The organism is Lysobacter fragariae (assembly GCF_054779775.1).
In genome coordinates this window covers 56,923-114,593 of the sequence record NZ_BAAGXP010000013.1, presented here as the reverse complement: position 1 = coordinate 114,593, position 57,671 = coordinate 56,923, and the positions used below count along the sequence as shown (strand labels likewise).

General features: G+C 66.3%; 45 protein-coding genes and 2 pseudogenes (2 of these 47 only partly in view). 28 read left to right on the top strand and 19 right to left on the bottom strand.

Annotated elements, in window-relative coordinates:
* A protein-coding gene (locus ACYVD7_RS14000; RefSeq protein ID WP_460764431.1) for a winged helix-turn-helix domain-containing protein crosses the window boundary here: on the top strand, positions 1 to 899 show its end. 1,567 nt of this gene lie to the left of the window's left edge; the window shows 899 of its 2,466 coding nt (coding positions 1,568–2,466); its start codon lies beyond the left edge, outside the window; its stop codon occupies positions 897 to 899.
* Positions 900 to 1,122: 223 nt separating this feature from the next.
* On the opposite strand, the gene ACYVD7_RS13995 is transcribed toward ACYVD7_RS14000, so the two are convergent.
* Positions 1,123 to 1,311, bottom strand: a complete 189-nt coding sequence (locus ACYVD7_RS13995; protein WP_460764429.1) for a hypothetical protein — start codon at positions 1,309 to 1,311, stop codon at positions 1,123 to 1,125.
* 128 nt (positions 1,312 to 1,439) lie between these two features.
* Here ACYVD7_RS13995 and ACYVD7_RS13990 point away from each other — a divergent pair, with 128 nt between their 5' ends.
* The 5 genes from ACYVD7_RS13990 (at position 1,440) to ACYVD7_RS13970 (ending at position 11,735) form a co-directional block, all read left to right on the top strand.
* Positions 1,440 to 2,981 (top strand): M4 family metallopeptidase, encoded by a 1,542-nt coding sequence (locus ACYVD7_RS13990; RefSeq protein WP_460764427.1) that lies wholly within the window; start codon positions 1,440 to 1,442, stop codon positions 2,979 to 2,981.
* A 109-nt stretch (positions 2,982 to 3,090) separates the two neighbouring features.
* Positions 3,091 to 9,378, top strand: coding sequence for a hypothetical protein (locus ACYVD7_RS13985; protein ID WP_460764425.1), 6,288 nt, complete (start codon positions 3,091 to 3,093; stop codon positions 9,376 to 9,378).
* Positions 9,379 to 9,496: 118 nt separating this feature from the next.
* Complete coding sequence (locus ACYVD7_RS13980) at positions 9,497 to 10,714, top strand: TIGR03032 family protein (protein WP_460764423.1); 1,218 nt, start codon at positions 9,497 to 9,499, stop codon at positions 10,712 to 10,714.
* A gap of 5 nt (positions 10,715 to 10,719) precedes the next feature.
* Positions 10,720 to 11,175 carry an EF-hand domain-containing protein gene (locus ACYVD7_RS13975; protein ID WP_460764421.1) on the top strand — a complete coding sequence of 152 codons (456 nt, stop codon included), beginning with the start codon at positions 10,720 to 10,722 and terminating at the stop codon, positions 11,173 to 11,175.
* 35 nt (positions 11,176 to 11,210) lie between these two features.
* Complete coding sequence (locus ACYVD7_RS13970; RefSeq protein ID WP_460764419.1) at positions 11,211 to 11,735, top strand: hypothetical protein; 525 nt, start codon at positions 11,211 to 11,213, stop codon at positions 11,733 to 11,735.
* Positions 11,736 to 11,861: 126 nt separating this feature from the next.
* Here the strand turns inward: ACYVD7_RS13970 and ACYVD7_RS13965 are convergent, their stop codons facing one another.
* Positions 11,862 to 12,734 (bottom strand): class I SAM-dependent methyltransferase, encoded by an 873-nt coding sequence (locus ACYVD7_RS13965; RefSeq protein WP_460764417.1) that lies wholly within the window; start codon positions 12,732 to 12,734, stop codon positions 11,862 to 11,864.
* Between the two features lie 73 nt (positions 12,735 to 12,807).
* Here ACYVD7_RS13965 and ACYVD7_RS13960 point away from each other — a divergent pair, with 73 nt between their 5' ends.
* The 3 genes from ACYVD7_RS13960 to ACYVD7_RS13950 all read left to right on the top strand — a co-directional run bounded on the left by ACYVD7_RS13960 (position 12,808) and on the right by ACYVD7_RS13950 (position 15,328).
* Entirely contained in the window at positions 12,808 to 13,236 is a 429-nt protein-coding gene (locus ACYVD7_RS13960; RefSeq protein WP_460764415.1) for a helix-turn-helix domain-containing protein, read from the top strand.
* 559 nt (positions 13,237 to 13,795) lie between these two features.
* Positions 13,796 to 14,812: a hypothetical protein gene (locus ACYVD7_RS13955; protein ID WP_460764413.1), complete on the top strand. Its 1,017-nt coding sequence runs from the start codon at positions 13,796 to 13,798 to the stop codon at positions 14,810 to 14,812.
* A gap of 180 nt (positions 14,813 to 14,992) precedes the next feature.
* On the top strand, positions 14,993 to 15,328 hold the full coding sequence (locus ACYVD7_RS13950) for a winged helix-turn-helix transcriptional regulator (RefSeq protein ID WP_460764411.1): 336 nt from the start codon (positions 14,993 to 14,995) through the stop codon (positions 15,326 to 15,328).
* 39 nt (positions 15,329 to 15,367) lie between these two features.
* Here the strand turns inward: ACYVD7_RS13950 and ACYVD7_RS13945 are convergent, their stop codons facing one another.
* The 5 genes and pseudogenes from ACYVD7_RS13945 to ACYVD7_RS13925 all read right to left on the bottom strand — a co-directional run.
* Positions 15,368 to 16,012 (bottom strand): ATP-binding cassette domain-containing protein, encoded by a 645-nt coding sequence (locus ACYVD7_RS13945; protein ID WP_460764409.1) that lies wholly within the window; start codon positions 16,010 to 16,012, stop codon positions 15,368 to 15,370.
* Positions 15,999 to 16,718 (bottom strand): molybdate ABC transporter permease subunit, encoded by a 720-nt coding sequence (modB, locus tag ACYVD7_RS13940; protein WP_460764407.1) that lies wholly within the window; start codon positions 16,716 to 16,718, stop codon positions 15,999 to 16,001. The genes ACYVD7_RS13945 and modB overlap by 14 nt, the downstream gene beginning before the upstream one ends.
* A gap of 4 nt (positions 16,719 to 16,722) precedes the next feature.
* Positions 16,723 to 17,481: a molybdate ABC transporter substrate-binding protein gene (gene modA / locus ACYVD7_RS13935; RefSeq protein WP_460764405.1), complete on the bottom strand. Its 759-nt coding sequence runs from the start codon at positions 17,479 to 17,481 to the stop codon at positions 16,723 to 16,725.
* A 155-nt stretch (positions 17,482 to 17,636) separates the two neighbouring features.
* Positions 17,637 to 21,662: pseudogene (locus ACYVD7_RS13930) on the bottom strand (Lhr family helicase); the annotation flags it as partial.
* 210 nt (positions 21,663 to 21,872) lie between these two features.
* Positions 21,873 to 22,457: pseudogene (locus ACYVD7_RS13925) on the bottom strand (DEAD/DEAH box helicase); the annotation flags it as partial.
* Positions 22,458 to 22,671: 214 nt separating this feature from the next.
* Between ACYVD7_RS13925 and ACYVD7_RS13920 the strand changes: the two are divergent.
* From ACYVD7_RS13920 to hemC, 4 genes are all read left to right on the top strand, one after another.
* Positions 22,672 to 23,379 carry an alpha/beta hydrolase gene (locus ACYVD7_RS13920; RefSeq protein ID WP_460764403.1) on the top strand — a complete coding sequence of 236 codons (708 nt, stop codon included), beginning with the start codon at positions 22,672 to 22,674 and terminating at the stop codon, positions 23,377 to 23,379.
* Positions 23,380 to 23,443: 64 nt separating this feature from the next.
* A complete protein-coding gene (locus ACYVD7_RS13915; RefSeq protein WP_460764401.1) occupies positions 23,444 to 24,535 on the top strand; it encodes a sensor histidine kinase in 1,092 nt (363 codons plus the stop codon).
* Positions 24,532 to 25,266, top strand: coding sequence for a LytR/AlgR family response regulator transcription factor (locus ACYVD7_RS13910; protein ID WP_460764399.1), 735 nt, complete (start codon positions 24,532 to 24,534; stop codon positions 25,264 to 25,266). The genes ACYVD7_RS13915 and ACYVD7_RS13910 overlap by 4 nt, the downstream gene beginning before the upstream one ends.
* A 94-nt stretch (positions 25,267 to 25,360) precedes the next feature.
* Positions 25,361 to 26,278 (top strand): hydroxymethylbilane synthase, encoded by a 918-nt coding sequence (hemC, locus tag ACYVD7_RS13905; RefSeq protein WP_460764397.1) that lies wholly within the window; start codon positions 25,361 to 25,363, stop codon positions 26,276 to 26,278.
* Positions 26,279 to 26,339: 61 nt separating this feature from the next.
* Here hemC and ACYVD7_RS13900 read toward each other — a convergent pair whose 3' ends face one another.
* The 5 genes from ACYVD7_RS13900 to ACYVD7_RS13880 all read right to left on the bottom strand — a co-directional run bounded on the left by ACYVD7_RS13900 (position 26,340) and on the right by ACYVD7_RS13880 (position 32,448).
* Positions 26,340 to 27,308, bottom strand: a complete 969-nt coding sequence (locus tag ACYVD7_RS13900) for a dimethyl sulfoxide reductase anchor subunit family protein (RefSeq protein WP_460764395.1) — start codon at positions 27,306 to 27,308, stop codon at positions 26,340 to 26,342.
* A gap of 137 nt (positions 27,309 to 27,445) precedes the next feature.
* On the bottom strand, positions 27,446 to 28,354 hold the full coding sequence (locus ACYVD7_RS13895; protein ID WP_460764393.1) for a 4Fe-4S dicluster domain-containing protein: 909 nt from the start codon (positions 28,352 to 28,354) through the stop codon (positions 27,446 to 27,448).
* The gene (locus ACYVD7_RS13890; RefSeq protein ID WP_460764391.1) at positions 28,351 to 28,572 is read right to left on the bottom strand and encodes a hypothetical protein; all 222 of its coding nucleotides are present in this window, start codon (positions 28,570 to 28,572) and stop codon (positions 28,351 to 28,353) included. The genes ACYVD7_RS13895 and ACYVD7_RS13890 overlap by 4 nt, the downstream gene beginning before the upstream one ends.
* The gene (locus tag ACYVD7_RS13885) at positions 28,569 to 31,604 is read right to left on the bottom strand and encodes a molybdopterin oxidoreductase family protein (protein WP_460764389.1); all 3,036 of its coding nucleotides are present in this window, start codon (positions 31,602 to 31,604) and stop codon (positions 28,569 to 28,571) included. Before ACYVD7_RS13885 ends, ACYVD7_RS13890 begins: the two co-directional genes overlap by 4 nt.
* A 139-nt stretch (positions 31,605 to 31,743) precedes the next feature.
* Positions 31,744 to 32,448 (bottom strand): LolA family protein, encoded by a 705-nt coding sequence (locus ACYVD7_RS13880; protein WP_460764387.1) that lies wholly within the window; start codon positions 32,446 to 32,448, stop codon positions 31,744 to 31,746.
* Positions 32,449 to 32,670: 222 nt separating this feature from the next.
* Here ACYVD7_RS13880 and ACYVD7_RS13875 point away from each other — a divergent pair, with 222 nt between their 5' ends.
* The 11 genes from ACYVD7_RS13875 to hslU all read left to right on the top strand — a co-directional run bounded on the left by ACYVD7_RS13875 (position 32,671) and on the right by hslU (position 45,848).
* Complete coding sequence (locus tag ACYVD7_RS13875; RefSeq protein WP_460764385.1) at positions 32,671 to 33,639, top strand: helix-turn-helix transcriptional regulator; 969 nt, start codon at positions 32,671 to 32,673, stop codon at positions 33,637 to 33,639.
* 153 nt (positions 33,640 to 33,792) lie between these two features.
* The gene (locus ACYVD7_RS13870) at positions 33,793 to 34,134 is read left to right on the top strand and encodes a hypothetical protein (RefSeq protein ID WP_460764383.1); all 342 of its coding nucleotides are present in this window, start codon (positions 33,793 to 33,795) and stop codon (positions 34,132 to 34,134) included.
* Positions 34,135 to 34,255: 121 nt separating this feature from the next.
* Positions 34,256 to 36,409 carry a prolyl oligopeptidase family serine peptidase gene (locus ACYVD7_RS13865; protein WP_460764381.1) on the top strand — a complete coding sequence of 718 codons (2,154 nt, stop codon included), beginning with the start codon at positions 34,256 to 34,258 and terminating at the stop codon, positions 36,407 to 36,409.
* A 168-nt stretch (positions 36,410 to 36,577) separates the two neighbouring features.
* The gene (locus tag ACYVD7_RS13860; RefSeq protein ID WP_460764379.1) at positions 36,578 to 38,704 is read left to right on the top strand and encodes a S9 family peptidase; all 2,127 of its coding nucleotides are present in this window, start codon (positions 36,578 to 36,580) and stop codon (positions 38,702 to 38,704) included.
* 201 nt (positions 38,705 to 38,905) lie between these two features.
* Entirely contained in the window at positions 38,906 to 40,555 is a 1,650-nt protein-coding gene (locus ACYVD7_RS13855) for a flavin monoamine oxidase family protein (RefSeq protein WP_460764377.1), read from the top strand.
* A gap of 163 nt (positions 40,556 to 40,718) precedes the next feature.
* Positions 40,719 to 40,970, top strand: coding sequence for an LPS translocon maturation chaperone LptM (gene lptM / locus ACYVD7_RS13850; RefSeq protein ID WP_460764375.1), 252 nt, complete (start codon positions 40,719 to 40,721; stop codon positions 40,968 to 40,970).
* Positions 40,963 to 41,844 (top strand): diaminopimelate epimerase, encoded by an 882-nt coding sequence (dapF, locus tag ACYVD7_RS13845; RefSeq protein ID WP_460764373.1) that lies wholly within the window; start codon positions 40,963 to 40,965, stop codon positions 41,842 to 41,844. The genes lptM and dapF overlap by 8 nt, the downstream gene beginning before the upstream one ends.
* On the top strand, positions 41,841 to 42,515 hold the full coding sequence (locus tag ACYVD7_RS13840) for a DUF484 family protein (protein WP_460764371.1): 675 nt from the start codon (positions 41,841 to 41,843) through the stop codon (positions 42,513 to 42,515). Before dapF ends, ACYVD7_RS13840 begins: the two co-directional genes overlap by 4 nt.
* A gap of 97 nt (positions 42,516 to 42,612) precedes the next feature.
* Entirely contained in the window at positions 42,613 to 43,497 is an 885-nt protein-coding gene (xerC, locus tag ACYVD7_RS13835) for a tyrosine recombinase XerC (RefSeq protein WP_460764369.1), read from the top strand.
* 241 nt (positions 43,498 to 43,738) lie between these two features.
* A complete protein-coding gene (hslV, locus tag ACYVD7_RS13830) occupies positions 43,739 to 44,290 on the top strand; it encodes an ATP-dependent protease subunit HslV (protein ID WP_460764367.1) in 552 nt (183 codons plus the stop codon).
* 169 nt (positions 44,291 to 44,459) lie between these two features.
* The gene (gene hslU / locus ACYVD7_RS13825; protein ID WP_460764543.1) at positions 44,460 to 45,848 is read left to right on the top strand and encodes an ATP-dependent protease ATPase subunit HslU; all 1,389 of its coding nucleotides are present in this window, start codon (positions 44,460 to 44,462) and stop codon (positions 45,846 to 45,848) included.
* 65 nt (positions 45,849 to 45,913) lie between these two features.
* On the opposite strand, the gene ACYVD7_RS13820 is transcribed toward hslU, so the two are convergent.
* From ACYVD7_RS13820 to ACYVD7_RS13805, 4 genes are all read right to left on the bottom strand, one after another.
* Positions 45,914 to 47,146 carry an XVIPCD domain-containing protein gene (locus ACYVD7_RS13820; protein ID WP_460764365.1) on the bottom strand — a complete coding sequence of 411 codons (1,233 nt, stop codon included), beginning with the start codon at positions 47,144 to 47,146 and terminating at the stop codon, positions 45,914 to 45,916.
* A gap of 131 nt (positions 47,147 to 47,277) precedes the next feature.
* Positions 47,278 to 47,787, bottom strand: coding sequence for a hypothetical protein (locus ACYVD7_RS13815; protein WP_460764363.1), 510 nt, complete (start codon positions 47,785 to 47,787; stop codon positions 47,278 to 47,280).
* 128 nt (positions 47,788 to 47,915) lie between these two features.
* A complete protein-coding gene (locus tag ACYVD7_RS13810; protein WP_460764361.1) occupies positions 47,916 to 48,425 on the bottom strand; it encodes a hypothetical protein in 510 nt (169 codons plus the stop codon).
* 81 nt (positions 48,426 to 48,506) lie between these two features.
* Positions 48,507 to 48,980, bottom strand: a complete 474-nt coding sequence (locus ACYVD7_RS13805) for a hypothetical protein (protein WP_460764359.1) — start codon at positions 48,978 to 48,980, stop codon at positions 48,507 to 48,509.
* A 603-nt stretch (positions 48,981 to 49,583) separates the two neighbouring features.
* Between ACYVD7_RS13805 and ACYVD7_RS13800 the strand changes: the two genes are divergently transcribed.
* A complete protein-coding gene (locus tag ACYVD7_RS13800; protein ID WP_460764357.1) occupies positions 49,584 to 49,961 on the top strand; it encodes a hypothetical protein in 378 nt (125 codons plus the stop codon).
* An 84-nt stretch (positions 49,962 to 50,045) separates the two neighbouring features.
* On the opposite strand, the gene ACYVD7_RS13795 is transcribed toward ACYVD7_RS13800, so the two are convergent.
* Both ACYVD7_RS13795 and ACYVD7_RS13790 read right to left on the bottom strand, forming a co-directional pair.
* Positions 50,046 to 52,661, bottom strand: a complete 2,616-nt coding sequence (locus ACYVD7_RS13795; protein WP_460764355.1) for a DEAD/DEAH box helicase — start codon at positions 52,659 to 52,661, stop codon at positions 50,046 to 50,048.
* A complete protein-coding gene (locus ACYVD7_RS13790; RefSeq protein WP_460764353.1) occupies positions 52,658 to 54,475 on the bottom strand; it encodes a site-specific DNA-methyltransferase in 1,818 nt (605 codons plus the stop codon). Before ACYVD7_RS13790 ends, ACYVD7_RS13795 begins: the two co-directional genes overlap by 4 nt.
* 56 nt (positions 54,476 to 54,531) lie before the next feature.
* On the opposite strand from ACYVD7_RS13790, the gene ACYVD7_RS13785 reads away from it, so the two are divergent.
* On the top strand, positions 54,532 to 54,927 hold the full coding sequence (locus tag ACYVD7_RS13785) for a hypothetical protein (RefSeq protein WP_460764351.1): 396 nt from the start codon (positions 54,532 to 54,534) through the stop codon (positions 54,925 to 54,927).
* 184 nt (positions 54,928 to 55,111) lie between these two features.
* Here ACYVD7_RS13785 and ACYVD7_RS13780 read toward each other — a convergent pair whose 3' ends face one another.
* Complete coding sequence (locus ACYVD7_RS13780) at positions 55,112 to 55,609, bottom strand: cupin domain-containing protein (protein ID WP_460764349.1); 498 nt, start codon at positions 55,607 to 55,609, stop codon at positions 55,112 to 55,114.
* A 145-nt stretch (positions 55,610 to 55,754) separates the two neighbouring features.
* On the opposite strand from ACYVD7_RS13780, the gene ubiE reads away from it, so the two are divergent.
* Positions 55,755 to 56,513, top strand: coding sequence for a bifunctional demethylmenaquinone methyltransferase/2-methoxy-6-polyprenyl-1,4-benzoquinol methylase UbiE (ubiE, locus tag ACYVD7_RS13775; RefSeq protein ID WP_460764347.1), 759 nt, complete (start codon positions 55,755 to 55,757; stop codon positions 56,511 to 56,513).
* A gap of 258 nt (positions 56,514 to 56,771) precedes the next feature.
* Positions 56,772 to 57,671, top strand: partial view of a M1 family metallopeptidase gene (locus ACYVD7_RS13770; RefSeq protein WP_460764541.1) — the start only. It continues 1,077 nt past the right edge of the window; the window shows 900 of its 1,977 coding nt (coding positions 1–900); its start codon is at positions 56,772 to 56,774; its stop codon lies beyond the right edge, outside the window.

The window sequence follows — 57,671 nt, the reverse complement described above, 5'->3', positions numbered from 1 at the left end:
ACAACATCGGCCTGGCCGAGATCCTGCGCGGCAACTATGCGCAGGCCCTGAGCGAATTCGACCGTTCGATCGAGACATTCGAGCGGTTTCGGGTCAACGACTATCTTGTGAATTCATTGAGCGAAAAGGCGTCGTTGCTGCTTGCATTGGCCCGGCCCGCCGATGCCTGGGACGCCATTCGTCGCGCGCAGCCGTATCTGCCCAAGTTGGAAGACAACCGCCTGATGGTTCAGGTCCTGGTGACGACGGCCAGGATCCAGATGGCGCAAGGGCGAATGAACGACGCCGGCGACACGCTGGCCCGCATCCAGTCGCGTGGCGTGCGCGACACCGATCCTGCTCTCCTGGAGTTGTTGCTGCGCCTGCACGTGGCGCAGGGCGAGTTGGGCGGGGCGAGGAAGCTGGTCCGGAGTGCTCCGCCCCCGGCCCCTGGGGACGACAGGTTGATGCTGGTGGCCGTCCAGACCGCGCTGCGCATCGGCGACCTGCCATTGGCGAAATCGTGGTTGGCCAGCGACGCGTCGGTTGGCGAACAGGATGCCCGTCATCACGCAGTGGACCTGGAACTGGCGCGGTCACTCATTGCGCGAGCCGAAGGCGATGGAGCGACCGCGCTTGCGCATGCGGATCGGGCTGCTGGCGTGGCGGGAATGTCCCCCGAAGCAGAGATCCAGACGGGCGTCGTGCAGGCGAGGGTCCTGCTCGATGCACGTCAGTACGACGCCGCTTCGGCCATCATGGGAAGGCTGGAGAAGTACGCGGAGACGGACTATCGCGTTGCCTGGTCGATGTTGGCGCTCTATCGGGCGCTCGGAGATCAGCGAGCGGCTGTCGCGGCACTTGAACGCGCAAACGCGCTTCGCGGTGATCGCGATGTCGCGGTTGAGCCGGTCTTGTGACTTGAGGTTCGAAGGGACCCGCGACCATCTTCAAGCGCTGGAGTGTTGGGGCCGCGTCCGCGGCCGACAGCAGGTAGACCTCCGCCCGTTTTTCAGTCCCAGGTAGAGGCTCCTCGCCACGCTCGGGATCTGCTTCAACCAGCCGTCCCACCGACGGGTCTATTGCTGTGCTCGGGCGACAGCCCAGGCATCAGGCGAATGAGTACGCCTGCGTACGCAGACATCATTGATCCAGTGCGTACGGGGGCTTGGCGCAAAAAAGCGCTGGCGATTTGCTGCCCTCGGCCGCGGGCGCGGCCTCCACGTTCCCGCGCTTCAGGATGGTCGTGGGCCGCATCGACATCACCCGCGCGTGACCGTCCCGGGCCTGGTTGACCGAGGCATCTCCGCTCCATTTCTTTTCCATGACCATGCCGTTTTTCCCTCTTGTGGGGCGGACGGGCTGGGGCGGAACGTGGACCCACTTGCGATCCCGCACAGACGGGACGCCGTGATGCAGAAGCCACTGCACTGCATCGGAAATCGACCCGGGGAGCGTTCATGCATCTGAATACCAAGCCGTATGCAGTAGCTGTACTGGCCATGGCCGTGAGTAGTGCGCTGGCGTCCAATCCATCGCCCACCGGGCGCGCGTTCGAACTGCTTCGCGGCCACGCGCCTGCGGTCCGGTCTTCCGTCCATGATCAGTATGTTGTGCGTGATGTGACCGTCGACAAGGACGGAACCGAACACGTCCGCTTCGACCGCACCTACGCGGGACTGCCGGTGATCGGCGGCGACCTGGTCATGCATTCGCGCAACGGCCAGTTCAAAGGCGTTTCCATGACCCAGGGCGCGCCGCTGTCCCTGTCGGTCCGGCCCAGCGTCGACTCGAGCGCGGCGGTCGTCGCCGCCGGCGCTGAGTTCGGCTCCGATTTTGCGGGCGCTCCGGAGAGTGCGCTGGTGGTCTACGCCCGCAGTGGCGCGCCCCGGCTGGCCTGGCAGATCCGCCTGCACAACGAGCGTGCGGACATGACCTACATCCTGGATGCGCACCGCGGCCGCGTGCTGGAGCGCTGGAGCAACCGCGAGACCGCGGTCGCCAACGGGACGGCCAGGACCCTGTACTCGGGTGATGTCGCCCTGACCACCAACGCGATCCTCGGTGGCTACGAGCTGCGCGATCCATCGCGCGGCGGCACCCGCACCATCGACGCGTCCAACAGCCGTACTTCGGGTCAGGTCTACAAGGACACCGACAACGTCTGGGGGAACTACGCCGTTTCCGATCTTGCCACCACCGCCGCCGATGCGCAGTACGGCACGAAGGTCACCTGGGATTACTACAAGAACACGCACGGCCGTAGCGGCATCGCCAACGATGGCAAAGGCGCCTACAACCGCGTGCACTACGGCTTCAGCTACAGCAACGCCTACTGGAACGACAACTGCTTCTGCATGACCTATGGCGACGGCGACGGCGTCAACCTCAGCCCGCTGGTGGCGCTCGACATCGCCGGCCACGAGATGAGCCACGGCGTCACCTCGCATACGGCCAACCTGATCTACACGGGTGAATCCGGTGGCCTGAACGAAGCGACCTCGGACATCCTGGGCACGATGGTCGAGTTCTATGCCAACAACGCGCACGACACCCCGGACTATCTGATCGGCGAGGAAGTCTTCGTCGCCAACGTGTCCGGCAGTGCCAGCCAGCGTGCGCTGCGCTACATGTTCAATCCGTCCGCCGATCACGCCTCGCCCAACTGCTACTACAACGGCATCGGCAGTCTGGACGTCCACTACTCCTCGGGCGTGGCCAACCTGTTCTTCTACCTGTTGGCCGAAGGCACGGGCGCCAAGACCTACAGCGGCGTGAACCACACGCCGAAGCCGACCTGCAACCGGACGGCATTCGCCGGTATCGGTCGCGCCAAGGCCGAGAAGATCTGGTATCGCGCGCTGAGCGTGTACTTCACTTCCAGCACCAACTACGCCGGTGCACGCGCGGCCACGATCAGCGCCGCGAACGATCTGTACGGCGCCACTTCGGCCGAAGCGAAGGCGGTTGCAACCGCCTGGTCCGCCGTCAGCGTGAATTGAACCCAGGCAGGGGGAGCGCCGGGGTGTCCGGGAGGTCGGACACTCCGGCGCGCTTTGCACCTGCTTTGCACCCAACAAGAACTCAAAACGCTCAGTCCCAGGGGAAGCAATGACCGGATCCAGCCAGCATCACACGGGTGCGCGCAAGCAGCGCGCTCGCACGACCCTCAGGATCGCACCCGTTACCCGCGCCATCCGCGCCGCGCTGGCCGTCTCGGCCACGATGCTGGCGCTGTCCGCGCCGGCGTGGGCGGCCGACACCTGCCGCTATGCGCAGGTTGCGCGTCACAGCTACGTCTGCGACGGACGTTTCGTCCAGGTCGGACAGGATGCAGGCTCGTCGCCGATCGATCTGACCCGGGTGCGGGGCGAAGAACAGGTACCTGCCAGCGTCATTCCGGCGGTGGGGGCCGCCGGTTGGGCCGGCGATGTCTCGCGCCCCCACCCGGGCAGCCTCGACGAGGAGGCTGCCGCGAGCATCGCAACTTGGGAGGCCGGTACGGTTGACGATGTCACCGCTGTCGGCGGCGGCACCGGCGCCGCGACTGCGAGTCAGTACCTCGCAGTCGACAACAGCACCGACATCAACGTCAGCGGCCGTGACTGGCAGTACGGCATCCGGGCGCGCGATTTCTACGACGACGTCGCGGTCGTCAACAGTGGCGACATCCATGTCGATTCGTCGGGTGTCGGTGGTCCGTACTCGCCCGGCAATCATGCGTTCGGAATCCGTGCGAGTTCCTTCTACGGCAACGTCGAGGTAACCAACACCGGCGCGATCACCGCCCACGCCAGCAACGATCCCGACTCCGGCTACGCCTATGCCAGAGGCATCGTCAGCCTGTCCTATTACGGCGACGCCAGCACCACCAACGCAGGCAACATCGATGTCGCCGCCGATGACGAGGACTGGGCGCTCGCGTTCGGCATCTACAACATCGCCTCGGGCTTCCACGCTTCGACGGTGGATAACAGCGCTTCGATCAGCGCGAGCGCCACCACCGATGGCAGCGGCGACTACCAGTGGGCCTGGGCCGCCGGTATAAGGGCCACGGCCATCTACCCCGCTTACGGCGCCGTGGCAGGGCAAGACGACGTGCGGCTGCACAACGCCGGCGACATCACCGCCTCGGCCAGCGTCGAAGGACACGGCGGCAACGCCGTTGCCTGGGGTGCCTACACGATGTCGCTGAATCCGGGCGGCACGTCCACGCTCGAGAACGACGGCACGATCTCCAGCTACGCCCATGCCGGCGTCGCGGATGCCGCCTACGCCTACGCCGCCGGCGCCATCGCCGCCAATCGCGGCGGCAGCGCGGAAGCCGTGAATCACGGACAGGTGGATGCCGTTGCCCGCAACGACGCCGATGATGGCGCCGCCCAGGCCATCGGCATCAAGGCGATCTACCTCAGCATCGGCTACGGCGACGCGGCCATCACCAACGACGGGGACGTCGAAGCGCACGCCTCGGGCCATGGCGGTCGGGCTTTGTCGACCGGTCTTTCGACCGGTGGTTACTACAGCGGCCGGACCAGCACGATCGACAACGCCGGCAGCGTGATCAGCACGGCCGACATCGACACCTCCGGCATCGCCTTCGCAACCGGCATCAGCGGTGCCAGCAACTACGGTGCCAGCGTCGGCAACAGCGGCGACGTCAGCGCGCACGCGACCGTCGCGGACGGTGCCGCCGTCGCCATGGGCATCAACGCCAGCAGCGACAACGGCGGTTACACCGCAGTGACCAACCAGGGCGACGTCAACGCCGCGGCGGTCGTCTACGGCGGTGATGCCGACAGCTTCGCTCACGCTTCAGGCATTCGCGCCGCGGGCTACGACGCCGCGTCCGTCAATAACGCCGGTCTCATCGACGCCAGCGCCATCGCCGGCACCGGCGATGTCACGGCCTATGGCGCGGTCAGTTCTTCGAATCACCTCGCGTACCTGACCAATGATGCCGACGGCATCATCGACGCCACCGCCAGCACGCTGGACGGCAACGCGCTCGCCGTCGGCGCCCTGGTCGCCGGCTGGGATGCGGCAACACTGACCAACTACGGTGACATGACCGCCCTCGCCACCACCGCGAACGGTGACGCGCAGGCGTATGCAGCCGTCGTCAATGGCACCTACGCGGGCATCGGCCTGCTGATCAACGGCGGCGACCTCAGCGCCGAGGCTTCGACCGGCGCGGGCGGCCACGCGTACGCCACGGGCGCGTACGTGTATGGCAACGTCGCAAGCATCTTCAACGATGCCAGCAGCAGCGCCACGGCCACCGCCGGCGCTGGCGGCACGGCCCTTGCCCGGGGCGCGCGCGCCTACGGCTTCTACACCGCTGTCTCGAACTACGGCGCGCTCTTGGCCAGCGCTACCGCCGACGGCGGCACCGCCATCGCCAAGGGCATCGACTCGCTCGGCTACTTCGGTTCGTCCGTCTACAACGCCGGGGATGTCCTGGCGAGCGCCAACGCGGACGGCGGCGCAGCGACGGCGATGGGCAGTTACTCGGTCGGTGTCATCTTCAGTGCCTACACCACCAACACCGGAACGATCACCGCCGATGCCCGCGGCGCCAGTGCCAATGCGCTGGGTGTCCTCAACGCGGCCCTGTACCTCGGGGATGCGATCACGATCAACGACGGCAGCATCAATGCGGTCGCCGAGGGCGGGGTGGCGCCTTATGGGGAAGAAGAAGCCGTAGCCATCGGCGTCTACAACTTCGCGGTGTACTACGACTCGATCGTGGACAACAGCGGATCGATCTCCGCCACGGCGCTGGCGACGGCGGACATCTTCGGCACCAACGGATTCCTGCAGGCCAAGGCGCTTGGCGTGCAGGCGTTGGCCGCGTACGGCTACGGCGAAACGACGATCGTCAATACCGGTGGCATCCACGCATCGGCCGTCACCAGCCAGGGCTATGCGTCCGCGTGGGGCGCCGTGGCCCAGGCGGGCCTGTACGGCTACGCTGCGATCGGGAACGATGGCTTGATCGCCAGCTACGCCCATGCCGACATCGGCGTTGGCATGGCCCTGGGCGCTTACGCGCTCAGCTTGGCCGGGACCTCGCAGATCGTGAACAACGGCGACATCGTCGCCACGGCTCGTGCCGAGCGCGGCATCGTCAACGTGGCCATCGATTACGCGGACGCCACCGGCGTTCGGGTGATCAGTGTTCCGTACGGCGGTGGCGAAGCCATCGTCGACAACTACGGCAATATCCAGGCGAACGCCATCATTCAGGGTGGCATCGGCTACGCCACCGGCGTCGAGGCGTACAGCCAGAACACGTCGATCCACAACGCCGCCGGCGCCAGCATCACGGCGATGGTCGATGCCGAGCTCTTCGGTGGTGCATTCGCCACCGGCATCGAAGCGGGTGGCACGTACAGCGTCAATCTCGTCAACGACGGTGCCATCACCGCCTACGGTCACGCCAACGCACTTACGGAAGGCGCCTACGGGTTCTACGGCGCCGCCGGCGCGAACGGCATCTATGTCAACGCCAGCTACAAGGGCGATGCCATGGTGGTGAACAATGGCGACATCAACGCGATTGCCATCGCCGAGAACAGCGTCAGCTGGGCACAGGGCGGCGCGGGCGCGACCGGCATCAACGCCTACGCCAAGTACGACGCGAGCATCGTCAACGCGGGCGACATCAACGCCATTGCGCAATCCCAGTTCGGCAACGTCGCCGCCTACGGGGCGGTCGCCCGTGGCAAGTACAGCAGCCACATCGTCAACGAAGCCGGCGCCAGCATCGTGGCCTCCGCCACGGTAGGCAGCCTGGCGGGCGACTATTCCGCCGGGCACGCCGTTTCCTTCGGCACCCAGATCTTCAAGCGCGGGATGGATTACGCCATCACCTACAACGCGGGCAGTATCATTTCGCACGCCGTCGTTACCCCGGATGGGACGGGGACGTGGATCGGCAGCATCGCCACTGCCTTCGGCAGTTCCATCGGCTACAACTCCGCGGTAATGAGGGGAGAGGTGGCCAACGTCGGCACCATCGAAGCCGCCGCGAGCGCCGACTTCGGCTACGCATCGGCGTACGGCGCCTTCGTGGCCACCGAATACGACGCGCTCATCACCAACGCCGGTGACATCCAGTCGGTCGCTTCGGCAAACGGTGGCAATGCCTTCGCGGTCGGCAGCTACGCGGCCTCGCTGCACCGGACCATCAGCTACAACTGCGACAGCTCCGGCTGCGACTGGGCGCATCCCATCATCGTGGTGGACGCCGGCACGTCGCTGATCGACAACAGCGGCCAGATCACGGCGGCGGCGATCGCGCAGGGCGGCGTGGGCTACGCCTACGGCGCGGTCGCGATCGGTGCGTTGAGCGCTGGCGTCACCAACACAGGACAAATCAGCGCGAGCACCGACGCTGACGATGCCCTGGCAATCGGTGTCCTCGCCAACAGCCTCTATGGTTCGGCCGGATTGCAGAACGACGGCGACATCATCGCAGTCGCCGATGGCGATGTTGCCCATGCCTACGGTGCGAGCATCCTGGGTGCCTACGGCAACGTCGCCAACGGCTACCTTGCGGCAACGCTCACCAACTCCGGCAGCATCCTGGCTCGTGCGGACGGCACTACCGTCACCGCCACCGGCGTGGAGATCACAGGCCGCAACGGCGACGACATCCTGATCGACAACACCGGCACGATCCTGGCTGGGGCCTATGGCACCGATGCGACGGCCATCGCGGTCGCGATGGACTCCTTCGGCAGCAACACGCTGACCAATACCGGCGCCATCGCCGCGTTCGGCGATGGCACGCGGATCGCCATTACGTCAGGCGTCGCCGCGACCGCGACCATCACCAACAGTGGCTCGATCACCGGCGCCATCCTCACCGGCGATCTGGACGACAGCTTCAGCAATGTCGTCGGCGCCACCTGGAACGCCGTGGGCGACTCCGACTTCGGTGCCGGCGACGATCACATCGTCAACAACGGCAGGATCTTCCTGGACAACGCAACGATCCGCCTGGGCGGCTACGTCAACGGCAACACCTTCGACAATTTCGGCCTGATCGGCGTCTCGGGCAGCAACGTGCTCGACATGGACAATCCGGTCCCGGTCTTCAACAACGGGACGATCAGCTTCATCGACGGCGCGCCCGACGACACGTTGACCATCGTCGGCGATTTTGCCGGGCAGGGCGCGATCAACGTCGACGTCAGCGGGTTGAACCAGTCGAGCGATCAGCTCTACATCAACGGCAGCGTGATGCAGTCGACGACGCAGGTGCTCAACGTCAACCTGGCAGACCTGCCCGCCGCGGCCAGCGTCGACATCCCGCTGGTGTACGTGAGTGGCGACGCATTGGCCTCTGACTTCGCGCTCGGCAATGTCAACTACGGCGCCGACGGCTTCCTGTCGATGGCTTTCCACCTGAACTCAAGCATCGATCCGAGCAATGCAACCAGCGACGTCGTGTCGCTCGGCGTGACGGTCGATGGCCTGAACGGCATGGGCTCGCTCGCGGCAGCGCTCGCGCCGGGTGCGCAGAGCCTGGTCGATACGCAGATCGGCACCTGGCGTCAGCGCATGGGCGTGGTGCCGCGCAAGGGCGGTGACGCCGGGCTGGCGCCGTGGGTGCGCATGTTCTCAGGCAGTGGCGACGTCAAGCTCGGCCATCGCAGCAACTTCGGCTCCGACGGCAATTTCGGCTTCGATCAGTCGAACCACGGTTGGGAGCTCGGCCTCGACACGCGTCCGGGCGAGCATTTCGCCTTCGGCGTGCTGATCGCCAAGTCCGAGGGCAGCCAGCACCTGGGCGGAGGCGCGGGCAGCGATCGCTTCGATGGCAAGGGCTTCGGCATCTACGGCACCTGGTTGGCCGACAACGGCTTCTACCTCGATGCGTCCCTGCGCTGGACCGGAATCGATGCACGCCTGCGTTCGGCGACGGGTGAGCACAGCGCCGAAGCCACCGCCGATTCGTTCAATGTCGAAGCAGGTTTTACCGCCTGGACGTTGTCGGGCGGCATCAACATCGTGCCGCAGGCGCAGTACACCCACACCCGCATCGGCGACATCACGCCGGTGCACGGCAGCCAGGTCGATTTCATCGGCGACGGCGGTGTGTCCTCGCGCGGCCGATTGGGCGTGTCCTTCGACAAGAGCTTCCAGGCCTCCGGTTTCACCTTGACGCCGTACGGCTCGCTCAACGTCGTGCGCGAGTTCGATGGCGACTACGGCTACTCGGTCAACAACGGCCTGTTGGGTTCGACCCGCACCGACGGCACCAGCGCCATGCTCGAACTGGGCATGGGCGCGCGCAAGGGCGGTCTGTCGCTTACCGGCGGCTTGAACTGGACCGACGCGCAGCAGAGCGTTGTGGGCGGCCAGGTGGTGGTGCGCTACGGCTGGTAAGTGAACGAAGCGGGCCGGCGTGTCTTGCCGGCCCGCAACACCGCTGCGTGCGGTGGTGACGAAAGTTTTCAGCAAGGCTCGGCGATACCGCCTGGCCGGATATGAGGAGTAGCAGCACGTGGTCAGCAAGCATCCGCCCGAGGGCATCCAGGACAACGACACCAAGGACGGAAGCGAAGAAGCACAATTGCAAGAAGCGCAGCTGCAAACCGTAGGCGCCGAGCCCGCCGCCACGGCAGCGCAGGCGCCAGCGGCCAAGCCGCCGCAGAACCCGGCCCAGCTGAAAGTCCAGAAGAACTGCTCGCGCGGCCTGTCCGGATGGCTGGCCGGAAACCGCATCTCGCTCGCGATTTCCTCCTACCAGACCGGACGCGTGTACCTGGTCGGCAGCGACCAGCAGGGGCGCGTGTCCTTCTTCGAACGCATCTTCGAGCGCGCGATGGGCATCGTCGGCAACGCGCAGCGCATCTATCTCGGCGGCCTCTACCAGCTATGGCGCTTCGAGAACGTGCTTCGTCCCAACGAGACCATCCGCGGGCAGTTCGACAAGTGCTACGTGCCGCGCAACGCGCAGACGATTGGTGACCTCGACATCCATGAGCTGGGCATCCGCAAGAACGGCAAGGTGGTGTTCGTCAACACCAAGTACTCGTGCCTGGCCGAACTCAGTCAGACCCACAGCTTCAAGGCGATCTGGAAACCCGACTTCATCAGCAAGCTCGCCCCCGAAGACCGCTGCCACCTCAACGGCCTGGCGATGGTCGATGGCGAGCCGCGCTACGTGACCGCGGTATGCCGCAGCGACACCGTCGACGGCTGGCGCGACCGTCGCCACGAAGGCGGCGTGGTGATCGACATCACCACCAATGAGATCGTGTGCGAGGGTCTGTCGATGCCGCATTCGCCGCGCTGGGCGAACGGCAAGCTGTGGGTGCTCAATGCCGGTACCGGCCACCTGGGTTGGGTCGATTTCGAAACAAAGAAGCTCGTGCCGCTGGTTTTCGTTCCCGGCTTTGCGCGCGGTCTGTCGATCGTCGGCAACGTCGCCGCGGTTGGCCTGTCCAAGCCGCGCAACCAGCGCTTCGAAGGCCTGCAGCTCGACGAAGAACTCAGCAGGCGCGATGCCGACCCGTGGTGCGGTGTGCAGATCATCTCGCTCGCCAATGGTGACGTGATGAACTGGATCCGTTTCGAAGGCGATATCACCGAGATTTTCGACATCAGCTTCCTCCCGAATGTGCGCAACCCGATGCTGGTTGGGCTGCGTACGGCGGAAATCCGCGAACTCATCACGTTCGAATCGGAGTTGAATGCGGTGGAGGCCGAAGTCGCATGAACCGCATGGACAAGTTCGTAACCGTCGTGGCGGCGGGCACGATGTTGTTTGAGGCTGCAGTGGCGAGTCTCCTCCTGCTTGCCGGGAGCGTCACCGCCGCACATGCCGCGGAAGCGGCGGCTCCTGCCGCGACAACGCAGACCCCGGCGCCGCGTCTGTTCGACACGCTGGATGTCAACAAGGATCAGGTGTTGTCGCGTCAGGAATTCCAGGCGGGCTACGCCGGATTGCAGCGCCTGATCGCGATGCAGGTCCGTCTTCGGGGGCAATTCGCTGCGTTGGACGTGAATCGCAGCGGTGCGATCGACGCCAGTGAGTATGCAAATCTCGAGCTGATCAAGAGCCAGGGCGAGGCAGCGCCGTCGCTCGCCGCCTTCGACGCCGATCACGACCAGAAGCTCAACTTTGGCGAATACGCGACGCTGGTAGGCAAATTGGCGGCCTTGCGGGCGAAGAAGTAGCAGGCGCACAGACTGATGTTGTCCAGGAGACGCTCGTGAGTATCGAAACATCGTTCGAGACCGTTCCGGTCTGGAAAAATGTCACCGCGGAACTTTCTGCGGAGTTGATCGACCTGTGGGGACGCTCACAGGCCATTCCCGACCCCGATCGGGCGGTCCAGCGTGCACGCCAGGCGGTTTGCGTCGCCCGTGATCAGTCGGGAGCGGTTTGCGGTGTTGGTACGGCCGTCATCCGCGTCCTGCCACGGTTGCGGCAACCTCTGTACTACTACCGCCAGTTCTTCGCCCCGGAGTTTCGCGGCCAGAAACAGGCGATTCCGTTCTTCAACGAGGCTCGCAGGCTGCTGGAGGGGTACAACGAATCGCTCCCCGCGCCCGAAAGTCTCGGAATCCTGCTGGAACTGGAGAATCAGCAGCTCGTCGCGCGCTACGAGCGCGCCTACGAGTCGGCGGCAGATTCGACCTTCATCGGCTATTCGCCCAGGGGGTTGCAGCTGCGCGTTTCCTATTTCAATAACGCGCGCTTGTTGCAGCGGCCGTCGCAGGCCGGTGCGCAATGACCAGGGCGCGCTGGCCACGCACGCGTGCGGGATTCGCGCACTGATGACAGTGAAGCGCGATGTTTGCGCCGCTCCTGGGATGTCCTGTTGAAGCGTTGGAGTTCGGGACAGGCGGGATTTGTGACATCACCCGCTGCGTACTTGCGCGTCTGACGCGGGCGCCCGAGCACTGACCATCCAGCAGGCGGCGGTAAAGCGGACTTCGGCTCCGTGTACATAGGGATCAAAGGCGGCGCGGACTGTTTCGACGACTCGTGCGCGGGTCAGGTCATCCAGTTCCTGCAGCATCACTCCGACGGGGCCAAGCCGGGTCAGGTAGGGCATCAGGTCTTTTTCGGGCAGGACACAGGCCACGTCGATCGGCTGGATATCGATCCCGGTCCAGCCGCTCGCTTCCAGGATGGCGTGGACACGGCGCTGGTCCGCAAACGCGAACTGCCCCGGCGCACCTGGTTGGCGGGCGGGGAGGTTCGGCAGGAGTGGCAGCGCGGCGCGTTCGGCCGTGGTCATGAATGGATTTTCCGAGGCACTTCGCCACGCGATGAAATGGAACCCGGCGTCGTTCTTTGCGGCGCGCCGCAGGTTCGCGAACGCTCCGATGGGATCGTCGAAGAACATGACACCGAAGCGCGAAATGAGCCGGTCGAAACTGGCCGGCTCGAATGCATGGTTCCCGGCATTGGCGCGAATGAAACTCGCGGGCGTGCCTTCCTGCTCGGCACGCGCCCGGGCAGCGGCGATCATCGGCTCCGAGATGTCGACGCCGATGCAAAGGCCCCCGACGCCGAGTCGCCGTGCGACGGCGAGCGTCGTGCTGCCGGTGCCGCAGCCGATGTCGAGAACACGGCTGCCAGGTCCGACCGAAGCTGCATCCACGAGCAGGTCCTGGAACGGTTCGAACAGTTGGTCGAGCAAGGACTGCGTTTCGACCCAGGCGCGTCCGGCTGGACCGTTCCAGAGCTTCGCCTGCCCGTCGTCGATCGTGTGCTTCGAATCCATGAACGTCTCCATTGCTTGCCATCTGGAAGTGGAAGCAGCACTGTGCAACTTCAAGTGGACTTGAGATCAAGAGATGCGGGAACTGAATATCGCCGAGGTCGTGCAGCGCTCTGGCGTTCCCGCCTCGACACTGCGGTTCTACGAGGAAAAGGGCCTTGTCGCCTCCATCGGCAGGCGGGGCCTGCGCCGCCAGTTCGATACCGGCGTGCTGGAACGGCTCGCGCTGATCGCGGTGGGACGCACCGCGGGTTTTTCGCTCGACGAGATCGCACTCATGTTCGCGCCGGACGGCCGCCCTCGCATCGATCGGCAGATGCTTACGACCAAGGCAGCGGAGCTGGACGCGACGATCCGCAAGCTGAGTGCCATGCGCGATGGCCTGCGGCACGCGGCGGCATGTCCCGCGCCGAGCCACATGGAATGCCCAACGTTCCGGCGCATCCTGCGGGTCACGGCGTCCGACGCTGTCGGGTCGCGAAGGAAGAAGGGTCAGGGCGGCTGATTTGCCTCGCGCTGCGAAGCTTGGTGGTTGCAGCGCGTCCGGGTTTCGTCCCAGCAAATTCCTGCAACGCACGGATCGACGTTTCCAGCGCAATGGCCGGCCGGCATGTGCGATCAAGGCAAAAGCAAGCACGAAGCGCAAATGGTCACGCTCACCTCCAAACTCTTTTCTTCATGAAATTGAAGAAACAACAGAGCCTGCAACTCCTTGCGCGGTCCGGGGCGCGACGACTAGATTGCCGCCCGCCGCGTAACCGGAGCGCAGCAAAGCGGGCGCAGCATCCAGCCGCGTTCTGCTGATGCGCAGGGGATAGACGCCGGCCTTCGCCATCGCATTGGATCGAAGCAGGCTGCCTTGCAGCAGTGGTCGACATCAATCGCTGCATTCACCGGCACATGGATGAGTGCATTCCGGGCACCGCGCGGGTCAGCTGAATCGCGTTGACTGTAGCTGGGGCCGCTGGCGTTGACCTTGGGTTTCATCTTCATCGCATGGGTAGTCCCGGTCGCGGCGTCAGGCTGCGACTGAAACCAGCGCAATCACAAAAAAGGAGCAGTCGATGTTGCAGGGAATGAAAGCAGTGGTCTGGTCAATCATGGCCGGTTCAATGGCGATGGCGGCCAGCGGCGCAAGTGCGCACGAAGGCACCGACGGACTGGAGGCCTACCTGGCCCGCGAAGCCAGGACCTACGTGTGCCAGAAAGTGGGCGCGGCCGGAATGCAGACGCGGTTGCTGCCGGCGCCGGGCGCGCGCGAAGTGATCGGGCGCGGTGGCTACCTGGGGCCGTGCGGGATCCATGGCGATCGCCAGGCGCTGGGCAACGGCACGATCAGCACCTACGTGCAGCTGACGCCGCAGGGCACGCCATGGGGCATCGGTTTCGAATTCCCGGCCACGATGCTCGACAACCTGCCGCACGCGGCCAGCGACGGCAACAACTGCTTCGATCTCGACAATGACGGCGAGATCGATATCGAAGGCGCTCACGGCCGCGAGGAATGCGTGGGTGGCCACGAGCGCATCCTGGACATGCCGGCGCCCGCCGCGGTCGCGCCGTTCAAGTGGGGCCTGGTGAACTGGAACGTGCATGGACATGAGCCCGCGCATGTCTACGACCACCCGCATTTCGACTTCCATTTCTACACACAGAGCCTGGCCGGGCGGAACCAGATCCACATGGGCCCGTGCGCGCTGCTGGTGGACTGCAACGACCTGGCCACCGGCACCCAGCCGATTCCGGCCGGCTACATGCACCAGGACTTCCTGGACGTGGGCGCGGTCGAGGGGCGCATGGGCAACCACCTGATCGACGTCAATGGCCACGAATGGGAGCCCGATGGCCATTTCAGCCAGACCTGGCTGTTTGGCAGCTACGGCGGCCAGGTGACGTTCTGGGAGCCGATGATCACGCTCGCCTACCTGCAGGCGCGGCCGTTCCGCTGCGTGAAGATCAAGCTGCCGCAGCGCTACCAGGTGGCAGGGTGGTATCCGACCGAATACTGCATCCGCTATCGCGCGGAGCGTGGTGAGTACACGGTGTCGCTGGAAGGCTTCGTCGCCCGCGCGGCGAACTGATCCACGCGCCGGCAGCCATGGAATCCCGGCCACTCGCCGGGATTCCGCAGGCCATTCCAAGGTCGTCGGAGGACGCTGCAATACTTCGAAGTATGTTCCCGGCCGCGCAGCAACGATGCAAAGGCGTGTATATTTCGCGCCGACAACATATGCATGGCGAAGGAACCGCCTAAGGACACGATGACCAACACGGACGTGGTTGAAGACACCGGCTCGCTGCGGCGCGCCATGAACCTGCTGGAAGGCAAGTACTCGCTGCACATCCTGCGTGAGCTTTCCGGTGGCGCGAAACGATTCAGCGAACTGCAGCGGCAGATCGCCGGCATCAGCCCCAAGACCCTGACCGACCAGCTGCGGCGCTACTCCAGCAGCGGCATCGTGTCGCGGCAGTCATTTGCGGAAATCCCGCCACGGGTGGAATACCGGCTCACCGACAAGGGGCGCGCGCTGCGCGGCATCATCGATGACCTGGAGTCGCTGGGTCGCGTTTTCGATGCCGAGACCGAAAGCGCCTGACGGCGCTGGCGCCCTGCCGCACGGGTCGGCCCGATTTGTTCAAGGCGTTGCCAGCAGTCGTCCGCGTTCCATGAACAGCACCCGGTCAGCGAGGTAGTCGACCTCGCTGCGCGAGTGAGTGACGTACAGCATCGGAATGCGCGTTTCGTCCTTCACCCGCTTGAGGAAGGGCAGGATCTGCTGCTTGAGGCGTTCGTCCAGCGACGACAACGGCTCGTCGAGCAGCAGCAGTCGCGGCGAATACAGCAGCGCCCGGCCGAGCGCGACGCGCTGGCGCTCGCCGCCTGACAGCAGGGTCGGGCGACGTTCGAGCAGCGGGCCGATTTCCAGCATCTGCAGCACGCTGTCGAGGTCGAACAGACGCTGGCCTGGTGTCAGGCGCTCGTATCCATAGAGCAAGTTGCGGCGCACGCTCAGGTGCGGAAACAGCTGCCCATCCTGGAATACCAGGCCGAAATGGCGCTCCCACGCCGGAACGAAGACGCGGCGCGTACGGTCGACAAGTACGTCATCGCCAATGCGCAGCACACCCGTCTGCGGCTTGAGCAGGCCCGCGATCAGCAGCAGTAACGTGCTTTTCCCCGATCCGGACGGCCCGCAGATGCCGGTCACGCCTTTGGCCAGTGTTGCGTTGGCTTCCAGCGCGAAGCCGCCCCGCGAGTAGCGCAGATCAAAGCTCAGCATGAGCGCTCCGATGGTCGGAATATCCCAGCCGGCGTTCGGCGCGCCAGCCGATCCAATGGCTCACCACCAGCGCGGCCACCGCCAGCGCGATCGACAGCAGGGCCAGGCGCATCGCGCCCGCTTCGCCACCGGGCACATGGGTCAGGGAGTAAATGGCCAGCGGCAACGTGCGGGTTTCGCCCGGAATGTTCCCGACGAAGGCCATCGTCGCGCCGAACTCGCCGAGACTGCGCGAAAAACACAACACGCAGCCCGCGATCAGTCCCGGTGTTGCCAGTGGCAGGGTAATCGTGGCGAACACGCGCCAAGGTCGTGCACCGAGCGTGGCGGCGGCGTGTTCCAGGCGCGCGTCGATCAGCCGGAACGCCAGCCGGATCGGCTGCACCATCAATGGGAACGCCATCACCGCCGAGGCCAGCACCGCGCCCTTCCAGGTGAAGGCGATGACGATGCCGAACTGCTGTTCCAGCCAATGTCCCACGGGACCCTGCGTGCCCAGCAGCAACAGCAGCAGGTAACCGGGCACCACCGGCGGCAGCACCATCGGCAGCTGCACCAGCGCGTCGACCAGGAATTTTCCGTGGAAGCGTCGCCGTTCCAGGCACCACGCCAACGCGATCGCCAGTGGCAGGCACAGCGCGGTCGACCACAGCGCGACCTTGGCCGAGAGCCACAGTGCCTGCGCTTCCTCCGGTGACAGCGTCATGGCGTCAGTGCTTGAGGACCGTGAAGCCCATGCGGCGGAACACCGCCGCGGCGGCGGGCGAGCGAAGGTAGTCGAGGAACGCGGGCGTCGATGCGCGTGCGTCCTTCACCTGCGCGAATGGATAGACGATAGGCGCGTGGCTGTCGTCGGGAAAGCGCGCGATGACCTCGACCTTGTCGCTGATCCGCGCATCGGTTGCGTACACGATGCCCGCGGCGCATTCGCCGCGTTCGACGAAAGCCAGTGCGGTGCGCACGTCGTCGGTGCCGACGACGCGACCCTCCAGCGCGCCCCACCAGCCCAGCTTCTCCAGGCTCTGTTTGGCGTAGACGCCGACCGGCACGACACCGGGTTCGCCCGTGCACAGCTTGCCCTTGAAGGCGCCGGCGATATCGAAGGAAGACCGCATGTGGACCTTGAAGCTGCGTCCCTTCGGCGCGATCAGCACCAGCGTGTTGCCAAGCAGGTTCACGCGCGAGGCGGGGGCGATGCGCCCCTTCTGCGCCACGTAGTCCATCCACTTGAGGTCGGCGGAGGCGAACGCATCGGCCGGCGCGCCGGCTTCGACCTGCTTTGCCAGCGCCGAGGATGCACCGAACGCGAGACTGGGCTGCGGGTGACCGGCGCGCTGCCACTGGCCGGCGATTTCCTCAAGTGCGTTGGTCAGGCTTGCCGCGGCGAAAACACGGACCGGTTCTTCCGCACGCGCGGTAGCGCAGGCGAGCAGTGCGAACAGGGCGACAGAGCGAAGCAACAGGACCATGGCCATCCATTGGGCGAAGCAAGCGAGCTGCATTCTGCCGCACGCTGCGGGAACGAACCACCGCGCGGCGAGGGCGAGTGTTCGCTGTGTCTGGAACCGCAGATCCGCGGCACTTCTACGACACCGGGGATATCCCGGGTCGACCGCGCACTGGCCTAAAGATCGGACGCGGGATGAGCGGCCTCGGTGGCGATGTGAAGCATCGACAATGGCGAGGAGTCCGGTTCGCGCAACAGCGTCTGTCGTGCGACGCGTTGCTCGGCCGGCGCCAGTCCGATCAGCCAGGCGACTTCGCCCGCGACCAGCGTCGCGACGGGCAGGCCATCGCGCCAGAGTACGCGAGCACCCTGTTGACGCGGAACCTTGGCGCCGACGACCACGGTGCCAACGAGGTTGAGCGGATCCAGCGCCGACAGCGCCAGCCATTGCCCGTCGTTCGCACGCTTGCGCACCTGGCGCAGCGCCGCGATGGCTTCGGGCAGGGCGAACTGCTCGCCGGACAGGCCCGTGATGAAGCGGCCGCCGCGGATCTCGCCGCGCGCTTCAAGCCGGTGGTACACGCGCAGCAGCTCGCGCCACGGTGGCAGCCAGGGGGCTTCGCGATCGAGTAGGCGCCAGCAGACCACGCCGTAGCGGCGCAGCAGGGTGCGTGCGATGTGCTCGACGGCTTCCGCGTCCACCGCTCTTGTCGCCGCGCCATTGCGGACGTCGCCGGAATCCTGCGGGGAAGCTGCGGCGCGCCGGGTCAGCGTCCAGCGTCCGGCATCCTCGATGCCGAACACGGCGCGGCGGCGGCCGTGCCTGCCGGGTGTCGAGGAGCGCCTGGATTGCGGCACCAGTAGTGCACGCAGGCCGGCGAAGCTGTCGCAGCTCACCCGGCCGCGGGCGACGAGTTCGGCCAGCGCATCTTCCAGCTCGGTGCGCAGCAGGTGCGCGTCGACGACCAGTTCATCGAAGAACGACGCGCCGTGCGCCTTCAGGCAATCGAGCACGCGTTGCGCGCGCGAGGAAAGGACCGGGCCGTCGTCGTTCTTCTGCGCGGCCAGCTGCGTCCAGCGCGACAGCTCGCGACGCGGCAGCAGCACGATGGGCGTCGCGCGCACGGGTGCGGCGCGCGCGGCGCCCGCTTCCGCGCTGGCGCCACGCAGGCGCGTCCACGCGATGCGGCCCGCGGTGCACAGGTCGTCCAGCCAGGTCAGCGAGTAATCGCTCACGCGCGCCGGCAGCAATTCGGTTTCCCATGCGCCGGCAGGGGCTTCAAAGCCTTCGAGCTGCGTCAGCACGCCCGCCAACGCTTCCGGCCCACTGACACGCGTCGCCCGCGACACGCGTTGCCAATCGAACAGGAAGCGCATGAAGTCGCGCGGATCGACCGGTTCGATCTCCCGCCGCAACTTGCCGATGGTGTAGCGGTGGATGCGCGCGAGCAGGTGGCGCTCGCACCATTCCTCTTCAAGGGCATGCGGAGTAAAGCGACCGCGCATCACGTAGCCCTCGCTTTCCAGCGTGAGCAGCGCAAGATCGATGTCGGAACGCGGCAGCGCCAGCGTAGCGGCGAGTGTCGATGCGGGGATGGGCCCCAGGCCGGTCATCCGCGAACGCAGCAGTTCGACCAGCGCGCTTTCGCGCGTCCAGGACTCCTGCGCGAATTCTGCCGGCGCTTCGATGGCGGGTTCGCACGTTGCCAGCGGGAACACGGTGGTGGCCTGCGGCAGGCGCTCTGCCGCGAACCACAGCTTCACGACGTCATTGGGTTCGCTGCCACCGCTCCGATTTCCGCGGCTATCCCGTATTCCGCTGTCGTCCCGAGCGCAGCGAGGGACCTGCTTTTCGTTGCCAGTCGCGACCACAGCAGATCCCTCGCTGGCGCTCGGGATGACAGCTGGGGGTGGGTCAATGGCAGCAAGCGGGGGGGCATCGGCGGGTACGGCAACCGCAGTGGCGCGATGTTCCTTCGCCAGCTTGCCCAGCCAGTCGCCCCACGCGTTCGCTTCGGCGTCCTCCTGCGTGACGTAGCCCAGTCCCATCAGCGCGTCGTGCATCTCGTCGGCGTTGCGCACCTCCGGCCAGGCCTGCGCGCGCACCTCGTCGATGGCGCCCGGATCCAGTCGTCCGAGGTCCTGCGCGCTGCTGGCATCGGCATCGGCATCGGCATAGCGACGCGCCATCACCGCCTGCGTGCGGCGTTCCTCCAGCGGCGCGTCGTCGAGGAAGGCATACGGACGCGCATTCAACGCTTCGGCGGCGAACGGCGACGGTCCGGTGAGGTCGCGCGCGACGATGCCCACTTCGCCGCTTTCCAGCCGACGCAGCAGGGTGAGCCAGCCTTCGGTGTCCATCGCCTCGTGCAGGCAGTCGTCGAGTGTCTGCGCAACCAGCGGATGGTCGGGTACCTCGCGTTCGCCGACCAGGTTTTCCGCGCAGGCGACCTGGTCGGGGAACACGGTGGCGAGCAGGTCCTCGGATTTCATCCGCTGCAATTGCGGCGCGACTTTCTTGCCGCCGACGAAGCGCGGCAGGGCCAGCGCGGTGGTCGCGTTCCAGCGCCAGCGCACGCCGAACAGCGGTGCGTCGAGCAGAGCCTGCACCAGTACGTGTTCGGCGGAGGACGAATGCAGGTACTTCGCCACTTCGATCAGCGGGAAGCTGTGGCTGGTCGAGAGCGACAGCACGATGGCGTCTTCTGTCGCCGACGCCTGCAGCTCGAAATTGAACTTGCGGCAGAAGCGCTTGCGCAGCGCGAGGCCCCAGGCGCGATTGACGCGGCTGCCATAGGGCGAGTGGATGACCAGCTGGGTGCCGCCGGATTCGTCGAAGAAGCGCTCCATCGCCAGGCACTGCTGCGTCGGCAACAGGCCGTAAGCGGCGTGCTGGCGGGCGAGGTAGTCGGCGAGTTGCGTCGCGGCTTCCGGGCTGAGGCCGACCTCGGTCGTCAGCCAGGTGATGGCGTTCGCCGTGGTCGCAGTGTTGTTGATGACGTCGGCGAGGCGGGCGACATCGGTGGCGTTGACGTCGCCGGGGAAAGTCGAAGGCGAGTCGTCGCCATCCGCTTCATCGCGCACCTGCACGACGGCGGTCGGCGCCGACAGACGTTGCGCGACCTCGCTGCGCAATCGCGACACGCCTTGCGAGAGCTCATCGCTGCGCCCCGGCGCTTCGCCCAGCCAGAACGGGATGCTCGGCGGCGCGCCCTTGGCGTCCTCGACGCGCACACGGCCGGGTTCGACGCGCAGGATGCGGTAACTGGCGTTGCCGAGCTGGAAGATGTCGCCGGCGATGCTCTCGATGGCGAAGTCTTCGTTGATCGTGCCGATCATCACCGCTTCTGGTTCCAGCACGACGTTGTAGTCGGCCATGTCGGGGATGGTGCCGCCGGACATCACCGCGGTCATGCGTCCGCCGGCGCGACCGCGCAGGCGCTTGTGCACGGCGTCGCGATGCACGTAACCGGCGCGCGTGCCGCGTCGGGTGGTGAAGCCCTCCGACAGCATCCTCACCACCGCGTCGAAGTCCTTGCGCTGCAGCTGCGCATATGGCCAGGCGCGACGGAACCAGTCGAACAGCGCGTCCTCTTCCCACTCGCGCGCGGCGACTTCGGCGACGATCTGTTGCGCCAGCACGTCCAGCGGTGCATGCGGCATGACCAGCGCGTCCAGTTCGCCGCGACGCACGCAGTCCAGCAATGCCGCGCATTCGACCAGATCGTCGCGCGAAGACGGAAACAGCCTGCCCTTGGGCACGCCGCCGACGTGGTGGCCGGATCGACCGACGCGCTGCAGGAACGCGGCGATCGCGCGTGGTGAACCGAGCTGGCAGACCAGGTCGACGTCGCCGATGTCGATGCCCAGTTCCAGCGATGCGGTGGCGACAAGCACCTTGAGCTGGCCGGCTTTCAGACGCTGCTCGGCGTCCAGGCGCAACTCCTTGGCCAGGCTGCCGTGGTGCGCGGCGACGTGTTCCTTGCCGAGTTTCTCGCCCAGGTGGCGCGCCGCGCGTTCGGCCATGCGCCGGGTGTTGACGAACACCAGCGTGGTCGAGTGCTGTTCGACCAGTTGCGCGATGCGCGCGTAGACCTGCTCCCACTGGTCGTTCGACATCACTGCCTGCAGAGGCGTCGGCGGCAGTTCCAGCGCGAGGTCGCGACGACGGGTGTAGCCGATGTCGACGATCGCGCAGTCGGGGTGAGGAGGCACGCTTGCGGACCACTGGTCCGCGCGCTGACGAACGCCCGGCGGCTGCGCCGACGGGCCGGGTGGTTGGGAATCAGCGGAATTCGGCGCCTCGCGCTCAATGTTTCCACTGCCGACGAGAAAACGCGCGACCTCATCGATCGGTTTCTGCGTCGCCGACAGCCCGACGCGCACCAGGCGTCGGCCGCACAGCGCTTCCAGCCGCTCCAGTGACAACGCGAGGTGGCTGCCGCGCTTGCTCGCGGCGACCGCGTGGATTTCATCGACGATGACGGTGCGTGCCGTCGCCAGCATCGCGCGGCCGGACTCGGACCCTAATAGCACGTACAGCGATTCGGGCGTGGTGACCAGGATGTGCGGCGGCTTCTTGCGCAGTTGCACGCGTTCGCCCTGCGGGGTGTCGCCGGTGCGCACGGCGGTGCGGATCTCGACGTCGGGCAGGCCCTGGCGCGCGAGCTCCTCGCGGATGCCTTCCAGCGGCGCTTCCAGATTGAGATGGATGTCGTTGGACAGCGCCTTCAGCGGCGAGATGTAGACGACGTGGGTTTCGTCCGACAGGCCCTGCGCCAGGCCCTCGCGCACCAGTGCGTCGATGGCGGACAGGAAGGCGGTGAGCGTCTTGCCCGAGCCGGTCGGCGCGGCGACCAGGGTGTTGCGGCCGGAGCGGATTGCCGGCCATGCCAGCGCCTGGGCCTCGGTAGGGCCGGGGAAGGTTCGTTCGAACCAAGCGCCGACGGCGGAATGGAATCCCGACAGCACGGAAGACGGGGGCGCGGCCTGCGGCATCGCCGGATTATCGCCCCCACCCGCGCAGACGGCCTGAATGGTGGCGGCCGTCGGGTACGCGGCCGCGCCGGGCGTGCTGCTGGCGTTGGCGCGCGGACTGAAATCGAGGCGGATCTGGCCCTGCATCCCGGTAGCGTGGCTGGCGGCCGTCTCAATACGTGAGACGCGACCGTGCCGGCTGGGCAACCACCCCCGGCCCGGCCACAATGCCGCCATGAACGACATCAAGACCGCGCCCGAGCTGTTGCAGACCGTGGAACACGAAACCGGCCCGGACCCGCAATGGACCGTGCTGTGGCTGCACGGGCTGGGGGCCGACGGCAACGACTTCGCCCCGATCGTGCCGGAACTGCTCACCCGCGATGGGAGCCGGCGCGGCTGGCCCGCGCTGCGCTTCGTCTTCCCGCATGCGCCGGTGCGCGCGGTGACCATCAACGGTGGCGCGCGGATGCGGGCCTGGTACGACATCCGCGACATGAACCTGGCCAATCGCGCCGACGAGGCTGGCGTCGATGAATCGGTCGCGCAGGTCGAAGCACTCATCGCCCGCGAGGCCGCCCGCGGCATACCCGCGTCGCGCGTGCTGCTGGCGGGCTTCTCGCAGGGTGGTGCGATCGCTTTGGCCACTGCGATGCGCCGGTCCACGCCGCTGGCGGGCGTGATCGCGCTGTCCACCTATCTGCCGATGGCGCAACGGCTGGTCGCGGAAACCGCTGCCAGCGCGAACCGGCAACCGGTGTTCATGGCGCACGGACAGTTCGACCCGGTGGTGCCGTACGCCGGTGGCGACTTCAGCGCGAAGCAGCTGCGCGAGCTGGGCTTCACCGTCGACTGGCATGCCTATCCGATGGCGCACCAGGTCTGTGCGGAGGAAATCTCCGACCTGGGCGACTGGATGCAGGCGCGACTGGCGGCAACGTGAGCGATGACGTGAACAACAGCAGCACCTCGAGCGGGACCACCGTGGGCGACCGCCGCCGGTGACCATGACCCGCGACCCAGCCGAACCCTGGCTTCCCGACCTGTGCCGGTTGCCGCGCCTGGCGGTGATGCTGGGCATGGCGGAGCTGGTGGTGGTCGTCCTGGCGCTTTCGCCCAACGGCGGCGCGGTGTGGGACCTGGACCGTTTCGTCACCGCCAGCGCGTTCTCGCTGTGGCTCGGCCTGACGGTGTCCGTGCTGCTGTGCGTGTCGCGCCACCAGCTTTCGCGCCTGCCGCCCGTGTCCGGTTCAGTGCTGGCGCTGCTGGGCGCGGGTGTGATCGCGGCGATCGGCGCGGCGATGGCGTTCATGGTCGACAACAACCTCGACTACGGCCTGGTGCCGCGCAACGTGTCGATGCTGCGCTTCGCGTGGGGGTCGGCGTCGGTGACGATGCTGATCACGGCGGTGGTGTTGCGCTATCTCTTCATCAACGACGGCTGGCAGGCGCAGGTACGCGCCAGTGCGCGTGCGGAAGCCGATGCCCTGCAGGCTCGGATCAAGCCGCACTTCCTCTTCAACAGCATGAACACCATCGCCGGACTGGTGCGCAGCGACCCGGTCGTGGCCGAGCGCGCGGTGCTGGACCTGTCCGACCTGTTCCGGGCCGCGCTGGGTGCCGGCGAGTCCGATTCGACCCTGCGCGAGGAAATCGAACTCACCGAGCGCTACCTCGCGATCGAGCAGTTGCGCCTCGGCGACCGCCTGCGGGTGCAATGGCACAAGGCCGAGCCCCTGCCGTGGCGACTGCTGATGCCGCGTCTGGTGCTGCAACCGCTGCTGGAGAACGCCGTGCTGCACGGCGTGTCGCGCCTGCCCGGTGGCGGCGTGATCGAGATCGCCCTGGCCTGCAACGGCCCTGAGCTCACCGTCAGCGTGCGCAACCCCGCCCCGCCGCCGCGCGAAGGCGACGTGCTACCCATGCTGGGCGAGGGGGCAGGGCCCCGCCGCGCGGGCAGCCGCCACGCACAGTTCAGCATCGGCCAGCGCCTGCGCTACGCCTATGGCCCCGGTGCCCGGATGACCGCGGAGTGGAACGAGGGCTACTATCAGGTCGACCTCAAGCTGCCGGTGGGGGAAGGGGACATCAACAGATGAAGGTAGTCATCGCCGACGACGAACCCCTCGCGCGCGAACGCCTGCGCGGCCTGCTGGCGGAAATCCGCGGTGTCGAGGTCGTGGCGGACGCCGCCGACGGCCACGAAGCGCTGCACGCCTGCGCCGAATTCCACCCCGACCTGGTGCTGCTGGACATCGCCATGCCGGGCATCGACGGCCTGGAGGCGGCGCGCCACCTGGCTGCCTTCGATCCGCGCCCCGCGGTCGTCTTCTGCACCGCATACGACGCACATGCCCTGTCCGCCTTCGAAGCGGAGGCCATCGACTACCTGGTCAAGCCGGTGCGCCCGGAGCGCCTGGCGGCCGCGATCGAACGTGTGCGGACCTTCGCGGCCGGCCGTGGCCAGGTGGAGGTCACCACGACCACGCCCGGCCCGCAACGCACCCACCTGTGCGCGCGTCTGCGCGGCAGCCTGCGCCTGATCCCGCTGGAAGACGTGCATTACCTCCACGCCGAGGAGAAGTACGTCATCGTCCACCACGCGCGCGGCGAGGACCTGATCGAGGAATCGCTGAAGTCGCTGGAGGAGGAGTTCGGCGAGCGCTTCGTGCGCATCCATCGCAATTGCCTGGTGGCGCGACATGAGATCGTCGAGCTCAAGCGCGGGCCGGATGGGCATGTGCACGCGATCCTGCGGCATGGGAAGCAGCCGCTGGAGGTGAGTCGGCGGTGTGTGGCGGGGTTGCGGGAGACGTTGAAGCACCTGTAGCGGGAACTTCGACGCGTCTTTGCTTGGCGATGTTGAAGCGCCTGCAGAATTGCCGTGGCGCGCGGATGTCCCATCACCGGGGGATAATGTCCCCATGACCCGCCTCCGCATCGCTACCCGCAAAAGCCCGCTTGCCCTGTGGCAGAGCGAACACGTCGCTGCCGCCCTGCGCGAAGCCCATCCCGGCCTCCAGGTCGAGCTGGTGCCGATGAGTACCCGTGGCGATGAGGTGCTGGACCGCTCACTCGCCGCCATCGGGGGCAAGGGGCTGTTCCTCAAGGAACTGGAGCTGGCGATGCTGCGTGGCGAAGCCGATTGCGCGGTGCATTCGCTCAAGGACGTGCCGATGGAGCTGGAACCGGGCTTCGCCCTGCCGGCGATCCTCGAGCGAGCCGACCACGCCGATGCTTTTGTCAGCAACCGTTACGACGACATCGCCGCGCTGCCGCACGCCGCGGTGGTCGGCACATCGTCGCTGCGTCGACAGGCGCAGCTGCGCGCGCTGCGCCCGGACCTGCAGTTGCGCGATCTGCGCGGCAACGTCAACACACGGCTCGCCAAGCTCGATGCCGGCGAGTACGACGCCATCGTGCTGGCCTGCGCGGGTCTGCAGCGGCTGGGTTTCGATGCGCGCATCCGTTCGCGCATGGATGCGCCGCACTGGCTGCCGGCGCCGGCGCAGGGTGCGATCGCGATCGAATGCCGCGAAGACGACGAGACCACGCGTGCGCTGTGCGCCAGCCTCGACCACGTGGACACGCGCATCTGCGTGGAGGCCGAGCGCGCCATGAACCGCGAACTGCACGGCAGCTGCCACGTGCCAGTGGCCGCGTTCGCATGGCTGGAAGGCGAGCACCTGCAGCTGCACGGACTGGTCGGCTCCGCGGTCGATGGTCGTGCCGTGCGCGCGAATGCACAGGGTCGCGGTGATGCACCCGAATGCCTCGGGCTCGATGTTGCGCAGGCATTGCTGGCGCAGGGTGCCCGCGAGCTGATCGGCGCCGCGGGTTAAGTCGGGCGACTGTGTCTGGCGTCGATCAGGCGCGCTGCGATCAGTCCTGACGAACGCTGCCTCAGTAGTACAGCGTCACCATGTGCTTGGCCTGTGCGAAGAACAACCAGCGTTCGACCAGCGCACCACCCAGCGCACTGATGGCCGCGAGCGCGAGCCACGGCGCTGCATCGAGGTGGGAAATGCACCACACCGGCAGCAGCAATAGCACCGGGATCACGGCGAAAAGCGCCACCGCAATCGCCCGCAGTTTGTCTGCGTGCTTGCGCGCGACGACGAAACCCATTTCGCGCGTCAGGTAGTTCGCCTCGGTGTGCGGGCGCTCGAACACGCTGACCGTGCGGCCGGGCAGGCCGACCGCATCGCCACGCGTCATCGGCAGCGGGGTGGTGTCGATGTCGCGCCAGTAGCGCCGCTTTATCAGCGCGAGCATGACCGCGACGAACAGGCCGCCCACCGCCACGTTGTTGTCGATCGGGGCGCCCAGACCGTCGGTGATCGCCGCGCACAGCAGTCCACCGGTGAGTAGCGCGAACAACAGGTACACCAGCACGACCGCGGGATGCCGCCACGCGGGGATCGGCGTCAGCGATGCGTAGATCATCGCGGTGCAGGCAACCGTGAGCGCCGAGCAGGCCATGAGCAATACCGTGCTGACCACCAGCCCGGTATCGATGGCGGCGACGCCGCGCGGGATGCTGTCGTCGCCGTGCGACGCGAACACTGTCACGCCGAAGATGGCAAGCAACGCCAATGCCGGCAGGTAGGTCACGATCGCCATGACGCCTTCGCGCGACAGCCACGACGTGCGCCATTGCGAGAACGCACGCCACGCGCGCAGCGGCTTGCCCAGGTGTGCCATCGAGCTGAACAGCCCTATCGTGACCAGCGCCAACGCCAGCAACACGCAGGCGAGCAGCGACTGCGCGCCAGTCCAGCGGAACAGCGCAGCGAAGGCGCTCCAGAACAACAGGCCATAGCCGGCGCCGGACAGGGTGGTGAAGAAGATGACGGAGAAGGCGGGGTTCATGCGGTCCTCGCTTGCGCGGCACTGCCGCGCGGACCGCATGGACGGGCAGGCAGGAAGCCTGCCCCGGGCGATCCGGAGCTGGTGATGTTTCGCCAGAAATGGCGGCGATGGGATGGGTCGAAGCAATGCATGGTGACTCAGCGGCTCAACACGCGGTCGAGCCAGCGCAACACTGGCGGCAGGGCGCTGGTGTCCAGCGTCTCCTCCGCGCCGCGTTTCGCTTCCTTTGCAGCTTCGTCCTGTCCGGTGCGGCGCGGCCGCGGCGGCAGGTAGCGGTTGACCGGCGCGTAGCCCAGTTCCGGCATCAGCGCGACCCCGCCGCGATCGGCGACCAGCTTCGACACTTTCGATTCCGGATCGCCCAGGTCGCCAAAGTGGCGCGCGCGGGTCGGGCAGACCTGTACGCAGGCCGGTTCGCGCTCGGCCTCGGGCAGGTTCTCGTTGTAGATGCGGTCGATGCACAACGTGCACTTCTTCATCACGCCTTCGACGTGCGAATACTCGCGTGCGCCATACGGGCAGGCCCACGAACACAGCTTGCAGCCGATGCACTTGTCCTCGTCCACCAGCACGATGCCGTCTTCCGCGCGCTTGTAGCTGGCGCCGGTCGGGCACACGGTGACGCATGCCGGCGTTTCGCAATGCAGGCAGGAGCGCGGGAAATTAAGCGTCATCGCCGGCTGCGCCATCATCTGCGCGAGGCTGGTGCCGGAACTGCACGCGGTTTGCGGTTTGTCCGCGGGCAAGCTTCCGTCGTGTAGACCCCCGGCCTGCAGGCTCCCGGCATGCAGGTTCAACGCATCGTGCGCGCCGGGATCGTGCGCGGGTGTCGCGAAGTCGGTCGCGGCGATCTCGAAACTGTGCACGCGATTGAACCAGACGCCACTGGGATCCTTGCCGTAGGGCTTCTCGTCGGTCAGTGGCGCGGCGAAACCGCCGGCGTTCCATTCCTTGCAACCCACCGCACAGGCATGGCAGCCCACGCAGGTGTCCAGGTCGATCACGAGCCCGAGCTTTTTCTTCGACGGAGGCGGCAGAGCGGTCACGGCGTGCGGTTTCCCTTTGCTTTCAACAACCACAGGCCGGCGACGAACAGCGCCAGCGCGCACAGCACGCTGGGCAGCAGGCCCAGCAGCACCATGCCAATCGAAGGTGCATCGCCCAGCGACGGCCCAAACGGTCCGATCACGCCGCTACCCAGCAGCACGATCAGCGCGAAGCCGAGCCCGACGCACAGGTAGCCGGCGAACGTCCTCGCGTTCATGCCTGCCCGCCCTTTGCGCGCGCGGCACGGAAGGTCGCGCCGTAGCGGAGCGGTGAATTGTCGGCTTCGGCGAACCCAAGCGGCTCGAACTGCGGCTGGCTGGCGGTTGCCGGCGGCGCCTTCGCGATGCGCACGCGCAGGTCGAACCACGCGGCCTGGCCGGTGACCGGATCGGCGTTGAAATAGTCGCCGCGCGGCGTGATGTCGCTGATCAGGTGGTTGAGCAGGAAGCCCTGGTTGCTCTCGGGCGCGTCCTTGCCCAGCCGCCAGGCGCCCTTGCGCTTGCCGATAGCGTTCCACGTCCACACGGTATCGGGCTGCACGTTGCCGGCGAATTTCGCCTGCACGGTGATCGTGCCCTGGTGCGAGGTCACGGTGATCCAGTCCTCGTCGGCAAGGCCATGCTTCGCGCCGGTGTCGGGATGCAGGTACAGGTAGTTGCGCGTGGCGATCTGTCGCAGCCACGCATTCTGCGAACCCCACGCGTGGTACATGAACATCGGCCGCTGGGTGATCGCGCTGAGCGGGAATTCACGGTTCACGTCGGCGATCTGGTCGCCTTCGAACGGCTCGTACCAGATCGGCAACGGGTCGAAGTAGGTCGCCACGCGTTCGCGATGCTGCGCCGGCGGCTGGTGTTCGCCGAATCCGAGTGCGGCGAGGCGGAACTTCTGCAGCGTTTCCGAATACAGCTGCAAGGTGATCGGCGCGGTGCCGGCGAGGAAGCCCATGCGCTGCGCCCATTCGAGGTAGCCGCGATTGGCCATCTTGTAATAGCGCGCGTCCTCGGGGATCTCGCTGCGCCAGAAGCCGCCGTTGTCGATGTAGCGCTGCAGCTGCTCCGGATTCGGCGCGCCCTTGGCTTCCAGCGAACCGTCTTCGCCACGCCAGCCCGCGAGCAGGCCAACGCCCGGTGCGCGTTCGTGGCGCTGGATGTAGTCGGCGTAGTCGCGGTATTTCGGCGAGCCGTCCTCGTTGCATAGGCCGGGCAGGCCAAGTCGGCCGCCCAGGTCGATCAGCACGCTCTGGAAGCCGCGCACGTCGCGCGGCTTGCCTTCGTCGGCGCGTTGCGTCGCCGAGTCGAGCACCGGATGGCGGATCGCATCGATCGCCGCATCCGCGTCGGAAATCGGCCGATCCAGCATCGAGATCGCATCGAAGCGTTCAAGGTACGTCGTGTCCGGCAGCACCAGGTCGGCGTACGCGACCATCTCGCTGGCATAGGCGTCGGTGTAGATGATGCGCGGGATCCTGTAATCGCCGGCGTCATCCTTGTCGGTGAGCATCGCCATCGTCTCGCGCGTGTTCATCGACGAGTTCCAGCTCATGTTCGCCATGAACATCATCAGCGTGTCGATCTTGTACGGATTGCCGGACCAGGCGTTGCGGATCACGCTGTGCATCATGCCGTGCGCGGACAACGGATACGCCCACGAATACGCGTGATCGATGCGGCGCGGATTGCCGTCGGCGTCGACGACCAGATCCTCCGGCGCGTGGACGAAGCCCAGCGGGGCCGCGTCGAGCACGCCATTGGCCTGTCGCGACTTGCCGGGGCGGTTCGGTGGCGCGATCGGCTTGGGGAACGGCGGCTGGTAACGGAACGAGCCTGGCGTATCCACCGCGCCGAGCAGCAGCTGCAGCAGGTGCAGCGCGCGGCAGGTGTGGAAGCCGTTGCTGTGCGCGCTGATGCCGCGCATCGCGTGCATCGCGACGGGGCGGCCGATCATCTCGCTGTGCTCGCGGCCGTGCGCATCGGTCCATTTCACCGGCAGGCGGATTTCGTTGTCGAAGGCGGCCTGCGCCAGTTCGCGCGCGATGCGGCGGATGGTGTCGGCGGGAATGCCGCAGCGTTCGCTCACCGCGTCTGGCGCGTACTGCGGGTCCAGATAGCGTTCGACGACGAGGTGGAAGACAGGCACGGCGCGGCGGCCATCGTCGAGCACGTATTCGCCCACGACCGCAGGGCAGATGTCGATGGCATCGGCGCGGACTGCCGCCCCCTCCCTTTCGCGCAGCGAAGGGGAGGGTTGGGGTGGGGTGCTTTGGCTGTTGCTTGCGGCCACCAAGCCAGAATCAAAAGCGACCCCCTCCCGGCCTCCCCCTTGCGCTTCGCGCAAAGGGGAGGAGAAGGCGCGGTTCCAGCACAACGGATGCCCGTCGGCATCGCGTGCGAACAAACCGTCGTCATGCCCATGCGGGTTCTGGACCACCAGCCAATGCGCGTTGGTGTAGCGCACCAGGTAATCCAGGTCGATGCGGTCGGCCTTGAGCAGCTCATGGATCAGCGCGAAGGCGAACAGGCCATCGGTGCCGGGGCGGATGCCGATCCATTCGTCGGCGATCGCGCCGTAGCCGGTGCGCACCGGATTCACCGCGACGATCTTGGCGCCGTGCGCCTTCAGCTTGCCCAGCCCGAGCTTGATCGGATTGGAGTCGTGGTCTTCGGCCACGCCCCACATCATCAGGTACTTGGCATGTTCCCAGTCGGGTTCGCCGAATTCCCAGAACGAGCCACCCAGCGTGTACAGCCCGCCGGCGGCCATGTTCACCGAGCAGAAACCGCCGTGTGCGGCGTAATTCACCGTGCCGAACTGCTGCGCCCACCAGCCGGTCAGCGCCTGCGACTGGTCGCGGCCGGTGAAGAAGGCGAGTTCGTCGGGATTTCGTTCGCGGATCGGCGCGAGCCACGAGGTCGCCAGCTCCAGCGCCTCGTCCCACTCGATTTCCTTGAATTCGCCCTTGCCGCGTTCGCCCACGCGCAGCAGCGGCTTGTCCAGTCGCGCCGGCGAGTAGTGCTGCATGATGCCGGCCGAGCCCTTCGCGCAGAGCACGCCCTTGTTGACCGGGTGCTCCGGGTTGCCCTGGATGTAACGGACCTTGCCGTCGGACAGCCACACCTTGATGCCGCAGCGGCAGGCGCACATGTAGCAGGTGGTGGTCTTGACCGTGTCGCCGGGCGAGGGCGAATAGTCGATCACGGGCTCGTTGGGAGCTGGCACATCGGTAACGGGCTTGGAAGGCATGCGCATGGCGCGCATTGTAGGGCGGGCCTTGGCCAGCCGTAGCACCATCGTTGGCCAGAACGCGTTGGCTCCCAGTGCACTGGCGGGTCAAGACCCGCCTTGTACGACTGGGATTTGTCGGTGGCAGCGGCGTCAGGCGTAGCCTTTACTGCGGCGGATCGACCGCGATCGACGGATCGTTGAAGCGCGAATAGCGGGTGGTGACGGTGAACGGGTTTCCGCGCTCGCTGCCGTGGACGACGATCTGCATCGGCAGGTCGTGGCCGTCGATCCACATCGTCACGTCGGTCGGCTTGGGCTGGGTGTGGTGGACGACGTACTTGCGCGTAGCGGTGCCGTCCAGGGTTTCACTGCCGAGCGATTCCACGGTCATCCCGGCCTGCACCTCCTGCATCCGCGCCGGATCGCGCCACTGGGTCAGCGATCCCGGCTGCATCGGCACCTGCATGGTGCGGCCGCGCATGCTCATGTACATGGTGTCGCCGATCACCACCTGCGTGCCCATGCCTTCCATGTTCATGCGGTAACGGTCGGGTGCGACGAAGTCGACTTCGTTGTTCATCGCGCTGCGGGCGCCGCCGTCCAGGCGCATGGTGGCGTGGTAGCTGCGCACCGCGACGAACTTCGCCATCGAGCCCTTGATCGTGTCCAGCGCGCTGGCGGATGCCATGCCCGATGCGGGCGCAGGCGTGGCCGCGTCGTTCGCTGGCGCGAGCTGTGCGTTTGCCGCCGGTGCGGCGGCGGCCGGTGCTGCAGCTGCGGTGTCGGTCTGGCGCTTGCACCCGAGCAGTGCCAGCGGCGCAACGAGGGCGAGGGCGAGCAGGGACGGTGAGGACCAGGAACGGGACATGCGCAGCTCCATGACGGGTGACTCCAGAAGGGATGACCTGCGCGCAGCCTAACCCGAGTCCCCCGGGGTGCGCGTCCACCCGTCACGCCCGGCCGTGCGCCGGTCCGGAACCAGGAGTTCGATAGGGAGCCGGGCCGCTGCGGACATGTGCGCCGGTCGCGCGGGCCGAGCAGGCAGCGCATGACTGTCCGGCATGCACGCCATTCACGCCATAATCGCGCCATGGAACGAATCGAACGCATCCACGCCCTGCATCGCATCCTCAGCGCCTCGCGCTATCCGGTCACGGTGCAGCGCCTGCAGGACGACCTTGAATGTTCGCGCGCGACGGTCTATCGCGACCTGGCCTACCTGCGCGACTACCTGATGGCGCCGGTGATCGGCAACGGCGAGGCGGGCTTCCGTTACGACCACAACGATGCCCAGCGCTTCGAGCTGCCGGGCCTGTGGCTGAGTTCGGAAGAACTGCATGCACTGCTCGCCGCGCAGCAGTTGCTGATGCGCAGCGGTGGCGGCGTGCTGTCCACTGCGCTGGCGCCGTTGCAGCAGCGCATCGAGAAGCTGCTGGACGAGCACGCCGGCGGCCGTCGCCTGCCGGTGGAGCGGGTGCGCGTGGTGCCGCACCGCACGCGCAAGCTTGATGAGACGTCGTTCCGCATCGTCGCCACGGCGGTGCTGGATCGCAAGCAGCTGACCTTCGAGTACCGCGCGCGCTCCACCGATGAGCGCACGCGTCGCACCGTCTCGCCGCAGCGCCTGACCCATTACCGCGACAACTGGTATCTCGATGCCTGGGACGCCGACCGCGATGGGCTGCGCAGCTTCTCGGTGGATCGGATCAGCGCGGCAAAGGTGTTGGAAGCGTCCGCGCGCGACCTCCCCGAGGAGGATCTCGACCGCCACCTGGCTTCCAGCTACGGCATTTTCTCCGGCACGCCCAAGGGCTGGGCCACGATCGTGTTCAGCGCCAAGGCCGCACGTTGGGTCGCCGATGAGCATTGGCATTCGCAGCAGCAGGGCCGCTTCCTGCCCGACGGCCGCTATGAATTGAAGGTGCCCTACAGCGCCGGTCGCGAGCTGCTGATGGACGTGATGCATTACGGCAGCGACGCGGAAATCGTCGAGCCGGCCTCCCTGCGCGAGCAGGCCCGGACGTTACTGTCGCTCGCGCTGTCCAACTACGGGCACTGACGTCACGGACGATGCGTGGACGCGCCACCAGCGTCCACGCCGGCATGCCGGATGCGACCGGTCCGGCGCCGAGCCGGGCTTGGGCCGCGAGCAGTCGCAGCCCGTGAGATGCCACCGCGCAACGCTGGCTCCACACCCAACGGAGCCCGCGCCATGCGCCACGCCGACCGCAACCCCAACGCCATCGAGGCCCCCCTCGAAGCCTCCCTCGACGCCCTGCCGCGCTATGCGTTGGCGATTGGTCTAGCCCTGGTTGTGCTGCTGCCGGCGGCGCGCGGCTTCAGCCAGACGCTGGGCTGGCTGCCCTTGTGGCTGTTGGCGATGCCCGCGGTGGCGCTGTGGGCGCTGCGGCTTTCCGATCGCATGCGTCGTGATGGGGACCAGGGCGCGGTGAGGCCGGACCACTCGACGGCCGCCCGGCGCCGTCGCTCCGAACCGCAGGCGCGCCGTCGCAATCGCCCGGCGCTGCGCCCGGGGGTCTCCCGCGCGGCTTGAAGAAGGATTTGCGGAGGCTGTCGGCCTGCGCCAGCAATGAAGTCGGGCATGACGTCGGGCACGGCCGCCGCCGCGAACCCGTGTGCTAGCGTGCGGACCTTCCCACCCTACGCAAGCCGCCATGTCCGTATCGTCAAGGGCCACCCGCCCGCTGCTTTCCGCGATCCTCTCCGCCGGCCTGGCCACCACTGCTGGCGTGGCCCACGCCGAGGACGCCCAGAAGATGAAAACCGCCGCCGATCCCTTTGCCTGGCTCGAGGACGTGGAAGGCAAGCAGCCGCTGGAGTGGGTGCACGCGCAGAACGCGAAAACCGAAAGCGCCCTCGCATCGACCCCGCAGTTCAAGCAGCTGGATGGCGAGATCCGCGCGGTCCTGGACTCCAACGCCAAGATCCCCGGCGTCGAGAAGATCGGCACCTACTACTACAACTTCTGGAAGGACGCGCAGCACCAGCGCGGCCTGTGGCGCCGCACCACGCTGGCCGAATACCGCAAGGCGCAGCCGCAGTGGGAAACCGTGCTCGACCTCGACGCCCTGAACCAGGCCGAGGGCAAGGAGTGGGTGTGGCACGGCGCGGACTGCCTCAAGCCGGCGTATGAGCGCTGCCTGATCGCGTTGTCGCGCGGCGGCAGCGATGCCGATGTCACCCGCGAGTTCGACCTTGCCACCAAGCAATGGGTCAAGGACGGCTTCTTCCGTCCGGAGGCCAAGGGCAGCCTGTCGTGGATCGACCAGGACACGGTCTACGTGGACACCGACTTCGGTCCGGGCACGATGACCACCTCGGGCTACGCGCGCACCGTGCGTGAGTGGAAGCGCGGTACGCCGATGGCCCAGGCGAAGCTGGTGTACGAAGGTGAGCCGGCAGATCTCGCCGTCGGCGCGTTCCATGACCGCACGCCTGGCTTCGGCCGCGATTTCGTCATCCGCTCGATCGCGTTCTGGAACAACGAATTGTTCCTGCGTGGCGCCGACGGCTCGCTGACGAAGATCGATGCGCCCAATTCCGCCGACAAGGACGTACACAAGGAATGGCTGGTTCTCCAGCTGCGCGAACCCTTCGAGGCCGGCGGCAAGACCTACGCGCCCGGCAGCCTGATCGCCACGAAGTTCGATGACTTCATGGCCGGCAAGCGCGAGTTCACCACGCTGTTCGCGCCGACCGATCGCACCTCGTTGTCCGGCTACTCTTGGACGAAGAACCACCTCATCCTCAATGTGCTGGAAGACGTGAAGAACCGCATCAGCGTGCTGACGCCGGCCCCGCTTTCGGACAGCACGGGCGGCACGGCCGAGTGGAAGCGCGAGCCCTTCGTCGGCGCGCCGACCCTGGGCACCGTTGGCGTTGGCCCCGTCGATGCGGACGAAGGCGACGCGGTGTGGATGACCGCGACCGATTACCTCACGCCGACCACCCTCGCGATCGCGGACCTGCAATCTTCCGACCAGCCTGAAGTGCTGAAGACCAATCCGGTGTTCTTCGACGCCAGCGGCGACGTGGTCGAACAGCACTTCGCCACCAGCAAGGACGGCACCCATGTGCCGTATTTCCTGGTCAAGCCGAAGGACCTCAAGCTCGATGGCAGCACGCCGACCTTGCTGTACGGCTACGGCGGCTTCGAGGTGTCGTTGACCCCGGGCTATTCCGGCGGCGTCGGCAAGGGCTGGCTGGAGAAGGGCGGTGTCTACGTGGTCGCCAACATCCGTGGCGGCGGCGAATACGGTCCGCGCTGGCACCAGGCCGCGCTCAAGGCCAACCGCCACAAGGCCTACGAGGACTTCGCCGCGGTCGCGCAGGACCTGATCGCGAACAAGATCACCTCGAGCAAGCACCTGGGCGTGCAGGGCGGCAGCAATGGCGGCCTGCTCACCGGAAACATGCTGACCCAGTATCCGGAGTTGTTCGGTGCGGTGGTCGTGCAGGTGCCGCTGCTGGACATGAAGCGCTACAGCCACCTGCTGGCCGGCGCGTCGTGGATGGCCGAATACGGTGATCCGGACACCAGCGACTGGGACTTCATCCAGGGCTTCTCGCCGTACCACCTCTTCGACGCCAAGCGTACGTATCCCCCGGTCATCTTCACCACCTCGACCCGCGACGACCGCGTGCATCCGGGCCATGCCCGCAAGATGGCGGCGAAGATGATCGAGGCCGGCAAGGACGTGACCTACTACGAGAACGTCGAAGGCGGCCACGGCGGCGCAGCCAACAACGCGCAGCAGGCGCACATGAACGCGCTGGCCTACACCTTCCTCTGGGAGCGGCTGAAGTAGACCTGGCGCTCGGGCGAGCCTGTAAAGCCAGGCCGCCCGACGTTCCTCGCGCGCGGCGGCGCGTTCAGCAATGCCGCGGGCGAGGTTTCCTGCAGCGCGGCGCTACGGCGCCCGTCTGCCGTTCCGGCCCCAACCTCCCGTTGCGGACCGCCTTCCCGGACCCCATCCATGAAGTCTTCCTTACTGCTGGCCACCTCGCTGCTCATGACCACGATGTCCGCACACGCCGCCGACCTGCCGACTCCGCCCGATGTGGCGAAAAAGCCGCACGTGGTGAAAGCGCCACACGGCGCGACCCGCAATGACGATTACTACTGGCTGCGCGACGACACCCGCAAGAACCCGCAGATGCTGGCGTACCTCGATGCCGAGAACGCCTACGCCGACAAGGTGATGGCACCGCTGCGGCCGTTGCAGGAAAAGGTCTACGAAGAGATCGTCGGCCGCATCAAGCAGGACGACAGCTCGGTGCCGTACCGCGAGCGCGGCTACTGGTACTACACGCGTTTCGAGACCGGCAAGGACTATCCGGTCCATGCGCGCCGCAAGGGCAACATGGACGCGGCCGAGGAAGTGCTGCTGGACGTCAACGCGATGGCCGAAGGCAAGGGGTACTTCAGCGTCGGCGATTACCAGGTGAGCCAGGACAACAACCTGCTGGCCTGGGCCGATGACGATGTCGGCCGCCGCCAGTACACGATCCGCTTCCGCAACCTCGCCACCGGTGAAACCTACGCCGACGAGATCCACGGCGTGGCACCCAACCTGGTGTGGGCGGACGACAGCAAGACGCTGTTCTACATCGAGAACGACCCGGAAACCCTGCTGACCGTGCGGGTGAAGAAGCACGTGCTCGGCACGCCGGCGTCGAGCGACGTGCTGGTGTACGAAGAGCACGACGACAGCTTCTACATGGGCATCGATCGCACCCGCGACGACAAGTTCATCTGCATCGAGATGAGCAGCACGGTGTCCGACGAAGTGCGCTGCACGTCCGCGGCGACGCCGGGCGAGTTTGCCGTGCTCGCCCCGCGCGAGCGCGACGTCGAATACCACGCCGACCACCACGGCGGGCGTTGGGTGATCCGCACCAATGCCCCCGACGCGGACGGCAAGAAGGCGCAGAACTTCAAGCTCGTCACCGCCGCGGATGGCGCTACTGCGCGCAAGGACTGGAAGGACTGGGTCGCGCATGACGACGCGGTGTTCATCGAGGACTTCGAACTGTTCGATGGCTTCACCGCGATCGCCGAACGTTCGCAGGGCCTGGAGCGCGTGCGCATCCTCAAGGCGGACGGCGCATCCGAGTACGTGAAGGCTGATGAATCCGCCTATTCGATGGGCCTGGCGGTCAATTCCGAGCCGGATACCGACTGGCTGCGCTACAGCTACACGTCGATGACCACGCCGGGCACGACCTACGAGCTCAACACGCGTACCGATGAGCGCAAGCTGCTCAAGCGCGACCCGGTCCCCGGCTACGACGCCAGCAAGTACGAGACGCAGCGCCTGTGGGCGACCGCGCGCGACGGAACGAAGATCCCGGTGTCGGTGGTGTACGCGAAGGGCTTCAGGAAGGACGGCACCGCCGCGCTGCTGCAGTACGGCTACGGCAGCTACGGCAATTCCATCGATCCCACCTTCAGCAGCAGCGTGGTCAGCCTGCTCGATCGCGGCATGGTCTACGCCATCGCCCACATCCGTGGCGGCGAGGAGATGGGTCGCGCCTGGTACGAGGACGGCAAGCTGTTCAAGAAGAAGAACACCTTCACCGACTTCATCGATGTCACCGATTTCCTGGTGCAGGAAGGTTACGCAGCCAAGGGCCGTGTCGCCGCGCACGGCGGCAGTGCAGGCGGCCTGCTGATGGGCGCCATCAGCAACATGGCACCGGATCGCTACCGCGTGATCCTGTCGGAAGTGCCGTTCGTCGACGTGGTGACCACAATGCTCGACGCCAGCATTCCGCTGACGACCAACGAATACGACGAGTGGGGCAACCCCGAGAAGAAGGACTACTACGACTACATGCTGTCGTACTCGCCCTACGACAACCTGAAGGCCCAGGCTTACCCGGCGATGTTCGTCGCCACCGGCCTGTGGGATTCGCAGGTGCAGTACTACGAACCCGCCAAGTACGTCGCCCGCCTGCGCGATGTCGATACCTCCGACCGCACCGTCGTGTTCCGCACGAACATGGAGGCCGGCCACGGCGGCAAGTCGGGCCGCTTCCGTCGCCACGAGGAGCGCGCGGAGCTGTACGCCTTCATGCTGGACCAGCTGGGCGTCAGGTAACCCGTCCTGGCGTACGCGCCCTGATGCACCTGCCGACCGCCGCCGGGCGGTTCGGCCGGTCTGGCCGGCGTTTTGCGTTGCCCGCGGCCGTCGAGTCCGCTTGCTAGACTCGGTCGCTTGAGGCCAAGGGGTGGCCCAGGGATAGGGATCGCGTGGTGTCCAGGGGTGGGCGCCCTGCGCGGTCCGTCGACAGGGGAACATATGAGTCGCACGGGGATGATGGCGCAGTTGCTGCGCATTGCGCGTTTGGCGGATCGCTGCGAGCGGACCGGGGAGAACGCGCTTGACGCGATCGGACAGGCCGCGATCGGACAGGAGCGGCTGGGCGACGAAGGCCGACGCCGGCTGATGGTGGGCGCTGCCGCAGGCGCGGCCTCGGTTGCCGCGACCGGCGCGTTCGCCCCTAAGGCGTGGGCGGCGGCCGCGCAGGCGACCCGCACCGTCTACGCGCGCATGACCAAGACCCGCGGCGTCGCCGTCGTAGGCGCGGGCCTGGCCGGATTGAGCTGCGCGATGGAACTGGCGCGCAATGGCGTCAGCGCCAAGGTGTTCGAGGCTGGCAACCGTGCGGGTGGCCGCGTCTCGACGCTGCGCGGTTTCTTCCCGGGCCAGGTGGCCGAGCGCGGCGCCGAGTTCATCGGCGCCTCGCACCAGGTAATGCTCGGCTACGCCCGCGCGTTCAACCTGCCGCTGGAAGAGTTCTCCAGCTTCCCGGGCACGCCGTCCTACCACTTCGGTGGCAGCGCCTACACCGAGGCGCAGGTGGTGGAAGAGTTCCGCGCGTTCGTCGCGTGCATCCGCGCCGACCTCGACACCCTCAGCTACCCCACGGCCGACAACAAGACCGAGGCCGACGCCCTCTACGACTTCATGAGCCTGGACGATTACCTGCTCATGTACGGCGCCAGTGGCCTCCTGCGCAGCCTCATCGGCAGCGCGTATGCGGCCGAGTTCGGTGCCCGCATCGACGAACTCAGCGCGATCAGCTTCCTGCGCTTCGTCTACAACGACCGTCGCAGCAAGTTCGGGCCCTACGGTCCGTTCAGTGGTGACCATTTCCACGTGGTCGACGGCAACGATCGCATCACCACCGCGATGGCCGAACGCCTTCCGGTGCCGGTGCAGCTGGGTCACAAGCTGGTGGCGGCGCGCAAGCTGGCCGGCGGCGCCGTACGCCTGACCTTCGACACCGGCGGTCGCCGCGTACAGAGCGACCATGACGTCGTCGTATTCGCGCTGCCCTTCAGCGTGCTACGCGACGTGAAGCTCGATGCGAGCCTGGGGCTTCCGGCCTGGAAGCGCGTGGCGATCAACAGCTCGACTTCGGGTGACAACAGCAAGCTGATGGTCGGTTTCAAGCAGCCGTACTGGTACCTGCAGCACGAGGCCAACGGCACCGTCTACAGCGACCGCGCCAACCTGCAGAACACCTGGGAAACCAACCCGATCAAGGGCAGCGAGACCCACGCGATCCTGACCCACCATGCCGGCGGCGCACTGGCGCGCACGCTGCAGGCCGGGACCGTGCAATCCGATGCCCGCGCCTTCCTGGGCGACCTGGAACGGGTCCTGCCGGGCGCCAACGCGGCCGCCTCGCGCAACGCCAAGGGCGAGGTGCTGGCCTTCAGCGAGAACTGGTCGACCAATCCGCTCAGCAAGGGCTCCTACAGCACGCCGCGACCGGGCTACTTCACCACCATCGCGCATAACGAAGCCAAGCCGGTGGACAACGTGCTGTTCGCGGGCGAGCACACCAGCAGCTTCTACGAATGGCAGGGGTTCATGGAGGGTGCGGCGCTGTCGGGCCTGCGCGCGGCGAACGAGGCCTGCAACCTGATGTGGGGACGGTGACATCGCGTCCGGCATCGCGAAGTGAACAGGAGGCCCGCGATTCGCGGGCCTTCTGCCGTCCGGGCCCAGCGCGGCGCCAGCTGGGCCGCGTTCCGATGAGCACGCCCCGGAACGGGGACCCGGCACGCGGCGCCCTCACGCGCCCTCGCGCTACACTGGCCGCATGAACCGCACACTCAAAATCGCCTTCATCGCCGCCGTGGTGGCCTGCGTGGCCGGCTGCGGCAACAAGGGTCCGCTGATCCTTCCCAGCCAGGTGCCCGCGGACGAACCCGTGGCCGCGCCGGCCGCTGCGCCCGCCAGCGAGACGCCTGCTACCGAAGCACCCGCCACTGAGACGCCGCCCAGCGAAGCCCCGACGCCGCAGACGCCCACCACGCCACCTGCGCCGGCCGACGGCAACGGGAATGGCTGAAGCGGCGGCATCGCGCAACGCGGCCGTAACCGACGGCGCACGCGTGCTGCGCTTCAGCAAGATGCATGGCGCGGGCAACGACTTCGTCGTCGTTGACCTGCGCGACGGCGCGACCACGCTCGATGCACGGTTGTGTCGCGCGCTCGGCGACCGCCACATGGGTGTCGGCTGCGACCAGATCCTCACCATCGAACCGCCGCGCAGTGCGACAGCGGTGGCGAGCTACCGCATCTGGAATTCCGACGGCTCCCACGCGCGCCAGTGTGGCAACGGCGCGCGCTGCGTCGCGGCGTGGCTGCTGCGCGACGGCACGGCCAGCGGCGATGCCTTCGATGTCGACAGCCCGGTCGATACCCACCACGTCGAGCGCCTGCGCGACGGCGGGTTCCGCATCGCCATGGGCGTGCCGCGTTTCGCGCCGGTCGATGTGCCGCTGCTAGGCTTCGGCGAAGCGCAGGCGCAATACACGCTGGAACATGCCGGCGCCGCCTATGCCTTCGGTGCCGTGTCGATGGGCAATCCCCACGCGGTGATCGAAGTGGACGCTGCCGCCACCGCGCCGGTGGAGACCGTCGGACCGCTCCTGCAGTCGCTGCCGGCGTTCCCCGACAGCGCCAATATCGGTTTCGCCCAGGTCGAGTCGCGCGGCCGCCTGCGCCTGCGCGTGTACGAGCGCGGCGCGGGCGAGACGCTCGCCTGCGGTAGCGGCGCCTGCGCGGCGGCGGTGGTGCTGATGAAGCGCGATCGCGTCGATCGCACGGTGACGGTCGTATTGCCCGGTGGCGAATTGCAGATCGCGTGGCCGCGCGACGACGCCCCGGTGACGATGGCCGGCCCGGCTGCATTCGTATTCGAAGGAGAGTGGTTGGCATGACCGATACCCAGGAAAAGCTCGGCGCCCACGAAATCGCGGCCTGGCTGCGCCGGCATCCGCAGTTCCTCAAGCAGTTTCCCGACCTTGCGCTCAGCCTGGTCGTGCCGCGCGATGAAGGTCCTGCAGCGTCGTTGGCCAGTTACCAGCTCGACGTCCTGCGCGACAAGAACCGCGAACTCAACAAGCGGCTGCAGGACCTGTTCGCCAACGCGCAGGACAACGAACGCCTTGCCGTGCGCACGCACCAGCTCACCCTCGCGTTGATGAAGCAGGCGACGGCAGGCGACACCCTGCGCGCGATGGCGGCGTCACTGGCGGAGGACTTCAACGGCGACCTGGTACGAATCGTGACCTTCGATGCCGTCGCGGGTCTTGAAGCGGCGGACTGGCTGCAGCACATCCCTGCCGACGATGCGCGCCTGCAACCGTTCCGCGATTGCATCGCCAGTGGCGAGCCGCTGTGCGGCCGCCTGCAGCCGGAAAAGCACGCGTTGCTCTACGGCCTGCGCGCGGAGGAGGTGCAGTCGAGCGTGCTGCTGCCCGTCACGGCCCTGGGCCTGGTCGCGGTCGGCAGCCGCGATGCCAATCGTTTCTTCCCCGGCATGGGCACGCTGTTCCTGCGCATGATGGGCGAGGCGCTGGCCGTCGCGTTGCGGCGCTTCGACGACTGATCGTGGCCATCCCCGGTCCAAGCCTGCGCCTTCCCTCGCACTGCGAGGGAGAAAAGGATTGGACACGGGGACGAATCGTCATCCCGCAGGCCGGCGCATGAGCGCGATCGCCGATTACCTCGCTTATCTCGCCGTCGAACGGCAGATGTCGGCGCACACGCTCGATGCCTATCGGCGCGACCTGGATGGGCTCGCGCAATGGGTGCAAGCGACCGCCGCCCACGCCGACGTCGCGGCATTGCAGCCGGATCAGCTGCGCCAGTTCATCGCCGCGGAACACCGCCGCGGCCTCTCGCCGAAATCGCTGCAACGCCGGCTGTCCGCCTGCCGCAGTTTCTACGCCTGGCTGCTGAAGCACGGCCGCATCGCCGCCAACCCCGCCGCCGCGATCCGCGCGCCCAAGGCGCCGCGCAAGCTGCCGCAGGTGCTCGACCCGGACGAGGCCAAGGCGCTGGTGGAAGTCCCCACCGATGCGCCGCTCGGCCTGCGCGATCGTGCACTGCTCGAGCTGTTCTATTCCTCCGGCCTGCGCCTGTCCGAGTTGTGCGCGCTGCGCTGGCGCGACCTGGACCTGACGGATGGGCTGGTCACCGTGCTGGGCAAGGGTCGCAAGCAGCGCAGCGTGCCGCTGGGTTCGCACGCGCGCAACGCCTTGCACGAGTGGCGCGCGTCCACGGGTGCGACCCAGGAATCACCCGTATTTCCCGGCCGCAACGGCCCGATCACGCCGCGTGCGATCCAGCTGCGCGTGCGCCAGCTGGCGCAGCAGCAGGGCCTGTTCAAGCGCGTGCATCCGCACCTGCTGCGGCATTCCTTCGCCAGCCACATCCTGGAATCCTCCGGCGACCTGCGCGGTGTGCAGGAACTGCTCGGCCATGCCGATATAGCCACCACGCAGATCTACACGCACCTGGACTACCAGCACCTGGCGAAGGTGTATGACGCGGCGCATCCGCGGGCGAAGCGGAAGCCGGAAAAGTAGTCGCAGGACGGTCTTGACCCGACATCGATCGAGCCCTCGCTCGAAGGTTTGCGAGAACGCGTTTCCGACGTGTTGCATGCGTGGATGTTCGCCGCTGCAACGTGGGGGTGCGGTGCCCGCGCTCCCGAGGCTGGGCGAGACCCGGACGCCGAAAAATGAAGGGTGCCGCCGCCATGACCTTTGGTCGGGCTTGAACAGCGCCGCCGCGTCCCCAATTCGCTTGGACCCCACGGAGAACCCCATGGATCCCAGCCGCAATCCCGACGTATTCCATGCCACGACCATCGTGTCCGTGCGCCGCGACGGTCACGTCGCCGTCGCCGGCGATGGCCAGGTGACGCTTGGTCATACGGTGATGAAGTCCAACGCGCGCAAGGTGCGCCGCCTCGGTCGCGATGGCCAGGTGCTGGCCGGATTCGCCGGTGCCGCCGCCGATGCCTTCACCTTGTTCGAACTGTTCGAAGCCAAGCTCGACAAGCACGGCCAGCTCACCCGCGCCGCGGTGGAACTGGCAAAGGACTGGCGCACCGAACGCCGCCTCGGAAAGCTCGAGGCGCTGCTGATCGTCGCCGACCGCGAGACCTCGCTGATCATCAGCGGCACGGGCGACGTGATCGAACCTGAGGACGGCATCGTCGCCATCGGCTCGGGTGGTTCCTACGCGCTCGCGGCGGCCCGCGCACTGGCTGCGCACACGCAGCTGGATGCGAAGACCATCGCCACGGAAGCGCTGAACATCGCTGGCGACATCTGCATCTACACCAACCGCAACATCGTGGTCGAAGAGCTCTGACCCCGGCACCCGCTCACCCTGAGCCCTTCGACTGCGCTCAGGACAAGCTGCGCGCCGAAGGCGCGAAGTCGAAGGCCTGCGGCATTCCTGATCCGACCAACAACGTCCTTCGACTTTGTCGCTTCGCGGCTACGCTCAGGACGAACGGAATCGAAACATCATGAAGAAGATGAACACCACGTCCGCCACCATGACTCCGCGCGAGATCGTGCAGGAGCTCGACCGCCACATCGTCGGCCAGCACGCGGCCAAGCGCGCCGTCGCCATCGCCCTGCGCAATCGCTGGCGCCGCATGCAGCTCGAACCGGAGCTGCGCGACGAGGTGATGCCCAAGAACATCCTGATGATCGGCCCGACCGGCGTGGGCAAGACCGAGATCGCGCGACGCCTGGCCACACTGGCCAATGCGCCGTTCGTGAAGGTCGAAGCCACGCGTTTCACCGAAGTCGGTTACGTCGGCAAGGACGTCGAGCAGATCGTGCGCGACCTCGCCGACACCGCGGTGAAAATGTACCGCGAGCAGGCCAAGCAGCGCGTGCGTACCAAGGCCGAGGAAAACGCGGAGGACCGCATCCTCGATGCACTGCTGCCGCGCCGCGCGACGGCGACACCGATGTTCGGTTTCCAGGGCGATGCCCAGACCAGCCTGGAGGAGGCCACGCCACAGACCGAGGCCGACGACAGGACCCGCGGCAAGCTGCGCAGACAACTGCGCGCCGGCGAGCTGGACGAGCGCGAGGTCGAACTCGACTTCGCCGCGAACGTCGGCGTCGACATCATGGCGCCCCCGGGCATGGAAGAAATGGGCCAGCAGCTGCGGCAGATGTTCTCGCAGGTCGCCGGTGCCAAGACCCACAAGCGCAAGGTGACGATCAAGGCCGCCCGCGTGCAGCTGATCGAAGAAGAGGCCGCCAAACTCGTGAACGAGGACGACGTGCGCGACGCGGCGATCGAAGCCTGCGAACAGCACGGCATCGTCTTCATCGACGAGATCGACAAGGTCGCCAAGCGCGGCAACGCCGGCGCGACCGGCGGCGATGTCAGCCGCGAAGGCGTGCAGCGCGACCTGCTGCCGCTGGTCGAAGGCTCCACCGTCAGCACCAAGTACGGGTCGGTTAAAACCGACCACATCCTGTTCATCGCATCGGGCGCGTTCCACCTGGCCAAGCCCAGCGACCTGATCCCCGAGCTGCAGGGTCGCTTCCCGATCCGCGTGGAGCTGGGCGCACTGAGCAAGGATGATTTCGTGCGCATCCTCACCGAGCCCAAGGCGGCGCTGACCACGCAGTACATCGAACTGCTGCGCACCGAGGGCGTGACGCTGTCCTTCACCGCCGATGCGGTCGATCGCCTCGCGGCCATCGCCGCGCAGGTCAACGAGCGCCAGGAAAACATCGGCGCACGTCGCCTGCACACGGTGCTCGAGCGCCTGCTCGACGTGCTCAGCTTCGAGGCCCCCGACCGCGACGGCTCGTCGGTGACGATCGACAGCACGTACGTCGACGCGCACCTGGGCGAGCTGGTGCAGGATCCGGACCTGAGCCGGTACATCCTGTAACCGGACCGGTATCGCGCATAAAAAAGGCCCCGCATCGCGGGGCCTTCTGTTTTGGCGGCCGTGATTCAGCGCAACACCGGACTCGCCGTCATCGCCGCATGGCGCGCCGTGACCTGCTGGACTTCCTGTACGGCCGCGATATCCACCGCGCGCAGGGATTCCTGCAATGGCGGCGGCGTGGCAGCGAGATCGACCTTGGTCCAGAAGCCGGGCGTCTTTCCCACTACCCACGCATTCCCATCGTGCACGGCTACCTTGTCGAGCTGTTGCTCGTCGCGGATGCCGCACTCTCGCGTCCTGGCCAGTGCGTGTGCAGTCATCTCCGCGGAGGTGCCGGGCGGCAGCTGTCGCTGGATCGCGTCATACAGTCGACGGTCTGCGTGGTCCCGCGGAAAGTCCGGGGTAACCGCTACCGGCAAGACGGGACTGACGTGCTGATGGCTATTGATGGTGTGCTGGAAGATGCGCGCCACCGGCGGCTGGGCGCTGCTGTCGAAGTAGCGCTGCTGCCCCGTGTTGCCTGGCCCCAGGTCGATTCCCTTTTCTTCGAGCAGCTTCTCGGACAGGCGCAGTCGCGCCATGTCGAGTGTCATCTGCGGTGATGCGGCTCCCGCATGGGGCGGGTTGACGACGCGTTCCACCTGCGCGATGTACCCAACCGACGAGGCCCCGTAATAGTTCACATAGTCCGCGTTGCCACGTGGCCCCAATCCGCCTGGTTGTCGCGGCGGCTTGTCGAAGTAGTTCTTGCCCATCCCCTCGATATTGGCCGCGGTGCTGGCAAGCGTCAGGTCGGGGGCGAGCGTCAGGTTGGGCTTGATGGCGTAGGTGTAGGGAGGACCATTGGGGCTCCGGTCGATGAAGTCCTCCATCCGGCGGGGCTGGAACTGGTAGATATCAGCGAGCGTCGGGTTCGGGTTCTGACTTCGGACGGCGCCGGCCACGGCGTTCCAGCCGGCGATTTGCGCGCGGGCCTCGTCGTCGCGATTGGCGGCCAGCTTCCTCTGCAGGGCCGTCGTGTAGTCATGTACGGGCGCGTGGCCCGACGCGACTTGCGACACGTCCTGTGCAAACCGGCTTGATGCGGTGGCAGCGCGGCTGGCATTGAGTCCGTGCTGCAACTCATGGCCGAGAACGAACGTCATCTCCCCGACGCTGGGTGGTGTCGTGAGCCTGGACAGCGGCAGCCGCATTTCCCTGACGGCGGGATCGTACTCGCCGCCGGCGTTGGGATTGGTCAGGGCAACGATGTTGGTCAGGCGCCCATGGGCGACGCCTGAATTGACCTGGTCGATCAACGCAGGACTGGCATTGATGATGGACTGAAGGTTGTGGAACTGATCAGGCGTGACCCCGGGCTGTTGCGAGAACCGGGTCAGTAGCGCCTGGGATCCGGCGCTGAGGCTTGGCATATCGTCATCCTTTTCGATTACCAGACAAGAACCATCTTCACGCAGCTGCGACCGCTGCCTTTTTCTTCCGACCAGGTGTGCTCGCCTTCCGGATAGGCCTCCACCCGCATGCCGGGGCGATTGAACTCATGGCTGGCAAGACGCCCGTGCTCGGCGTGGTAGGGCGTAGAGACGAAACCGGCCGCCTGCAATGCCGAGGAAAATGCAGCGAAATCGACGTCGCAAATCGATGTCATGGCAGGCGAGGTGCCGGGTGCACTGTTGAAGCTGAAGTCGAAGCGCGGTTGGCCCGTCGATGTCGTCTCATTCATCTCCATGCCGTACCACCAGTCCGGCGTCAGTTGTTCGCCGAAGCCCCAATGGCCGGGCCCGATTGTCTTGAACGGAACGCCCATCGCATCGCTCAGGTGCTTGGCGGTGAAGTCCCTGACCGATCGGGTGGAACGGAGCAGATCGACCAGACGCAACAGGGCCCGGTCGGCGGCCAGTTGGGGGTGCGGAACAGGAGTGGCGGTTTCCGTCTTCATGTTGGAGTGCTCCGGGGCAGGGCGATGGTCCGGCGATACATGCGTACACGCCGACAATGCAACGCTGCCGAGTACGGGAAGCAGCAGGGAGACGAGTTTCGGAATCGTATTTCTCATGCGCACGGAGCCTATTCCCCGCACCTGAGATAGCGCTCCACCTGTTCGCCTTCTGGCTGCACGATCAGCGCGCCACCATCGAGCGAAATTGTCTGGATCACCTTCGCAAACTGGGTGCCGAGATAGTTCTCCTCGGACTCGATGGTCCATGCACTTGCCCCGACGGACTTGACCTCCAGCGGGCGCAAGGCGACTTCATAGCCGGTCAGCAGATTCGCCGTAATCCTGATCCTGCCTTCGCCATCGGGTGATTGGCACACGTCAGGCGAAACGGCCCAGAGTCCAAACAATGCCTGCGGAAAGGGAATGGTTGGCTCGTCGAATGGTGCAGCCTGGACCTGGGCGGTTGCAGGCGTACTGGCTTGATCGTGAGGGCCGGCGGCCTCCGCTCGGGTAGACCCACTGGCAACGGGGCGATTCTGAACCGGGTGATCCTGCGAGCAGGCACTGAATGCCAATGCAGACAGGGCGATCAAGACAAGCCTGGGCGTGCCAAGGGCCGGTGAAACACGAAAATGCATGATGGATGCTCCTTATCCGTTTTGTGTTGAAACTGCCAGCAACAGGAGCAGGCCGAACCGGCCTGCTCCTGTTGCACTCGATCAGGCCGAAGCCGGTTCCGGCGCATCCTTCGGCGCGCTGCGCACGAAGCGCTTGCCCAGCAGCTTGCGCAGGGCGTCGGCACCTTCGCCGTCGTCGTCCTGCACCGATGCATAGACCTCCAGTGCGCCGGACATGGCATCGCTGCCATGCGCGACCACCGCGTTGTGCACCTGCTCAAGCAGTTGGGTCAACTGCAGCTCCAGCGCGTGCAGGCGCTTGCGCGAGTCCACGTCGCGCTGCAGCTCGTCGAAATCGAAACCGCGGCGCAGCAGGTCCAGGTTCTGCTTCGCCACCTCGACCGCCTTGTCGACGAAGGCGACCGAACCGTCGCCCATGCGCACCGCGCGTTGGCGCTGGTCGCCGGTGGTGACCGACAGCGCGTCCTTCACTTCCTGCTGCAGCGTGCCGAGCGCCAGGCCGATGGCGTTCCACTTCTCCGCGCTGACGTGGCGGTTCCCGTAGTTCTGAGTCATGTGTCCTGCCTATTCCGTTTGGATGTTGCATTCCATGGCCGACGCCTCATGCGTCGGCCCGCGGACTCTAAACAAGGATCCGTGCCGCGCGCCAGAGCGGGCGCCGCCCACCTGGCATCGCCGCAAGCGCCCCGGGCGTAAGGCGAGCCTTGGCCCGCCAGTCCCCGCCACCCCAACGCCGGTCACCGCGCCCGCGCGAAATCCCTCCCCGCCAGGCCACCCTCTGCCGAGACCCGCCGGAGCATCTCGCCAGACCCTGCGAACCCTCTGCCTTCCACCTGCGCGCATCTGCCCAGACCCAGCCGGCGTCTCGCCAGACCCGGCCAGCATCTGCCCAGACCTGCGCAGTCTCTCGCCAGACCCGGCCAGCCTCTGCCCAGACCCGGCGCGCCCCTCGCCAGACCGTGCCAGCCTCTCGTCAGCCCTGCGCAGCATCTGGCGAGATGCCTTCGACCATCTGGCCAGACCCTGGCCGACCCGCGGGAGATGTTTGCAAGCGCAAGCGAGAGGGGAGCGGCATCTGGCGAGATGCGCCGCGGTGTCCCGGCGCCCGTAGGGCGGTCTTGGCCCGCCTGATGGCTGACTGATCCGAAGGGGCGGTGCATGGCGTCTCAGGCCCAGCGACGCTATGCGGTTATCCAGCAAGGCACCACGCCACTGGAGCACACCGCCTTGAACATCACCGTCACCATCCACACCGAGACCCGCCAGCTCGCCGATGCCAGCCCGGACTGGATCATCCAGCAGATCAACGGCCGTCGCCGCGAGGGTCTCCTGGTCTGCGTGCGGGTCAGCATCGGCACGCCCGACCTGCACATGGCCCTGGCCACGCCCACCTGCAGTTCCGGCTCCGGCGGACGCCCGCCCACGCCACGCGAACGGGCGGTACTCGAGCTGTGGCACAAGCACGGTCTGGACGAACACGACTACCAGGCGGCGCACGTCGTCGCGTTCATCAAGCAATTGCCGCACTTCCTGTGACGCTGTGCCTGCCGCGTCCCCTGACCGGTAGATCCTCTGACGCATTGGCGTGGCGGCAACGAGTGCCGAGCGTTGCTGCACTCCCTACAGCGCCGTCAGGATCGACGCCCAGTCACGCTGCTTTGGCATGACGAAGTGGAATTTTTCTCCGGCACGTCGTGCCCACAAGTCGCCGATGTGCCGTTTCTCGACTTGGTCCTTGTCGTCGTACAGGTGTGCGCCCTTGTATTCGATGACGAGGGCGTGGCCACTTTCCATCCTCACCAGGAAGTCCGGGTAGAAGCGATGCTTCGAGGTCGGCAACGAGAACGCGCCGGGCTTGCGCTCCACGTTGCGGACCCAGTCCTTCACGCCCTTCAGTTCGTTGGCGATGAAATTCGCACATTCGAATTCTTCGCCCTGCGACTTGAGGTTGCCGATCTGGGGGAAGAAGTGCTTCGGCAAGTTCACGTAGCCGTTGTACTGCCAATCCCACGCGTAGCGACCGGACGAGTAAACACATTGCAGGCGTTCGTCGGCACTCAATCGCTCCTCGTCCTGTAGCAGGGAAAGGAAGCGCTGTTTGTGCCCCGTCGCGCGCGCCGCGCCGATGCGTGCGGCCAGCACGTCACGCAGTCGCGCCTTGCGGTAGGCAAGCTCGTCCATTGCGAAACCGCGCGTATCCAGCAGGTGGCGCAGTGCGCCCGACAGCCATGCCGCGATCTCGTCCGGATCGATGTCCGCGCCGATCAGGCGCTGCTCCAGCCACCACAGCAGGTCGGCTTCGCTCGCCGACTCGCGCACGCCGAACAGGCCCATCTGCACCTGCAGCCGTTCCAGCGAATCGAGCTTCAGCTTGCCGGCATCGGTCATCCCCAAGCGCTTGCGCTGCAATTCCTCAAACTGGCGCGGGAAGGCGATTTCGTCCAGCAGCGCGTCGACGTCCGCCAAGGCCAAGGTGCCTTCCAGAGCCGGTGCGTCGTCCAGGTTGCCCAGCCAGTCGCCCTGTTTCCATGCCAGCAAGGGCAGGGCGAAACTGTCGCCCTTCTCGGAAGGCGTTTTCTCGGGCGGTTCGGCAGGCGAGAGCAATCGCGCGAAGGCGTTCTCGATCGCCTGCACCGCAGCCTCGGACGGCATCGCGGCCTTCAGCGCTTTCTGTTCGGCGGGCGACCACTCTCCGCGCAAGGTCAGGCTGCCGGTTTCCGGTGAAACATCCAGCTTGTTTTCGATGCGCTTGCGCACCGCATCCGGCGCCTGGCTGAAGTCTGGCAACTGCAGCACCCGGTCTTCGCTGACCGGCAACTCGATGCTGACGCTCTGCTGGCTGCGCAGCAGGTCGCCTTCCTTCGGGTCGGGCGTGTGGATCAGGTCCTTGACGTCCTGCCGTTCGAAGCCGGCATGCACCAGGCCGTCGCGCAGCGTGTTGGCCACGGCGAGGATGTTGGTGGAGACGGCGAAGGCGTAGGCCCGGTTCAATTCTTCGTGCTGCTTGCGCGTCACGTTCGGCATGCGCAGCACGCGGCCGAGGATCTGCTCCAGCGCGGTCTGCGTGCTGCTGCCGCGGAAGCTCAGCAACACATAGGCTTCCGGCCAGTCCCAGCCTTCGCGCAGCTTGTCGGCGGTTATGACGAAGCGCAGCTTGGCCGGGTCGATGCCATCGAGTTCGTCCACGCCGGTGGCGGAGCGCGCGATCTGTTCGACGGGAGTGTTGAAGTCGTCCAGCAAGGCCTGACGGACCTTGTCGACCGTCATCGCATCCGGGTTGTCCTTCTGCTGGCGCTCGGCCTGCAACAACATGATCGGACGCAGCGCTTCGCCGGTTGCTTGTTTCTCCGCATCTGCCGTTGCCTGCAGGCGGTCCAGGCAGGCGATGGCCTCGCGAAGCGCGATGCGCCAGTCGCCGTGCGCAGCCATGTCCACCGGCAGCTTGATCATGTGCGCGCCCTGAAGCGTGGACGCTGACACCGAATACAGCACGTTGGATGGCTGGTTAAGGCGATCCGGCGTGGCGGTCAGTTCCAGCACTGCGCACGGGTCCAGCCGTGCCAGCGTGTCGAAGGCCAGTTCGGTGCCCTGGTTATGCGCTTCGTCGACGATCACGAAGGGCCGGCGCAGCTTCAGCGCCTCCACCAGTGACCAGCCTGGCTGTTCGACGCCGCGGAAGTGTTCCATCAGCGCGCCGTTCGGCTTGTACACGGCGAGCCTTGCAGTGTCTTCCTGCTTGAACGCCTGCATGGTGGCGACGACTATCGTGTCCTGGCTGTCGAACACCGAGGGTGGCGTGGACAGGGCTTCGTCGATGTCGAGCACGGCGACGTTGCCAAGCTCGGCGCGCAATTCGTCATGGAGCAATTCGCCCGGCGTGCGCAGCACCCGCAACGTCTGCGTGCGAATGGCGTCGCTGGGCACCAGCCACAGGGTCAGGCTCGTTCCAGCTGGCAGCAGGCTGCGCTTGAAGCGGGCGATGGCATGGCCGCCGATCAGGGTCTTGCCGCCGCCAGTGGGGATGCGCAAGCAGACCACGGGCACGTCGGCCTCCGCCAACGCTGTCGGTGCGTGGTACGGGATCTTCAGCTTGAAGTGCTGCTGCGTGCACTGCTCGTAGGCGTCGCGGCTGGCGTTGCGCGTGCCGGGCGTGGCTTCGTTCGCGGCCTTGTAGGCAAGCAGGAAACCCTCGTAGGCATCAAGCACCTGTTCCTGATACTTCTTCAGCAGGCTCATGGCTTCACCCGCAGGTCGTAGGGCAGGTGCTTGAAGCGGATGCCGAGTTTGCGCAGGCGTTCCTCGCCGATGGCGCAACGGGCGGCATAGACCACGCGCGGGCCTTGGTGCGGTGCCAGTTGTTCCAGCAACGGCGTGGTGAGGACGTTGCCGCCGTCGATGGAGCGATCCTTGAGGATGCCGTTGTAGAGCAGGTATACGGCGCGGCCTTCGTGCACGCCGAGCAGGGGGCTGCCGGTATCGGCCTTGCGCTTGCTGGCACGTTGCGGCGGCAGACCCATGCCGGTTTCCATGAACCAGGCGAAGTTGGCCAGTTCGGCGAAGCGCACATCCTTGTCGATGTGGCCGCGCGAGTCGAACAAGGACTTGCCGAGTTTGCAGAACTGGAAGCCGCCGCCGAGTCCTTCGACCATTTCGCCTTTTGCGTTACTGTAGCCGCTAGCGACGCGTTTGACGCGCTCGGCGGTGACGTTCTCCACGATGCCTTCGTCCATCTCGACGAGAATGAAGCGGCGGTTGCCGCCATCTTCGAAGTTCTGTTTCAGCACTGCATGACCAGTGGTTCCTGAACCAGCGAATGAATCCATGATCAGGTCGCCATCTGATGTCGAGGAGCGGATCAGATAGCGGATAAGTGCTGAAGGTTTTGGGTAGTCGAAAGGCGAGCTCTCCAGGTCGGAGAAGACCTCACGCAGTTCATCAGTCGCATCTTCATTTGTTCCGACTCCGTCGTCTGGCACTAGCAAGGAAGAAGGGGCTTTGAACTTGCTGGATTGATCATGCCTCGCGACATTGATGCGGAAGTCCTTGCTGAGCACGAAGATGCTGCCTGCACCAAGCTCTTCGTCAACGAGGTCTTGTCCCCAACGCCAGCGCCCTTCCACTGAGAATGGCGTGGTTACGACGCCATTTTCCACGTGGATGTCGTCGACAAGATTGACGGCCAATTCGCCCTTGTCTTCGGCCTTCACGCCTCGCGGGACGAGGCTGTCTCCGAAACCCTTCCCGACCCTGATCTTTCCGGCCGGAAAGCGAAGTGTGCTTTTGTTGTTTGCGCGATTGAGGAGCGGAACCATCTTTTCCGCGTAGGCAGGAGCGCCGTACAGCTCAACTTTGGACGTCCCGCCGCGATAGGCAACGATGTATTCCGTGACCTTTCGGAACTCCTTGCTTAGGTTGCTGCCTTTCTTCTTTCTTTGCCAGGTGAAGATCGCAAGGCGACGCTGCCGCCCGAACACTTCATCCATGAGAGTCAGGAGATGATTGACTTCAACATCATCGATGCTGACGAAGATAACGCCGTCGTCGCGAAGGAACTGCTTCAGCAGCACCAAGCGCGGATACATCATGCAAAGCCAGCGATCATGGCGATCCAGCGTCTCGCCTTCCTTGCCGACGACTTCGCCCAGCCAGCGGCGGATCTCCGGACTGTTGACGTTGTCGTTGTAGACCCAGGCCTCGTTGCCCGTGTTGTACGGCGGATCGATATAGATGCACTTCACCTGCCCCGCGTAGCGCGGCAATAGCGCCTTGAGCGCAAGCAGGTTGTCGCCCTGGACGATCAGGTTCCCGCTGTTGTCCGCGTTGCAGGAAAGCCCGGGCACCGGTTCCAGCAGCCGGTATGGCACGTCCTGGTGGTGTTTCACCACCGCGGACTTCCCGATCCAGTTCAGTACCGGCACTAGCGCAGTCCCGTCCGCGGGGACGCCTGCTGGCGGCCACTGGCGACGATTTCCGGCAATGGGTCGAGCAGGAGCTTGGGCATGGACCCGGCGGATGCGCGCAATGAGCCCCAATGAAAGCAAAACTTTCATCAAAGTGAAAGTAAAACTTCCTTTGCGCCCGCGACAGGCACCTAACGTCCCGGTCCATGAAGGACGAGAAAGCGGAATTTTCAGCGCGCCTGCGCGCCGCCCTGAAGGACGCCCACATCGAGGCCAGCGCTGCGGTGATCGAGAAGCGGTTCAACGCGCGCTATGACGGCCCGTCGGTGACCGCGCAGGCGATCTCCGGTTGGCTCAATGGCAAGGCGATGCCGCGACAGGACAAGATCCGGGTGCTGGCCGCGATCGTCGGCGTGGATCCGCATGTCCTGCAGTACGGTGGCAAGCACCGCGTGGGCGAGGCCCGAACCGACTGGGCGGAAGCGATGGGCCCGCAGGACCGCGCGATGGTCGATGCTTTCCTCAGTCTGTCGTCCGCTCAGCGCAAACTGGTTCGGGACATGGTCGCTGCTCTCGCCGGCGTGGCGGGTACCAAGGGCTGATCGCACGCCATCGAGCCGCCCCGCCCGTCGTGCGGACCGAGGGCAGGGTGCTGATGGGTGCGATCCAGAGCCTCAGGCTCCTTGGAGCATTGCGAATGCCTGCTGTCGCAATCCCTCGCTCGCGGCTGTCGTGTTCGCGGCGAAGTGGCAGTCCACTACACGATTCTCGCCAGGCACCCGTGCGCTATTTCTCTTGTGGCGCATCCGCGGTTGCAGGCGGCCCCCGCGGATCGTCCTTGGGATCGATGTAGTTGATCTCGAAGGGGCCCATCGCCTGCACCTGCACGATCATGCCGCCCTTCGTGGACGCGGCGTGGTGCATGTGGGCAGGCAGCACCACGTAGTCGCCCGGGCCGAAGTTTTCCGAATGCGCCTGCGCGCCTTCGTCCATCGACAGGGTCGCGTCGCCTTCGAGCACCGTCACGTGTTCATCGGTCGGATGCCAGTGCTTGGGAATCCGGTAGCCCGCCGGCGCCTTGAGGCGCAGGGTGAACGGGCCTTCCTTTCCGGGGTCCCCGGACAGCACCGCCGCCTGGGCGCCGGGTGGCAGCGAGGGCGGGGCGTCGCCCCATTGCAGGGTGGCGGCCTTGACCATGACGTGATTGGCCATCGGCGCCGCTGGGTCGGCGGCGAGGGTCAGCGTGGGCAGCAGCGCCGCCAGGAGCAGCATCGAACGGTTCATGGAGAGTCTCCGGTTTCGGGCGCGATCCCTCGCAGCGGTCCATCCGCGTGGACGGAGCCGGCCCCGCTCCCTCCCGGCCGATGCCGGGCGGTACCGTCAGACGCATTCTTCGCGGGAAGTGTTAACGCGATGCGATAATCCCGGCATGAGCGAACACAACGACAAGACCACCACCCATTTCGGCTTCCGCGACGTCCCCGTCGCCGAGAAGCAGAAGCTCGTCGGCGAGGTGTTCTCCTCCGTCGCCGGCAAGTACGACCTGATGAACGACCTGATGTCGCTGGGCGTGCATCGGGTGTGGAAGCGCTACTTCGTCGGCACCTGCCAGGTGAAGCGCGGCGACCGCGTGCTCGACCTGGCCGGCGGCACGGGCGACATCGCGTTGTTGCTGCGCGACCGCGTCGGCGCGACGGGCAGCATCGTCCTGGGCGACATCAACGGCGAGATGCTGAAGGTCGGTCGCGATCGCATGACCGACCGCGGCGTCGTGTCGGGTATCGAGTTCGTCGAGTGCAACGCGCAATCGCTGCCGTTCCCGGATGCCAACTTCGACCTGGTGACGATCGCGTTCGGCCTGCGCAACGTCACCGACAAGGACGCCGCGCTGCGCGAGATGCACCGCGTGCTCAAGGTCGGCGGCCAGGCACGCGTGCTGGAGTTCTCCGAGGTTACGGCTGCGTGGTTCAAGCCGATCTACGACTTCCACTCGTTCAACATCCTGCCCAAGCTGGGCAAGCTGTTCGCGAACGACAGCGACAGCTACCAGTACCTGGCCGAATCGATCCGCAAGCATCCGCCGCAGGACGAACTGAAGGCGATGATGGAGTCCGCCGGATTCGCGCGCTGCAACTACCGGAACCTGAGCGCCGGGATCGTGGCGATCCACACCGGCTACAAGGTCTGACTGCAACGGCCTGGGCGGCTTCCTGTCGCGGCGATAACGGGCGCCAGGGCGCGCGCTGTCTGGTCCGGAAAGGTTAGGAATTACCCTGAATAATTGCCGTCATTCCCGCGAAGGCGGGGATCGAGTGCCTTTGTTTTCAATGGCTTGAAGTCGCTGGATCCCCGCCTTCGCGGGGATGACGAATAAAAGAGTTGACCGGGCGCGGGGGCGCTAAACTGCGCCCTTTCCGCCCCGCAGGCCCATTCCATGCGCCACCCGATCCGCTATTCGACCCTGATGCTGTCCCTCGCCGTCGCGCTGGCTGCCGCCGCCGGTTGCCAGAAGGAGGCCGCTTCGCCCGTGAATGACTCCGCCCAGCCCGCCGTCGCCGCGCCGGCTACCAACGATGCGATGACGCGCATCGACGAGCACTCCTACGCGCAGCCGGACAAGGTCAAGGTCAAGGATCTCGCGCTGGAGCTGACGGTCGACTTCGACAAGAAGCAGATCGATGGCGGTGCCACGCTGACGCTGGACTGGGCGGACAAGAAGGCGACGCAGCTCGTGCTCGACACGCGCGACCTGGCCATCAGCAAGATCGTGGGCGAACGCAGCGATGGCAAGTGGGAAGACCTCAAGTTCGCGCTGGCGCCGGCCGACAAGATCCTCGGCAGCAAACTCACCGTCGAGACGCCGCAGCGCAACGCACGTGTCCGCATCAGCTACACCACGTCGCCCAACGCATCGGGCCTGCAGTGGCTGACCCCGGCGATGACCGAAGGCAAGAAGACGCCTTTCATGTTCAGCCAGTCGCAGCAGATCCATGCGCGTTCGTGGGTGCCGCTGCAGGACACCTCCAGCGTCCGCTTCACCTACACCGCGCACGTGCTGGCACCGAAGGACGCGATGGTGGTGATGAGCGCCGCGATCGAGCCGGGCGTTGCCGACAAGAGCGGCGACAAGGGCGACAAGCGTGATGGCGACTACACCTTCAGGATGTCGCAGCCGATTCCTTCGTACCTGTTGGCGATCGGCGTCGGCGACCTGGTGTTCAAGCCGATCAGCAAGCGCAGTGGCGTGTGGGCCGAACCAGCCTCCGTCGACAAGGCGGTGAAGGAGTTCGCCGACACCGAGAAGATGATCGAGACCACCGAGAAGCTGTACGGTCCCTATCGCTGG

Coding starts and splice junctions, on each gene's coding strand:
- ACYVD7_RS13995 (WP_460764429.1), bottom strand. CDS start 1,311: ATGGTCATGGAAAAGAAATGGAGCGGAGATGCCTCGGTCAACCAGGCC.
- ACYVD7_RS13990 (WP_460764427.1), top strand. CDS start 1,440: ATGCATCTGAATACCAAGCCGTATGCAGTAGCTGTACTGGCCATGGCC.
- ACYVD7_RS13985 (WP_460764425.1), top strand. CDS start 3,091: ATGACCGGATCCAGCCAGCATCACACGGGTGCGCGCAAGCAGCGCGCT.
- ACYVD7_RS13975 (WP_460764421.1), top strand. CDS start 10,720: ATGGACAAGTTCGTAACCGTCGTGGCGGCGGGCACGATGTTGTTTGAG.
- ACYVD7_RS13965 (WP_460764417.1), bottom strand. CDS start 12,734: ATGGATTCGAAGCACACGATCGACGACGGGCAGGCGAAGCTCTGGAAC.
- ACYVD7_RS13960 (WP_460764415.1), top strand. CDS start 12,808: ATGCGGGAACTGAATATCGCCGAGGTCGTGCAGCGCTCTGGCGTTCCC.
- ACYVD7_RS13955 (WP_460764413.1), top strand. CDS start 13,796: ATGTTGCAGGGAATGAAAGCAGTGGTCTGGTCAATCATGGCCGGTTCA.
- ACYVD7_RS13950 (WP_460764411.1), top strand. CDS start 14,993: ATGACCAACACGGACGTGGTTGAAGACACCGGCTCGCTGCGGCGCGCC.
- ACYVD7_RS13945 (WP_460764409.1), bottom strand. CDS start 16,012: ATGCTGAGCTTTGATCTGCGCTACTCGCGGGGCGGCTTCGCGCTGGAA.
- modB (WP_460764407.1), bottom strand. CDS start 16,718: ATGACGCTGTCACCGGAGGAAGCGCAGGCACTGTGGCTCTCGGCCAAG.
- modA (WP_460764405.1), bottom strand. CDS start 17,481: ATGGTCCTGTTGCTTCGCTCTGTCGCCCTGTTCGCACTGCTCGCCTGC.
- ACYVD7_RS13920 (WP_460764403.1), top strand. CDS start 22,672: ATGAACGACATCAAGACCGCGCCCGAGCTGTTGCAGACCGTGGAACAC.
- ACYVD7_RS13915 (WP_460764401.1), top strand. CDS start 23,444: ATGACCCGCGACCCAGCCGAACCCTGGCTTCCCGACCTGTGCCGGTTG.
- ACYVD7_RS13910 (WP_460764399.1), top strand. CDS start 24,532: ATGAAGGTAGTCATCGCCGACGACGAACCCCTCGCGCGCGAACGCCTG.
- hemC (WP_460764397.1), top strand. CDS start 25,361: ATGACCCGCCTCCGCATCGCTACCCGCAAAAGCCCGCTTGCCCTGTGG.
- ACYVD7_RS13900 (WP_460764395.1), bottom strand. CDS start 27,308: ATGAACCCCGCCTTCTCCGTCATCTTCTTCACCACCCTGTCCGGCGCC.
- ACYVD7_RS13890 (WP_460764391.1), bottom strand. CDS start 28,572: ATGAACGCGAGGACGTTCGCCGGCTACCTGTGCGTCGGGCTCGGCTTC.
- ACYVD7_RS13885 (WP_460764389.1), bottom strand. CDS start 31,604: ATGCGCATGCCTTCCAAGCCCGTTACCGATGTGCCAGCTCCCAACGAG.
- ACYVD7_RS13880 (WP_460764387.1), bottom strand. CDS start 32,448: ATGTCCCGTTCCTGGTCCTCACCGTCCCTGCTCGCCCTCGCCCTCGTT.
- ACYVD7_RS13875 (WP_460764385.1), top strand. CDS start 32,671: ATGGAACGAATCGAACGCATCCACGCCCTGCATCGCATCCTCAGCGCC.
- ACYVD7_RS13870 (WP_460764383.1), top strand. CDS start 33,793: ATGCGCCACGCCGACCGCAACCCCAACGCCATCGAGGCCCCCCTCGAA.
- ACYVD7_RS13865 (WP_460764381.1), top strand. CDS start 34,256: ATGTCCGTATCGTCAAGGGCCACCCGCCCGCTGCTTTCCGCGATCCTC.
- ACYVD7_RS13860 (WP_460764379.1), top strand. CDS start 36,578: ATGAAGTCTTCCTTACTGCTGGCCACCTCGCTGCTCATGACCACGATG.
- ACYVD7_RS13855 (WP_460764377.1), top strand. CDS start 38,906: ATGAGTCGCACGGGGATGATGGCGCAGTTGCTGCGCATTGCGCGTTTG.
- lptM (WP_460764375.1), top strand. CDS start 40,719: ATGAACCGCACACTCAAAATCGCCTTCATCGCCGCCGTGGTGGCCTGC.
- dapF (WP_460764373.1), top strand. CDS start 40,963: ATGGCTGAAGCGGCGGCATCGCGCAACGCGGCCGTAACCGACGGCGCA.
- ACYVD7_RS13840 (WP_460764371.1), top strand. CDS start 41,841: ATGACCGATACCCAGGAAAAGCTCGGCGCCCACGAAATCGCGGCCTGG.
- xerC (WP_460764369.1), top strand. CDS start 42,613: ATGAGCGCGATCGCCGATTACCTCGCTTATCTCGCCGTCGAACGGCAG.
- hslV (WP_460764367.1), top strand. CDS start 43,739: ATGGATCCCAGCCGCAATCCCGACGTATTCCATGCCACGACCATCGTG.
- hslU (WP_460764543.1), top strand. CDS start 44,460: ATGAACACCACGTCCGCCACCATGACTCCGCGCGAGATCGTGCAGGAG.
- ACYVD7_RS13815 (WP_460764363.1), bottom strand. CDS start 47,787: ATGAAGACGGAAACCGCCACTCCTGTTCCGCACCCCCAACTGGCCGCC.
- ACYVD7_RS13810 (WP_460764361.1), bottom strand. CDS start 48,425: ATGCATTTTCGTGTTTCACCGGCCCTTGGCACGCCCAGGCTTGTCTTG.
- ACYVD7_RS13805 (WP_460764359.1), bottom strand. CDS start 48,980: ATGACTCAGAACTACGGGAACCGCCACGTCAGCGCGGAGAAGTGGAAC.
- ACYVD7_RS13800 (WP_460764357.1), top strand. CDS start 49,584: ATGGCGTCTCAGGCCCAGCGACGCTATGCGGTTATCCAGCAAGGCACC.
- ACYVD7_RS13795 (WP_460764355.1), bottom strand. CDS start 52,661: ATGAGCCTGCTGAAGAAGTATCAGGAACAGGTGCTTGATGCCTACGAG.
- ACYVD7_RS13790 (WP_460764353.1), bottom strand. CDS start 54,475: ATGAAAGTTTTGCTTTCATTGGGGCTCATTGCGCGCATCCGCCGGGTC.
- ACYVD7_RS13785 (WP_460764351.1), top strand. CDS start 54,532: ATGAAGGACGAGAAAGCGGAATTTTCAGCGCGCCTGCGCGCCGCCCTG.
- ACYVD7_RS13780 (WP_460764349.1), bottom strand. CDS start 55,609: ATGAACCGTTCGATGCTGCTCCTGGCGGCGCTGCTGCCCACGCTGACC.
- ubiE (WP_460764347.1), top strand. CDS start 55,755: ATGAGCGAACACAACGACAAGACCACCACCCATTTCGGCTTCCGCGAC.